The 57671-nt window shown below is 44.8% G+C and carries 54 protein-coding genes (1 of these 54 only partly in view); 19 read left to right on the top strand and 35 right to left on the bottom strand.

Annotation, left to right across the window (positions count from 1 at the left end; all coding sequences use genetic code 11):
* The first annotated feature begins 57 nt into the window (after positions 1-57).
* Complete coding sequence (locus PP178_RS08845; RefSeq protein WP_166636709.1) at positions 58-234, top strand: hypothetical protein; 177 nt, start codon at positions 58-60, stop codon at positions 232-234.
* Positions 235-311: 77 nt separating this feature from the next.
* Here the strand turns inward: PP178_RS08845 and PP178_RS08840 are convergent, their stop codons facing one another.
* The 7 genes from PP178_RS08840 to PP178_RS08810 all read right to left on the bottom strand — a co-directional run bounded on the left by PP178_RS08840 (position 312) and on the right by PP178_RS08810 (position 8236).
* Entirely contained in the window at positions 312-2804 is a 2493-nt protein-coding gene (locus PP178_RS08840) for a TonB-dependent receptor domain-containing protein (protein ID WP_272593982.1), read from the bottom strand.
* A gap of 1 nt (position 2805) precedes the next feature.
* Positions 2806-3282 carry a hypothetical protein gene (locus PP178_RS08835; RefSeq protein WP_272593981.1) on the bottom strand — a complete coding sequence of 159 codons (477 nt, stop codon included), beginning with the start codon at positions 3280-3282 and terminating at the stop codon, positions 2806-2808.
* A 113-nt stretch (positions 3283-3395) separates the two neighbouring features.
* Positions 3396-3737, bottom strand: a complete 342-nt coding sequence (arsC, locus tag PP178_RS08830) for an arsenate reductase (glutaredoxin) (RefSeq protein WP_272593980.1) — start codon at positions 3735-3737, stop codon at positions 3396-3398.
* 21 nt (positions 3738-3758) lie between these two features.
* Positions 3759-4860 (bottom strand): peptide chain release factor 2 gene (gene prfB, locus PP178_RS08825; protein WP_272593979.1). Its coding sequence is split into 2 segments (ribosomal slippage): positions 3759-4796 and positions 4798-4860, totalling 1101 coding nucleotides; the frame shifts between segments, so codons are not numbered across the junction.
* 62 nt (positions 4861-4922) lie between these two features.
* Entirely contained in the window at positions 4923-5774 is an 852-nt protein-coding gene (locus PP178_RS08820; RefSeq protein ID WP_272593978.1) for a transglutaminase-like domain-containing protein, read from the bottom strand.
* Between the two features lie 40 nt (positions 5775-5814).
* Complete coding sequence (locus PP178_RS08815; protein ID WP_272593977.1) at positions 5815-6762, bottom strand: alpha-E domain-containing protein; 948 nt, start codon at positions 6760-6762, stop codon at positions 5815-5817.
* Between the two features lie 7 nt (positions 6763-6769).
* Entirely contained in the window at positions 6770-8236 is a 1467-nt protein-coding gene (locus PP178_RS08810) for a circularly permuted type 2 ATP-grasp protein (protein WP_272593976.1), read from the bottom strand.
* 192 nt (positions 8237-8428) lie between these two features.
* Between PP178_RS08810 and PP178_RS08805 the strand changes: the two genes are divergently transcribed.
* Both PP178_RS08805 and PP178_RS08800 read left to right on the top strand, forming a co-directional pair.
* Positions 8429-10828, top strand: coding sequence for a zinc-dependent metalloprotease (locus PP178_RS08805; protein ID WP_272593975.1), 2400 nt, complete (start codon positions 8429-8431; stop codon positions 10826-10828).
* Between the two features lie 8 nt (positions 10829-10836).
* A complete protein-coding gene (locus tag PP178_RS08800; protein WP_272593974.1) occupies positions 10837-11859 on the top strand; it encodes a threonine aldolase family protein in 1023 nt (340 codons plus the stop codon).
* On the opposite strand, the gene PP178_RS08795 is transcribed toward PP178_RS08800, so the two are convergent.
* On the bottom strand, positions 11854-12177 hold the full coding sequence (locus PP178_RS08795) for a YegP family protein (protein WP_272593973.1): 324 nt from the start codon (positions 12175-12177) through the stop codon (positions 11854-11856). The genes PP178_RS08800 and PP178_RS08795 overlap by 6 nt on opposite strands.
* 340 nt (positions 12178-12517) lie before the next feature.
* The gene (locus tag PP178_RS08790) at positions 12518-12844 is read right to left on the bottom strand and encodes a YbaB/EbfC family nucleoid-associated protein (RefSeq protein WP_272593972.1); all 327 of its coding nucleotides are present in this window, start codon (positions 12842-12844) and stop codon (positions 12518-12520) included.
* A gap of 144 nt (positions 12845-12988) precedes the next feature.
* On the opposite strand from PP178_RS08790, the gene PP178_RS08785 reads away from it, so the two are divergent.
* From PP178_RS08785 to PP178_RS08775, 3 genes are all read left to right on the top strand, one after another.
* Positions 12989-15046 (top strand): S9 family peptidase, encoded by a 2058-nt coding sequence (locus tag PP178_RS08785; RefSeq protein ID WP_272593971.1) that lies wholly within the window; start codon positions 12989-12991, stop codon positions 15044-15046.
* 71 nt (positions 15047-15117) lie between these two features.
* On the top strand, positions 15118-16158 hold the full coding sequence (locus tag PP178_RS08780; RefSeq protein ID WP_272593970.1) for a PLP-dependent cysteine synthase family protein: 1041 nt from the start codon (positions 15118-15120) through the stop codon (positions 16156-16158).
* Between the two features lie 186 nt (positions 16159-16344).
* A complete protein-coding gene (locus PP178_RS08775) occupies positions 16345-17604 on the top strand; it encodes an aminotransferase class I/II-fold pyridoxal phosphate-dependent enzyme (RefSeq protein WP_272593969.1) in 1260 nt (419 codons plus the stop codon).
* A 53-nt stretch (positions 17605-17657) separates the two neighbouring features.
* Here PP178_RS08775 and PP178_RS08770 read toward each other — a convergent pair whose 3' ends face one another.
* Both PP178_RS08770 and PP178_RS08765 read right to left on the bottom strand, forming a co-directional pair.
* Positions 17658-18779 (bottom strand): GTP cyclohydrolase, encoded by a 1122-nt coding sequence (locus PP178_RS08770; protein WP_272593968.1) that lies wholly within the window; start codon positions 18777-18779, stop codon positions 17658-17660.
* A gap of 87 nt (positions 18780-18866) precedes the next feature.
* Positions 18867-19964 (bottom strand): transporter, encoded by a 1098-nt coding sequence (locus PP178_RS08765; RefSeq protein ID WP_272593967.1) that lies wholly within the window; start codon positions 19962-19964, stop codon positions 18867-18869.
* A gap of 68 nt (positions 19965-20032) precedes the next feature.
* Between PP178_RS08765 and PP178_RS08760 the strand changes: the two genes are divergently transcribed.
* The 4 genes from PP178_RS08760 to PP178_RS08745 are packed head-to-tail and all read left to right on the top strand — an operon-like array spanning position 20033 to position 25488.
* Positions 20033-20293, top strand: a complete 261-nt coding sequence (locus PP178_RS08760; RefSeq protein WP_272593966.1) for a DUF4834 family protein — start codon at positions 20033-20035, stop codon at positions 20291-20293.
* Positions 20294-20318: 25 nt separating this feature from the next.
* A complete protein-coding gene (locus PP178_RS08755) occupies positions 20319-22748 on the top strand; it encodes a YfhO family protein (RefSeq protein WP_272593965.1) in 2430 nt (809 codons plus the stop codon).
* Positions 22745-24022: a glycosyltransferase gene (locus PP178_RS08750; protein WP_272593964.1), complete on the top strand. Its 1278-nt coding sequence runs from the start codon at positions 22745-22747 to the stop codon at positions 24020-24022. The genes PP178_RS08755 and PP178_RS08750 overlap by 4 nt, the downstream gene beginning before the upstream one ends.
* Positions 24022-25488, top strand: a complete 1467-nt coding sequence (locus PP178_RS08745; RefSeq protein ID WP_272593963.1) for a lipopolysaccharide biosynthesis protein — start codon at positions 24022-24024, stop codon at positions 25486-25488. Before PP178_RS08750 ends, PP178_RS08745 begins: the two co-directional genes overlap by 1 nt.
* Before the next feature lie 56 nt (positions 25489-25544).
* Here the strand turns inward: PP178_RS08745 and PP178_RS08740 are convergent, their stop codons facing one another.
* Together PP178_RS08740 and uvrA are read right to left on the bottom strand one after the other, a co-directional pair.
* Positions 25545-26948 (bottom strand): hypothetical protein, encoded by a 1404-nt coding sequence (locus PP178_RS08740; RefSeq protein WP_272593962.1) that lies wholly within the window; start codon positions 26946-26948, stop codon positions 25545-25547.
* A 135-nt stretch (positions 26949-27083) separates the two neighbouring features.
* Positions 27084-29864 carry an excinuclease ABC subunit UvrA gene (gene uvrA / locus PP178_RS08735; protein WP_272593961.1) on the bottom strand — a complete coding sequence of 927 codons (2781 nt, stop codon included), beginning with the start codon at positions 29862-29864 and terminating at the stop codon, positions 27084-27086.
* 250 nt (positions 29865-30114) lie between these two features.
* On the opposite strand from uvrA, the gene PP178_RS08730 reads away from it, so the two are divergent.
* Both PP178_RS08730 and PP178_RS08725 read left to right on the top strand, forming a co-directional pair.
* On the top strand, positions 30115-30696 hold the full coding sequence (locus PP178_RS08730; protein WP_272593960.1) for a sigma-70 family RNA polymerase sigma factor: 582 nt from the start codon (positions 30115-30117) through the stop codon (positions 30694-30696).
* Between the two features lie 542 nt (positions 30697-31238).
* Positions 31239-31823 carry an RNA polymerase sigma factor gene (locus tag PP178_RS08725; protein WP_272593959.1) on the top strand — a complete coding sequence of 195 codons (585 nt, stop codon included), beginning with the start codon at positions 31239-31241 and terminating at the stop codon, positions 31821-31823.
* A 229-nt stretch (positions 31824-32052) separates the two neighbouring features.
* Here the strand turns inward: PP178_RS08725 and nth are convergent, their stop codons facing one another.
* Positions 32053-32718, bottom strand: a complete 666-nt coding sequence (nth, locus tag PP178_RS08720; protein WP_272593958.1) for an endonuclease III — start codon at positions 32716-32718, stop codon at positions 32053-32055.
* A 50-nt stretch (positions 32719-32768) separates the two neighbouring features.
* Here nth and bcp point away from each other — a divergent pair, with 50 nt between their 5' ends.
* Positions 32769-33224, top strand: coding sequence for a thioredoxin-dependent thiol peroxidase (gene bcp, locus PP178_RS08715; RefSeq protein WP_272593957.1), 456 nt, complete (start codon positions 32769-32771; stop codon positions 33222-33224).
* Positions 33225-33263: 39 nt separating this feature from the next.
* Here bcp and PP178_RS08710 read toward each other — a convergent pair whose 3' ends face one another.
* Positions 33264-34721, bottom strand: a complete 1458-nt coding sequence (locus PP178_RS08710) for a TonB-dependent receptor (RefSeq protein ID WP_272593956.1) — start codon at positions 34719-34721, stop codon at positions 33264-33266.
* A gap of 92 nt (positions 34722-34813) precedes the next feature.
* Here PP178_RS08710 and PP178_RS08705 point away from each other — a divergent pair, with 92 nt between their 5' ends.
* Both PP178_RS08705 and PP178_RS08700 read left to right on the top strand, forming a co-directional pair.
* On the top strand, positions 34814-35578 hold the full coding sequence (locus tag PP178_RS08705; RefSeq protein ID WP_272593955.1) for an MBL fold metallo-hydrolase: 765 nt from the start codon (positions 34814-34816) through the stop codon (positions 35576-35578).
* A gap of 41 nt (positions 35579-35619) precedes the next feature.
* Positions 35620-36117 (top strand): hydrolase, encoded by a 498-nt coding sequence (locus PP178_RS08700; protein WP_272593954.1) that lies wholly within the window; start codon positions 35620-35622, stop codon positions 36115-36117.
* A 36-nt stretch (positions 36118-36153) separates the two neighbouring features.
* On the opposite strand, the gene PP178_RS08695 is transcribed toward PP178_RS08700, so the two are convergent.
* The 11 genes from PP178_RS08695 to PP178_RS08645 form a co-directional block, all read right to left on the bottom strand.
* The gene (locus PP178_RS08695; protein ID WP_272593953.1) at positions 36154-36822 is read right to left on the bottom strand and encodes an alpha/beta hydrolase; all 669 of its coding nucleotides are present in this window, start codon (positions 36820-36822) and stop codon (positions 36154-36156) included.
* 1 nt (position 36823) lies between these two features.
* Positions 36824-37147 carry a hypothetical protein gene (locus PP178_RS08690; protein ID WP_272593952.1) on the bottom strand — a complete coding sequence of 108 codons (324 nt, stop codon included), beginning with the start codon at positions 37145-37147 and terminating at the stop codon, positions 36824-36826.
* A 1-nt stretch (position 37148) separates the two neighbouring features.
* Entirely contained in the window at positions 37149-38411 is a 1263-nt protein-coding gene (locus PP178_RS08685) for a dihydroorotase (RefSeq protein WP_272593951.1), read from the bottom strand.
* Complete coding sequence (locus tag PP178_RS08680) at positions 38408-40324, bottom strand: BatA domain-containing protein (RefSeq protein WP_272593950.1); 1917 nt, start codon at positions 40322-40324, stop codon at positions 38408-38410. Before PP178_RS08680 ends, PP178_RS08685 begins: the two co-directional genes overlap by 4 nt.
* A gap of 83 nt (positions 40325-40407) precedes the next feature.
* Positions 40408-41418, bottom strand: coding sequence for a glycosyltransferase family 2 protein (locus tag PP178_RS08675; RefSeq protein ID WP_272593949.1), 1011 nt, complete (start codon positions 41416-41418; stop codon positions 40408-40410).
* A 6-nt stretch (positions 41419-41424) separates the two neighbouring features.
* Positions 41425-42114, bottom strand: a complete 690-nt coding sequence (locus PP178_RS08670) for an SGNH/GDSL hydrolase family protein (protein ID WP_272593948.1) — start codon at positions 42112-42114, stop codon at positions 41425-41427.
* A gap of 66 nt (positions 42115-42180) precedes the next feature.
* The gene (locus PP178_RS08665) at positions 42181-42660 is read right to left on the bottom strand and encodes a hypothetical protein (protein WP_272593947.1); all 480 of its coding nucleotides are present in this window, start codon (positions 42658-42660) and stop codon (positions 42181-42183) included.
* Positions 42660-43859, bottom strand: a complete 1200-nt coding sequence (locus tag PP178_RS08660) for a Gfo/Idh/MocA family protein (RefSeq protein ID WP_272593946.1) — start codon at positions 43857-43859, stop codon at positions 42660-42662. The genes PP178_RS08665 and PP178_RS08660 overlap by 1 nt, the downstream gene beginning before the upstream one ends.
* Positions 43860-45353 (bottom strand): S10 family peptidase, encoded by a 1494-nt coding sequence (locus PP178_RS08655; protein ID WP_272593945.1) that lies wholly within the window; start codon positions 45351-45353, stop codon positions 43860-43862.
* 94 nt (positions 45354-45447) lie between these two features.
* Positions 45448-46221 (bottom strand): TIGR02757 family protein, encoded by a 774-nt coding sequence (locus PP178_RS08650; RefSeq protein WP_272593944.1) that lies wholly within the window; start codon positions 46219-46221, stop codon positions 45448-45450.
* Positions 46222-46263: 42 nt separating this feature from the next.
* The gene (locus tag PP178_RS08645; RefSeq protein WP_272593943.1) at positions 46264-46926 is read right to left on the bottom strand and encodes an ABC transporter ATP-binding protein; all 663 of its coding nucleotides are present in this window, start codon (positions 46924-46926) and stop codon (positions 46264-46266) included.
* Positions 46927-47140: 214 nt separating this feature from the next.
* Between PP178_RS08645 and folE the strand changes: the two genes are divergently transcribed.
* Genes folE through PP178_RS08630 form a run of 3 tightly spaced genes read left to right on the top strand, consistent with a single transcriptional unit; the run spans position 47141 to position 48981 of the window.
* Positions 47141-47740: a GTP cyclohydrolase I FolE gene (folE, locus tag PP178_RS08640; RefSeq protein WP_272594098.1), complete on the top strand. Its 600-nt coding sequence runs from the start codon at positions 47141-47143 to the stop codon at positions 47738-47740.
* 51 nt (positions 47741-47791) lie between these two features.
* Positions 47792-48073, top strand: a complete 282-nt coding sequence (locus PP178_RS08635; protein ID WP_272594097.1) for a hypothetical protein — start codon at positions 47792-47794, stop codon at positions 48071-48073.
* Positions 48074-48096: 23 nt separating this feature from the next.
* Entirely contained in the window at positions 48097-48981 is an 885-nt protein-coding gene (locus PP178_RS08630; RefSeq protein ID WP_272593942.1) for a sterol desaturase family protein, read from the top strand.
* Here the strand turns inward: PP178_RS08630 and PP178_RS08625 are convergent.
* The 8 genes from PP178_RS08625 to PP178_RS08590 form a co-directional block, all read right to left on the bottom strand.
* Positions 48978-51227 (bottom strand): TonB-dependent receptor, encoded by a 2250-nt coding sequence (locus tag PP178_RS08625; protein ID WP_272593941.1) that lies wholly within the window; start codon positions 51225-51227, stop codon positions 48978-48980. The genes PP178_RS08630 and PP178_RS08625 overlap by 4 nt on opposite strands.
* Before the next feature lie 41 nt (positions 51228-51268).
* Positions 51269-51616 carry a hypothetical protein gene (locus PP178_RS08620; RefSeq protein WP_272593940.1) on the bottom strand — a complete coding sequence of 116 codons (348 nt, stop codon included), beginning with the start codon at positions 51614-51616 and terminating at the stop codon, positions 51269-51271.
* Between the two features lie 13 nt (positions 51617-51629).
* Entirely contained in the window at positions 51630-51947 is a 318-nt protein-coding gene (locus tag PP178_RS08615; RefSeq protein ID WP_272593939.1) for a DUF6787 family protein, read from the bottom strand.
* A 32-nt stretch (positions 51948-51979) separates the two neighbouring features.
* Positions 51980-52435: a DUF6146 family protein gene (locus PP178_RS08610; protein ID WP_272593938.1), complete on the bottom strand. Its 456-nt coding sequence runs from the start codon at positions 52433-52435 to the stop codon at positions 51980-51982.
* An 87-nt stretch (positions 52436-52522) separates the two neighbouring features.
* Positions 52523-53158 carry a DUF937 domain-containing protein gene (locus PP178_RS08605; protein WP_272593937.1) on the bottom strand — a complete coding sequence of 212 codons (636 nt, stop codon included), beginning with the start codon at positions 53156-53158 and terminating at the stop codon, positions 52523-52525.
* 61 nt (positions 53159-53219) lie between these two features.
* Complete coding sequence (locus PP178_RS08600; RefSeq protein WP_272593936.1) at positions 53220-54173, bottom strand: D-2-hydroxyacid dehydrogenase; 954 nt, start codon at positions 54171-54173, stop codon at positions 53220-53222.
* A 33-nt stretch (positions 54174-54206) separates the two neighbouring features.
* Entirely contained in the window at positions 54207-55271 is a 1065-nt protein-coding gene (serC, locus tag PP178_RS08595) for a 3-phosphoserine/phosphohydroxythreonine transaminase (RefSeq protein WP_272593935.1), read from the bottom strand.
* A 66-nt stretch (positions 55272-55337) separates the two neighbouring features.
* A complete protein-coding gene (locus PP178_RS08590; RefSeq protein ID WP_272593934.1) occupies positions 55338-56405 on the bottom strand; it encodes an acyl-CoA reductase in 1068 nt (355 codons plus the stop codon).
* Between the two features lie 168 nt (positions 56406-56573).
* Here PP178_RS08590 and PP178_RS08585 point away from each other — a divergent pair, with 168 nt between their 5' ends.
* On the top strand, positions 56574-56927 hold the full coding sequence (locus PP178_RS08585) for a 4Fe-4S dicluster domain-containing protein (RefSeq protein WP_272593933.1): 354 nt from the start codon (positions 56574-56576) through the stop codon (positions 56925-56927).
* A gap of 1 nt (position 56928) precedes the next feature.
* Here the strand turns inward: PP178_RS08585 and PP178_RS08580 are convergent, their stop codons facing one another.
* Positions 56929-57671 carry the 3' portion of a carboxypeptidase-like regulatory domain-containing protein gene (locus PP178_RS08580; protein WP_272593932.1) on the bottom strand. 730 nt of this gene lie beyond the right edge of the window, so only the last 743 of its 1473 coding nucleotides appear in the window; its start codon lies off the right edge, out of view; its stop codon occupies positions 56929-56931.

Below are 57671 nucleotides of genomic sequence, written 5' to 3'. Positions count from 1 at the left end.
TTTGATTTGCGCTTTTTATAAAAATCAAAGTATCTTTGTTCCGCAAAGAATAATATTATGTTTGAATTCGATCAATACCTGGGATTTTTAGCATTTGCAACCATTTTAACCATTGGTTTCTGGTTAATGATGTTCCTGTTGCTTTTTGTAGTCCCTTATTGGTTAGGAGGAAATCTCCTGGAAATTTGGAAAGAAAAGCGTGAAGCTAAAAAAGCAAAACGCGCTCAACAATAAAGCGAGCTGCGTTTTACAGATATAAAAAAAGGCCTTTTTAAAGGCCTTTTGTCGTTTTAAGAAGTTGGGTAGGATTTTTATTTTGATCCTCCGCCTTCAAATTCTTCATCATCACCGTAATTATCCCTGCCCTGCCCGTTGCGTTTCTTCTTTTCGTTAAAACGGTAGATAAAAGCAAGGGTCACCGATCGTTCTCTCCATTGGAACTCACTGTTAGAGGTGAAGAAATCCGTCTCTGTAAAAGACCTTCTTTTCCTGGAATTGAAAAGATCGCTCACATTTAATGAAATGGTACCATTGTCATTGAAGATATCCTTGCTCATGGCGACATTTAAAGAGAAAATGCCCTCAGATTCTGTCTGCGCATTCTGGGAAGGCCCCCTGTAGAAAGCGTTAGTCTGCAGGTCTATCTTAGCAGGTAAGGACACTTTTGAACTCAACCGTGCAAACCAGCTCGTATTCACTGTGCCGTAATCTACCCCGTTAAAAACTCCCTCAGAAGAAAAGCGGAACAGGTTAAAACTACTGTTAAGTCGCAACCAGCGCGTCGGGCTGTATAGTACGCCGGCTTCGGCACCTATCCGTTCATTGGTCGCCAGGTTGATAGGAATTGTCCTGACGATCTCTATACCATCCGTGGTGGTCTGCCCGGTCTGTTCCTGTACCCGCTCAAAAGAATTGGTCTCTTTCTGGTAATAGACAGAACTGGTCAGGGTGATTTCTTTCCAGCGTTTCAGGTATCCAAGATCAAAAGCATTGGCAAAGGAGGGGTCCAGGTCCGGGTTTCCCTGGAAAATATTGGTCCGGCTTGATCTGGAAGGGAAGGGGTTGATAAACCATCCCCTGGGTCTGTTGATCCTACGGTTATATCCCAGGGATATCTGTTCCATCTCACCGATCTCGTAGATCAGGTTCAGGGTAGGGAAGAGGCCTAGGTAGTTCTTATCAAAATTGACATCCACATCTACCCCGAGTTCTTCCTCCAAGGCTTCACTGTCAAACTCAGATTCCAGTTTCCCGATGAGCTGGGTGCTTTCTAAGCGCAGCCCTAACAGGAATGAAAAGTCGCCAAATTTATTACCATACTGGGTATATACGGCGTGTACATTCTCGTCATAAGTGAATTTGTTGGTCAGGTTACGGTTGGTTACGAAATTTCCGCTGGACTGGTCCAGGGAATCCAGCTGGTAGTCTGTAATAGTATTTTCCAGGGTACCCCGATACCCGGCTTCAAATTGGGCATTTTCGCCTATGGGCAATACGTAGTCGGCCTGGATCAGGTATTCCTTTTCTTCTTCATCGTTGATGACATTTTCTCGGACAATTAACTCATTGTCGGGGAAGATGCTGTTTTCCTCTATCCTGGCAGTTTCAATTTCATTTCCTGTAGAATATTGAAAATCTGCTGTGAGTTTATGACCATCATCATTAAAATCCTTACTGTAGTTTAATGAAAACTGGTAGCTTTCATCTTCCTCCAGTTCTTCTTCCACTCGAAATGTACGGCTATCCAGGGTACCATTATTAAAGCGACTGTTGCTATTATCCGTGGTGTCGTCTCCATCAGAGAAACGCATAAAGAAACTACCGGTTATCGAGGAGTTCTCGGAAAGAAAATACTCCATCCCAAGGTTGGTGTTGAAGTTTTTGCCGCTTCGGTCGTAATCACGGACCTCAAGGATACGATCAAAGCTTCCGGAAGTATAGGTATTGTCAAAAAAAGCATTTCCCGGGGATTCCCGGTACCGTACCCCGGTGGTATTAAAGATGTTGAACTTATCGGTACGGAGGTTGGCATTTACCGTGACCCCGCTTTGGTTCGGGTAACCGGCAAAGACATTGACCGAGCCATTAAAACCAAGTGTTTTTTCTTTTCGAAGTACGATGTTCAGTATCCCGGCTGTTCCTTCGGCGTCATAACGAGCAGATGGGCTGGTAATCACCTCTACCTTTTCAATGGCATCTGCAGGTAGCTGCCTCAGGGCATCGGTAGAACCAAACCCCGCCAGGGCTGAAGGTTTCCCGTTAATAAGGATTCTGACATTATCATTACCCCGAAGACTGATGTTTCCTTCCACATCTACGTTTACGGAAGGGACATTATTAAGTGCATCAGAGACTGTAGCTCCACTGGTAGTAAGGTCTTTCCCGATATTATAAACTTTTTTGTCCAGACGCACCTCTACGGTGGTTTTTTCGCCTACCACTTCTACTGCCTGTAATTGTTCCACATCGATCCCGATCCGGATTGTTCCGAGATCCCGGGAAGCACTCAGTTCCTGGTTGTTTAATCTGTATGTTTTGTAAGAGATATATTCTACACTGATATTGTAGTTGCCGGGTTTGGTCTCTACCGAGAAATTTCCGTCTGTATCAGTGATGCCCCCTGTTACCTGGCCCGGGTTATCCGTGCTCTGGAGCACAAGGGTAGCATATTCCAAGGGTAAGCCGTTGTCTTTATCCAGCACCTTTCCAGTTATAGTGATCTGGTTGGGGCCACTGCCGCTCTGGGCGATTCCGAATGTCAAAGAAGTAAATAGGAGTAGGTAGGTAAGTAGCTTATTGTTCATCTTAGTCTTTAGGCTTTTTGCCCTTCTTTTTTTTCTTGTTCTTTTGTTTCGCTTTCTTAAACCCATTTTCCTGTAGATCCATCAGCGCCACAAACTTGTCTTCCGGTAAACCGGCTTCTAATTCTGCTTTCTGGTTAGTGCGGATCTTTTCCATTCCCTCCCTCATTTTGTCAGGCTCAAGCCCCAGGATACGGAGCTCGATGCTTTGCTGAACATATTTGGTCAGGATAGAACTTACCACGGCCTCTTCAAAAGCGTTCAAGGGAACAACCTCCATGATTTGGGGCATCTGTTCCGCAACGATCTCTTCTGCTGTAAGAGGTTTCACTTCTTCCTGTTTTGGCTCCGGTCCTCTGGGGAGGCCACTTCGCTGCCTTCCGTAGCGACCGCTGTTGCCGTAACCATACTGGGCTTCAACCCAGCTTATACTGAGTATTATAAATACAAGGGTCAGGAGTGAAAGTCTACAGTTCTTCATGATGTTTAATGAATGTATGATTAAGATGAACAATGTTGGTTTAACCGACTTTGGTTAAATGTTTGTTAAATGAAAAAACCCGTTCTCAGCCTGCTACTATAAGACGTTTAAAATCAGAGTATTTCATGGATTTTTTCGGCGGGCCTGCCGATAACTGCCCTCCCGTCTTTAACGACAATAGGGCGTTCTATCAATTTAGGATGAGCCACCATGGCATTTATGACCTCTTTCTCGCTCAGCGATTTTCCTTTAAAGTCACTTTTCCATATGGCTTCATTTTTACGAACCAATTGCTCCGCAGGGATGTCCAGGGCTTGCAGCAGATCGGATAGCTCCTTCGCATTTAAAGGTTCGTCCAGGTACCGGACAATTTCAAATGAATTACCGCTATTTTCGAGTATAGCCAAGCCTTCCCTGGACTTCCTGCACCGGGGATTGTGATATATTTTGATCATGTGTTTGTTCTAGTTCTAAATTCAGATCTCTTCTTCCTTCTGCCCGGCCATCATCAGGTACGCTTTCAGGAAGGGATCTAAAGCGCCGTCCATCACAGCGTCTACATTTCCTGTTTCCTTCCCGGTACGCACGTCTTTGACCAGTTTATAAGGGTGCATGACATAATTCCGTATCTGCGACCCCCATTCTATCTTCATTTTTGAAGATTCTATGGCTTCTCTTGCTTCCATCTTTTTACGCAGCTCTATTTCATAAAGCTGGGACTTAAGCATTTTAAGGGCCGTGGCCCGGTTATCGTGCTGGGAACGCGAATCTGAACAAGAAATCTGTATCCCGGTAGGTTTGTGGTACAACTGTACTTTTGTCTCTACCTTGTTCACATTCTGTCCTCCTGCACCGCTGGATCTTGCCGTGGTGATCTCGATATCTGAGGGATTGACATCGATCTCGATAGTGTCATCCACCAGGGGATAAACATAGACTGATGCAAAGGAAGTATGTCTCTTGGCATTACTGTCAAAAGGTGAGATACGTACCAAGCGGTGAACTCCATTCTCTCCTTTTAGCCAACCAAAGGCGTAATCTCCTTCAATTTCAAGGGTAACGGTCTTTATCCCCGCTACATCTCCTTCCTGGTAATTGAGTTCCTTAACCTTGTACTTATGCTTTTCGGCCCACATCATATACATCCGCATCAGCATTGAGGCCCAATCACAGCTTTCAGTACCACCTGCTCCTGCGGTGATCTGCAATACCGCCGTCAGGTCATCACCTTCATCGGATAACATGTTGCGGAATTCCAATTTCTCCAGAGCTTCCAGGGCCTTGTCATACTGCTGCTGAACTTCGGATTCTGAAATATCACCTTCTTTCTGGAATTCCAATAGTACTTCAAGGTCAGCAGCCAGGGATTTTGCTTCATCAAAATCCTCGACCCAACTCTTGATGGATTGTAGTTTTTTCATCTGGGCCTGTGCCTCCTGGGGGTTGTCCCAGAAATCAGGTTCCAGTGTTTTTTCTTCTTCGTTTTCTATTTCGACAAGCTTGGCATCTATGTCAAAGATACCTCCTTAACGCACCAAGGCGCTCTATAAGACCTTTATGAAGATCTGTATTAACCATAATTCAGTATTTAATGGCTCAAAAATAAGGTTCTTTTTTAAGAATCTATAAGAGTTGTTATTCTATTGTTGGCATGCTACCTGTACAGCGTGTGAAGTTCGGTTTTCTCCCAGGGTATAGAGAACGCCGGTGAGGGGAGAACATTCGCTGTAATCCCTGCCATGAGCCACTTTTATATGGTTGCTGCCTACTAACAGGTTATTTGTAGGATCAAAACCTACCCACCCAACCCTCGGGATATATACCTCTGCCCAGGCATGCATCTGGGAATCCCCGAAATATCCACTTCCCTGGTGTAAATACCCGGAGACATAGCGAGCAGGGATGCGATGTTTGCGAACCAGGGCCAGGAAAAGATGTGTAAAATCCTGGCATACTCCCTTTCTGTGCTTAAACAGTTCCTCCAGGGTGGTTTCTACGGTAGTAACGCCCGGGGTAAATTTTATGTATTCGTATACCCAACTATTCAGCTCCTGTATATTGGTAAAAATATCCTGCTCCCGGTTCCACTGAAATCCGGGTTCTGAATTAATGGGAAGAGTAGTATAGGAGGTAGGCCGGAGGTAACTGTCATGGTCTACCCTGAATTCGAGGGACTCCAGGGTGGAGTAATCCTTTTCCGGGTCCTGGGGAGGAATAAAATCAAAGGGATTCACCTGTTCCTTGACCAATTTGAAACTCGCGGTAAAAGAGATGTCTTTAAAAGGCTGACCCGGGGTTACCCGGATCGTCCTGAAGCCTTGGCTATTCTCAGAATAGGAAACAGGGGAGTCTAAGGAATTGTTGAATTTAACATCCTTAACACTCTGATTATCACTATCTTCTGGAATAATTAAAAATTGCCATATAGCATTTTCAACCAAATTTTCGTAGTGGTTCTCAGCGGAGTAGGTGATGGAATATTCTAATGGCATATTGAGGAATATTGGCAAAATTAAGCTAAGGTCACAAATGTCAGTAGTTAAAAAATTCTTTTTCTAACTTATCTGCAATTAAAACAAGGTCGTTCAGCTTGGTCTCTATAAAGTCCCTGATATTACCTTCTATTTCTTCAATATGTTTAAATTTTAATTCGGCCCTCACTTTCTCTATAAAGAATGCAGCGGAGTCCTTACTGGGATTTTTGCTTTTCTCCAGGACATGTATATGCTTACTGACCTGGTCCAGGCTATTCATGACAGACCTGGGACAGCTGCCATTGAGGATCAGGAATTCCAGCGTACTCAGGCTACTGGGCGATTTTTTGTAGAATCTTCGCATCATGTCGTAAGATTCGGCACATTTAAGTAAGGTGATCCACTCAAAGCTCTTACCTACATCCTGATCATAACCGTTCCTGGCCAGTAGGGCGTCGTTGTATTTTGCATTGATGATCCTGATTATCTGTGTGGCCCGTTCCAGGTTCATTCCCATCATGATAATAGCATAAACTTCATCGTGCAATAGGGTTGCGCGAATCTTACCCCTCAGGATAGTCGTCATTTCAGTGATGTTTACACAGAAATCGTAGAGCCCTCGCTTCACATATAAGTCCTGGTCATAGTTTAGAACAAAGTGGTAAAATTTATTGATCGCCTCGTATAATTCGGTAGAGATCAGGTCCCTGGCGCTATTGGCATTTTCTCGCGTGGATTTTACATTATTGATGATGGAGAATCCCTTTTCCGAGTTCAGGCCAAGATCATGGAGTACCTCTATTTCATCTAATATTTCATCGGGGTCATTTGCGGGGTCTCCTACCATGAATTTCATAGACCGCAGTACAAATTGTCTGTCCTGGGACAGTTCGTTAGGGGCATCCAGGGAGGAGAAATAGTTGACGTGCATATACCGGGCTACATGTTCTGACCTTTCTATATATCTCCCCATCCAGTATAGGTTATTGGCTACTCTTGCTAACATATTTGGTTTAGTTATCTTTTAATACCCAGGTGTCTTTAGAGCCACCTCCTTGTGAAGAATTTACGACCAGGTTGCCCTTCTGTAGAGCCACCCTGCTTAACCCGCCCTTGAGAACAAAATCTTTCTTGTCCCCTAGCAATGTAAAAGTTCTCAGGTCTACGTGCCTTTGTTCAAAAGACTGGCTTTCGTCTATATAGGTGGGATGTACCGAAAGAGACATAATAGGTTGCGCAATATATTTACGGGGCTCTTTTTTTATCTTTTCTCTTACCTCCGCTATTTGCTCTTTGGTCAGTTTGTTCCCGATAGAAATACCGTAACCGCCGGACTCATCTACGGGTTTGACCACCAGTTCCGAAATGTGTTCCAGCACATATTTCAGTTCCTCGGGCCTGCTGCAATGATAGGTGTGTACGTTATTCAATATAGGTTCTTCATCCAGGTAGTATTTAATGATCTGGGGCATATAGGTGTATACTGCCTTATCATCCGCAACCCCGGTGCCCGGAGCATTAGCAAGGCAAACATTGCCTTTTCGATAGGCCGCAAATATCCCGGGTACCCCCAGGGTGGAATCGGCCCGGAACTCGAGAGGGTCCATAAAAAGATCATCCACCCTTCGGTATATCACGTCTACTTTCTGTGGCCCGCTGATGGTTTTCATATAAACAAAATCATTTTCCACGTACAAGTCTCTTCCTTCTACCAGCTCCACACCCATGGCCTTCGCCAGGTATGAGTGTTCGTAATAAGCAGAGTTATACATCCCGGGAGTGATCACCACGCAGGTGGGGAAATCAATCCCCTTCGGCTTCACGCTCTGTAGTATTTCCAGGAGATTTTCCGCGTAATTGGTCACGGTGTGTGCACGGTAGTGATTGAAAACTCCGAAGAGGGCTCTTTTCAGGGCAGTCCGGTTACACACCACGTAACTGACCCCAGAAGGACATCTGATGTTGTCTTCGAGTACGTAATACTCGCCGTCAGAATGTTTAATAATATCTGTTCCGGAGACGTGATTATAGATACCTCCGGGTGGATCAACCCCTATCATGGCCTGGAGGTAGTTGGCAGAAGACCCGATCAGGTCCATAGGAACAATGCCATCTTTAAGAATTTTCTTGTCGTGGTAGATATCCCATAGAAATAAGTTCAGCGCCCGGCTTCGCTGTAGGGCCCCACTTTCTATATGATCCCATTCCTTAGCCCCGATGATCCTGGGAAAAAGGTCAAAAGGAAATATCTTTTCCTTGGTCTCTTTTTCGCCGTAAACCTGGAAGGTAATCCCCTGGTTAAAAAATGAGGATTTGGCCTTATTATTCAGCTGCATATAATCCTCGATCGAATGACCGCAGTAAAGTTTAAAGAGGGTTTCGTAAAGTTCTTTAGTCTCTCCCTGGGCATTAAAGACTTCGTCATAAAGCCCATCGTTATATTCGTAACAAGAAAAAATCGGGTTGGTCTGCGTGATCATAAAGCTGGTTTTTCTCCTCTTAAGATAGTTGTTTTTTGAGCAAATAAGTAGCTGGGAAACAAGGGATAAGAAAATATTGTCAAAAAGAATAAATTATGGGGTTCAATTTGAGTACTTGTGAGCAGTAGAAATGGTATTTTATCAAATTCCTATTTCAATGATTTTATATACTTTTAGACGCAAAACCACTGTATGAAACGTTTCCTGATCTCTGCAATCGTATTTTTTTCTATTTCCGGGCTTTTTTCGCAGGAGTTCGATAAAAGCAAAAATTTCAATAAATCTGAAGGCTTCTTTAACTACTTCTATGATTCCGGTTCTGATAAAATATACCTGGAAGTGAAAGAGTTGGAAAAAGATTTCCTCTATGTGTATTCGCTGAGCAGCGGAATCGGGAGTAATGACATCGGCCTGGATCGGGGTCAGCTGGGTAATGAACAAGTGGTATTCTTCCGTAAGGCGGGGAACAAGCTCTTGCTGATACAACCTAACCTGAAGTTCCGGGCTATTTCTGACAATGACTTAGAAAAAAAATCAGTGACCGAGGCTTTTGCAAAATCTGTCCTTTACGGGTTCAAGATCGAGGAGGAGAAGGAGGGGAGCTACCTGATAGATATCACCGATTTCCTGATGCAGGATATGCATGGTGTAGGCCAGCGGTTAAAAAGTAACGGCCAGGGAACCTATAGTGTGGACAGCAGTAAAAGCGCCATTTCCCTGGACCGGACCAAAGCTTTCCCTGAAAATGTTGAATTTGATGTTATCCTGACTTTTAAAGGTAACCCTGAAGGGGGGTATATCAGGTCCGTAACGCCCGATGCCAGGTTAGTGACGGTCAACCAGCACCATTCGTTCATCGCATTACCTGATGCTGATTATGAGCAAAGGGAATACGATCCACGTTCCGGTTCCTATCCATTTTCCTATTACGATTATGCCACACCCGTAAACCAACCCATCCTGAAAAGATTTGTAACCCGGCATCGCCTGAAGAAGAAGGATCCATCGGCAGCGGTCAGCGAAGCGGTAGAACCTATCATTTATTATCTGGACAATGGAACACCGGAACCCGTCCGCACTGCCTTGCTGGAGGGTGGTCGATGGTGGGACCAGGCTTTTGAGGCCATTGGCTATAAAAATGCCTTCCAGGTAAAAGTACTTCCCGATGATGCAGACCCCCTGGATGCGAGGTATAACGTGATCCAATGGGTGCATAGATCTACTCGTGGCTGGAGTTACGGCAGCAGTATAACCGATCCCAGGACCGGTGAGATTATAAAAGGACACGTAAGCCTCGGAAGTCTGAGGATTCGCCAGGATTACCTGATCGCCCAGGCGCTTAGTAACAAACCTTTTGCAGAAAGGGATGATAATGACCAGGCTATGCTAGACCTTGCCCTGGCGAGGATACGGCAATTATCAGCACACGAGATCGGGCACACTCTTGGCTTTGCCCATAATTTCGCAGCAAGTACTAACGACCGGGCATCGGTCATGGATTATCCACATCCAAAAATCTACATTGAAGATGGACAAATACAGTTCAAGGATGCCTATGATACGGGTATAGGTGCATGGGACAAAGTGACCGTCGCCTATTCCTATTCCGATTTTGCAGAAGGAACGGATGAATCAGCAGCACTAGATCAGATACTCAGTGACGCCTCCAGGGAAGGGCTACGCTATATCTCTGACCAGGATGCACGCCCGATGGGTGGTGCCCACGGCCTTGCTCACCTTTGGGATAATGGGGCTAAGTCTTACAAGGAGCTGGAGAACGTCCTGGCGGTAAGGGAAATGGCCATATCCAATTTCTCAGCAGACAATATCAGGACCGGGGAACCGTATTCCCTGCTCGAAGATGTATTTGCTCCCTTGTATTTCTATCACCGTTACCAGACTGAAGCCGTTGCCAAGGTGGTCGGCGGATTGGATTATAATTATACGGTGAAGGGGGATGGCCAGCTCAGTGTTGCGCAACTTCCCAGAAAAGAACAGGAAAAAGCGCTTGAAGGAGTATTGAAAACATTGGATGCTGAAATTATCGCGATCCCTGAAGATAAACTACCCTTATTCCCACCCAGGGCCATTGGTTATCCACGTAGCAGGGAATCCATAAAGGGAAGAACAGGAGTTTCTTTCGATGCGTTGTCGGCCGCCGAAACAGCAGCAGATATGTCCCTGTCCTTACTGCTTCACCCGGAGCGTGCTTCCAGGTTAGTACAACAACAGGCCGTCAGCCCCGGCCAGTTAGGGCTGAATGATGTGCTCAACAGCCTTGTTAAAGCAACCATTGGCAATAAATTGAAGGATGATTACCATGCCGGGGTACAGGAGGTAATCAATTTCAGGGTGCTGTTTCACCTGATGTCCCTGGCATCAAATACAGAAGTACATCCGCAGGTAAATGCAGTAGTACATCAAAAAATAAAAGAACTGCGCGGGGAGTATAAAGAACAGGCTAAAGATCCTGTAGCGATGGAGATGCTGCGGAGGATAGATAATTATTACGAGCACCCGGAATTGTTCAAAGTCCCGGATGCACCAAAGATTCCCGATGGATCACCTATTGGGATGGATTGTATGAACTAAGAAATAATATGGATATAAACCTGATAAGTGATACAGTAACTAAACCATCGGCTGCTATGTTAGAGGCGATGTTCTCGGCAGCCGTAGGAGATGATGTTTTTAAGGCAGACCCTACGGTTAATGCCCTGGAAGAAAAAATAGCATCGCTCTTCGGTATGGAAGCAGCGCTATTCTTTCCCAGCGGCACCATGGCGAACCAGACCGCGATAAAAATACATACTAGGCCGGGAGACCAACTTATATGTGATAAATATGCCCACGTTTATAATTACGAAGGGGGAGGAGTTAGCTTTAACAGCGGGGTCTCTTGTAAACTTGTCGATGGACAGCGCGGGATGATCACGGCTGATTTGGTGGAAGCCGCTATAAATCCACCCGATTTCTATCACAGTCCGCGTACTGCTTTGGTATGTATGGAAAACACCACCAACAAAGGTGGAGGTGCTTGTTATGATTTCACCGAATTGGAACGGGTAAGGGAGGTATGTGACCACCACGGTTTAGCATATCACCTGGACGGGGCAAGGCTGTGGAATGCCATGGAGGTAAAAGGAGAGTCGCCGGAAATGTACGGGCAATTGTTCGACACTATCAGCGTCTGCCTGAGTAAAGGCCTGGGATGCCCTGTGGGCTCAGTCCTCTTGGGTACCAAGGAAGTGATGAAAGAAGCCCTCAGAATCAGGAAGGTACTGGGTGGGGGTATGAGGCAAGCCGGTTACCTGGCTGCTGCCGGGATCTATGCCCTGGACCACCATCGCAAGCGCCTTTCGGAAGACCATGCTAAGGCAAGGGAATTGGGAGAAGTACTGCAAAACTTACCTTTTGTCAATAAGGTTGAGCCAATAGAGACGAACATCGTGATTTTTGAAACAGATGAGGATCAGATGAGCAGTGAAGCCTGTATGGAAGCCTTAAAGCGTCACAAGATCCATGTGATCGGTATGGGACAGGGGAAAGTGCGGATGGTAACTCATATGGATTATACAGATGAAATGCACCAGGAAGTGATTCAACGTTTGCAGAAATTATAGTTGGGAGTGATCGGTCATGCCATCCAGGGTTTTACGGATGTTCTTTATACCGTTCTCCAATCCTGATTCTGAGAGGTATTCCTGGCTGGTCCCGATCAGCTTGCCGTTCACATCCTTCAGGTAGAAGATAAATTTACCGTTGTGGTTGGTCTTTCTTTCAAAAACCATGTGATCATCGATCAGAGAAGGCAGCATTTCCACGGTGCGTAAGATGGTCTCCTTATCCCTGTAAGGGACACTGTTCAGCAGCACACTTCCGCTGTTGGTTCTCAAGGTGAACTGGTACTGCTTTTCTTTATTTTTTTCAATCTTAATCATGCGGCCTTTTCTTTAAATGTAACAAAAATATTGATTTTACACCTTTCATGTAACCGTAGAAATTTGTTATATTGTAGTTAACACCTTGTTGTTCAATCGCTTGTTGTTCCTCGATTTTCAGAGTGAACTTCTTTGGTATTCAGCAAGTGGATTTCCGGGTTGTCGAATTAGCTGTTGCAATAATAATGTCCGTATAGCGGTCAGAAATCGGACCATGAATGCATCAGCCTGGAAATAGTTACCGTATGGGCGGTCTAGGTGTTTGCGATTAAAAAAAGAGCTCATCACCCCTAGAAGATAGGGACGGTGAGCTCTCTCGCTTTTGGGATTTACCTAATTACTATTTCAGGAAAGAATCCATTCCCGGGATATTTGGCATTCCTTCCTTGGCAACCGCTGCCAACTCGGTCTCGTTGACATTTGTTGCTTTTTCAATGGCTTTATTCAAGGTGATTACCAGGTAATCTTCCAGTTTTTCTTTATCGACAAGCAGGGCATCATCAACTTCTATACTTTTAATGTTCCTGTTGGCCGTAATCGTTACCTTCAGCAAGTCTTCAGGGGACGTTTCCTCTATATATACAGAGTTAAGGCGTTCCTTGGTTGCTTTTACTTTTTCCTGGGTTTCTTTTAGTTTCCCCATCATTCCCATCATATCTCCGAACATAATTTTTCTTTTAGAATATTGTGTATACAAATTTACTAATTTGTAAGGCATTTCAGTATTAATCCAATCAACCTTATGAGTGCCACTGCTATTCACCTATTAAGTCTTATTTTTGCCAGCGTTTTTCAGTCACAAATACACCCTATGCAAGATACGATAGCGCCTGACGTTAAGAAACAACCCAAAGAACTCACTATCCATGGAGATACAAGGATAGATAATTACTACTGGTTGAACGATCGCGAAGATCCTGAGGTGATCGCTTACCTGGAAGCCGAAAATGCCTATTTTAATGCTATGACGGCACATACCAAAAATTTCCAGGACAGCCTGTTTGCGGAAATGCGTGGCCGGATTAAGGAAGATGACACCTCCGTACCTTACAAGTATAACGGGTATTGGTACATCACCCGTTATGAGACGGGGAAAGAATACCCGGTTTATTCCCGGAAAAAAGAAAGCCTGCAGGCCCCTGAAGAGGTGATGTTTGATGGAAACCTGATGGCCGATGGGCACGAGTATTTTAATCTCAGGGGAATTTCGGTTAGCCCGGATAACGCTATGGTAGCCTATGGTACGGATACCGTGTCCAGGAGACAGTATAATATACAGGTTAAAGATCTGAAAACCGGTGAGGTATTCCCGGAGATCATTGAGAATACCACCGGGAGTGGGGTATGGGCTAATGATAATAAGACCCTTTTCTACACTAAGAAAGACCCTGTAACCCTACGTTCGGATAAGATCTATAAGCATGTGCTGGGCACTTCGCCAGAAGAAGATCAATTGGTCTACCACGAGAAGGATGAAACCTTCAACACCTATGTATATAAATCCAAATCGCGGAAATACATCATAATTGGATCTGGCAGTACAATGACTACGGAGTACAGGGTGCTTCATGCCGATACCCCTGAAGAAGATTTCAAAATATTTACCCCAAGGGTCCGAGGCTTGGAATACAGTATTTCTCATTTTGGAGATAACTTCTATGTGCTGACCAATAAGGATAATGCAACCAATTTTAAACTGATGAAAACTCCGGAAGACAAAACATCTTCGGAGTATTGGGAAGAGTTTATACCACATCGCGATTCAGTTTTGCTGGAGGATGTCGAGATCTTTCAGAATTATTACGTCATCACCGAAAGAGACCAGGGTCTTAATAAGATGAAGATCACTCGGTGGGATTCCGGGGATAGTTATTACCTCCCCTTTGACAATGAGACTTATGTGGCCTATCCTTATATCAACCCTGATTTTAATACAGACACCCTGCGGTATATTTATAATTCGATGACATCGCCTTATGCTGTTATCGATATGGACATGAATACTAAGGAAAAGGTGATCAAAAAAGAACAGGAAGTTCTTGGCGGGGTGTTTAAAAAGGAAAATTATCGTTCAGAAAGAATATGGGCCGAGGGCAGGGACGGAACCAGGATTCCGGTTTCCCTGGTTTACCATAAAGATACCAAGCTCGGGAAGAATACCCCGCTGCTGCAATATGGTTACGGGGCATATGGTTATACCTCTGACCCCTATTTCTCAACTGTGAGGCTCAGCTTACTCGACAGGGGATTCGTGTACGCTATCGCACACGTACGCGGAGGTGAATACCTGGGAAGGCAATGGTACGAGGATGGTCGTCTCTTTAAAAAGAAAAATACTTTTTATGATTTCATCGACGTGTCCAAGCACTTGCTTAAAGAAGGATATACGAGCAAAGGACACCTCTATGCCTACGGAGGATCGGCCGGCGGTTTGTTGATGGGAGCCATAGTGAACATGGCACCGGAGCTTTATAACGGGATCATTGCTGCAGTTCCTTTCGTGGATGTTATAACGACCATGCTAGACGAATCTATTCCCCTGACCACGGGGGAGTATGATGAATGGGGGAACCCTAATGATAAAGACTACTACGACTATATAAAATCGTATTCTCCTTATGATAACGTAACGGCACAGGATTACCCGAATATGCTGGTCACCACGGGACTGCATGATTCACAGGTACAGTATTGGGAACCGGCCAAGTGGGTGGCCAAGCTCAGGGATATGAAGACCGATACCAACCTCCTTTTCATGGAAACCAATATGGAAGCGGGTCATGGTGGCGCGTCCGGTAGATTTGAAGCCCTGAAAGAGACGGCCAGGGAGTACGCCTTTTTACTTGATTTAGAGGGGAAAACCGAATAATTAAAAAAAAAATGTAATTTTGACCCCGGAATCTGCTCCCTTTTGGGAGGCTATTCGATTAACCACGCTTTATGGAACATAAGATACAAGCTTTTGACAGCGTCCTTGACCTTATTGGAAACACTCCATTAATCAGACTGAACAAAATTGCTTCTCCTTATAAAGGAGATTTCTATGCCAAAGTTGAAGCCTTTAACCCGGGTCATTCTTCCAAGGACAGGATTGCTTCTTATATTATCCAGGAAGCTGAGAAAAAAGGAATACTGACCCCCGGAAGTACCATCATTGAAACTACCTCGGGAAACACCGGCTTCTCTATAGCTATGGTCAGTATAATAAAGGGTTACCAGTGCATCCTGGCCGTTAGTTCAAAATCTTCTAAGGATAAAATTGATATGCTGAGGTCTATGGGGGCCAAAGTTTACGTTTGTCCCGCTCACGTCAGTGCTGATGACCCCAGGTCTTATTACCAGGTAGCCAAAAGACTACACGAGGAGACCAAAGGATCTATATATATCAACCAATATTTCAACGAACTGAACATGGAGGCACATTATCAATCTACCGGTCCCGAGATATGGGAGCAGACCGGCGGACAGATAACGCATCTTGTTGCATGTAGTGGAACAGGGGGGACCATCTCCGGTACTGCGCGATTCTTAAAAGAGCAGAATCCGAATATCAGGATACTGGGTGTGGATGCTTTTGGATCCGTACTGAAAAAATATCACGAGACAGGCGAATTTGACGCAGAGGAGATCTATCCTTACCGTATAGAAGGCCTGGGGAAGAACCTGATCCCGGATGCAACGGATTTTTCTTCCATTGATGAATTTATGAAGGTCACCGATGAAGAATCGGCACATATGGCACGAGAAATATCAAGGAGCGAAGGCATCTTCGCCGGGTACACCTGTGGTGCTGTAATGCAGGCTGTGAAGCAATTTGCTGCACGGGGCGAGTTTACAGAAGATAGCAAAGTAGTGGTCATTTTCCCGGATCACGGTTCCAGGTACATGAGCAAAGTGTACAGCGACCAGTGGATGAACGACCAGGGCTTCTTTGACAGCAAGCACGTGAGCGAGGAGCAGCAGATCCAATTCGTTAAGTAAATAACATTCATTATCAATTCATAACTGTTTGAGGGCATGGAATCCCACAGGAAATCTTGTGCGGAATTTTACAGCGAATCCAAATAGAAATTCATAATTTTACAACTTTGTGAATAAACGTAACGTAGCGCCCCCGGCGCTGTCCTTTCATGGGACTGAATTCACGTCAACATCAAGCTAAACTACATGAGAGATTTATTCGAAAGAATTATTGAAAACAAGGGCCCTTTAGGAAAATGGGCATCACAAGCAGAAGGATATTTTGTGTTTCCAAAGCTAGAAGGACCTATCTCTAACCGTATGAAATTCCAAGGTAAAGATGTAATTACCTGGAGTATCAATGATTACCTGGGGTTGGCAAACCGACCGGAAACTAAGAAAGTAGACGGGGATGCCGCTTATGAGCACGGTGCAGCTTACCCTATGGGAGCACGTATGATGAGCGGTCATACAGATTTCCATGAACAATTGGAAAATGAGTTGGCTGAATTCGTGGATAAGGAAGCTGCTTACCTCTTAAATTTCGGATACCAGGGAATCATGTCAGCTATAGATGCATTGGTTTCTAAAGACGATATCATAGTTTATGATGTAGATTCGCACGCTTGTATCATTGACGGGGTACGCTTACATGTAGGAAAGCGTTTTACATTTAAGCATAACGATATAGACAGCCTGGAGAAAAACCTTGAAAGAGCCACCAAAATGGCAGAACAGACCGGTGGTGGTATCCTGGTGATCTCTGAAGGCGTATTCGGAATGAGAGGAGAACAAGGGAAACTAAAAGAGATAGTTGCCCTTAAGAAAAAATTTAACTTCCGCCTTTTAGTGGATGACGCCCATGGTTTCGGAACTTTGGGAAAAACAGGAGCCGGAGCTGGTGAAGAACAAGGGGTGCAGAAAGACATCGATGTTTATTTTGCAACCTTCGCTAAATCATTGGCCGGTATCGGGGCCTTCCTGGCCGCAGACCAGGAGATCATTGATTACCTGAAATACAACCTGCGCTCACAGATGTTTGCCAAGTCTCTTCCCATGATCTATGTGAAAGGAGCACTTAAGCGTCTGGATATGTTGCGCACTATGCCGGAACTGAAAGAAAAGCTATGGGAAAACGTAAATGCTTTACAAAACGGGCTCAAAGCGCGTGGTTTTGATATCGGGACTACCTCCAGTTGTGTTACCCCGGTTTACCTAAATGGTAGTATCCCTGAAGCTATGGCCCTGGTTAAAGACCTGCGTGAGAATTACGGGATTTTCTGTTCTATCGTAGTATACCCGGTGATACCTAAAGGGCTGATCTTACTCAGGATGATCCCTACGGCATCCCACACCATGGAAGATATTGAAGAGACCCTTGAGGCCTTCTCTGCAATCCGTGACAGGTTGGAAAATGGTACTTATAAACGTCTGTCCGCAGCAGTAGCGGCAGCTATGGGAGAATAAGATCCTTACACCCAAAATAAAAAAGGGACCCGTAATTGGGTCCCTTTCTTTTTCTATCGAAGTGGTTTTTTGTAGGTCCGTCTTCGTTTATAGATTTCCGGGTCAAAATGCTTCCACATCTGACGGATAGCGACATTCTCTTCCAGTTCAGGAGTCCTGATGCAGTTAACGATGCCTTTCTCGGTAAAGGTTTTATGGTATTCATTGAAGATCACAGAGGTAACTCCTTTGTTCTGGTATTCCGGGTGGATCCCAATGAGATAAAAGATCACATCTTTACTGTGTTTCTTAGCCTGCAGGAGGTGGTAAAATCCAAAAGGGAACAGCTTCCCATTCGCTTTCTGCATTGCTTTGGAGTAGGAGGGCATCACGATTGCAAAGGCCACGATTTCATCTTTGCTGTCTAGTACAAACTTGATGTATTCAGGGTTGATAAATCCCAGGAATTTTTTCTTAAAATAGGCTTTCTGAACTTCCGTAATCGGAACAAAAGAAGAGAGTTTACTGTAGGTCTCGTTGAAAAGATCAAACATTTTATCTGCATACGGGATGATTTCGCTGGTTTTGCTGAAATTCATAGCCTTTAGTCCGTATCGCTGTTTGATCATCTCATTGAGCTTAACAAATAATTTAGGATCTGCATTGCTGGCAGGGAAGCGGTTCTCCATGTATTCCTTTTCCTTGACCATGTCCCAGCGTTCATAATGTTTTTGGTAATAGTCATAATTATACCAGGTTATCATGGTGCCTATACTGTCAAAACCTTCGGTAAGTACGCCTACCTTATCCAGGTTAGAGAACCCCACCGGGCCCTCCATGAATTCCAGTTGGTGAGCCTTCCCTATATCGGCGACTTGTTGTAAAAGTGCCTCGGAAACCGCATAGTCATCAATAAAGTCGAACCAACCAAAACGCATTTTCTTGATTTTCTGATCTTTCACCTCGATCCAGTTGACAATAGCCGCAATGCGCCCTGCGATTTTTCCGTTCTTATAGGCCAGGAAATAGCGAGCCTCGGCATTTTTGAAGACAGGGTTTTCATTCTTGTCAAAGGAAGATAGCTCTTCCGAGATAAGTGGCGGGACCCAATAAGGAGAGTCTTTGTACAAGGTAAAAGGAAATTTGACGAACTTCTTAAGTCCGGCCTTGTCGGTCACTTCTTCAATACTTACCATAGCTCTGTTTTGTACGGTCAATATTAGGAATAATTGCCATTAGATTAAAGCTGTACCGCAAATTATTCAGTGTGGTTGCTGATGAGATCAGAAATCAATCTCGTCTTTCTTAGCTTTCTTCTGTTTCTTTTTAAGTTGCCTTAACTGTTTTTTTGTCGGTCCAAGATCAATATCCTCAGCTCCACTGCCTTTTTTACCCCTTTTCCTTCCTTTGCCCTTCATAGCATTTCGTTTGATCAAGCCACCATTCTGCCCTGCATCCTGGTCTTCAATTGCTTTTACCTCGTCTGTATGACCGTCTATACGGTAAGACATTCCCAGTCCTCCAATGATCCGGCTCGGGGTGTTTTTAAAACTGGCACCCAGGTACAGGTCTGCCTGGAAATTCTCCGAAAATAAATGAGCGACACCCCCGCGCAACAATTGATCCGCATAGCGATCACTCTTAATACCCTGGTTCTCTATGAACACGCTCCATCTCGGGTTAGCGAGGGCATGTGATAATGAGATAGTATAGGAGAGTTCCGGGTCATCGGTACTGATCCTGTCATAGGAAATATTGGTGATAAGGACCAATCTCGAATTCACCTTGCTCTGTGTAGCCACCATGGCCCTGTAGGATAATTCCGGGTCACCGGCGTAGAAAGGGTTGTCCCCGAAGAGGTAATTAACCCCACCATAAACGGATATGGCCGGGACCAGGTTCTTAAGCTGGAATACATTATTAGCACGCCAGCTGTAAAGGTTTGGTTTATTCTTGTCCGGGTCCTTAAACGGGTCAAACAACAAATATTTTAACCCCAGCCGATTCCGCAGGAAATCGGTTCTGCTGTCTTCAGTGTTAAAGGGGAGAAAGATCCTGTCTTGTTTTACAAATGTACCCTCATATATCAGTTCCAGGTTTTCAAACAAGAAACCATAGCGCAGGGCAAGGTCGGCTCCCAGGATATCTGATTCGGTCTGTAGCAGGCTGTGATCCTGCTGTTCGTAAAATAACCCCAGTTCTGCCTGTATAACTCCTTTCCCCACGGCATATGCGCTTACGGAAAGCCCTGGTCGATTAGAATTGATTACTTCGGTATACTGTGCCGACATCAGAAACGGAAAGGCGAAGAGCGCAAGAATAAGTATGGTTTTGGCCGATTTTATCATTAAAATAGGGGTCTTGGCGGACTGTTTTGACATTATTTTATAACTTTTCTTCCCTATTTACAACGCTCAAATTGTACTTTTGTTTCGTTAGAAAGTACGATATGGGTTTTATTAAGTTTATATTCATCATGGTACTGGGTTATTACCTGTTAAAGCTGATCGCCAGGCTCGTGGCACCCAGCCTTTTCAAGTATGCAGCCAGGAAAACCGAAGAACACTTCCGGGAACAATTCGGGCAACACGGTAACCAGGGGAAAGATGCACAGAATATCGGTGAGGTCACTGTAGATGCCAAGGGCAAGAAGAAGGATCGCGGGAAAGAAGAGATCGGTGAATACATTGAGTTCGAGGAAATAGAATAAAGCCCAGTCGCAACCAAACCAACCTATGAAAAACCGCATACATCCTGTATTCAACCATTTCTTTGCCTTAGCTTTATTTGTCGTAGCCGCGCTCGCTTATTTTTACCCTGTGTTACAGGGCAAGGTAATACAGCAGTCCGATATTATCCAATATACCGGTATGGCCAAGGAGCAAAACGATTTCCGCGACAAGACCGATGCTGAACCCTATTGGACCAACAGTGCCTTTGGGGGAATGCCCACCTACCAACTGGGAGCTTATTACCCACACGACTATGTAAAAAAGGTAGATCGGGTACTCAGATTCTTACCCAGGCCGGCTGATTACCTTTTCCTTTATTTTTTAGGATTTTATATCCTGCTTTGTTGCCTTAAAGTGGATTACGGGGCTGCATTACTTGGGGCCATGGCCTTTGGATTCTCTACTTACCTCATTATTATCCTGGGGGTAGGGCATAATGCAAAAGCGCATGCTATTGCCTACCTGCCCATGGTGCTTGGAGGTATTATCCTGACTTTTCGAAAAAAATATATCTGGGGCTTCTTATTGACAGCAGTAGCCATGGCGCTTGAAATCGGTGCCAACCATTACCAGATGACGTATTACTTTATGCTGTTGGTGCTTATCCTGGGGCTGACTTACCTGGTTTATGCGGCGCGTAACGGGCAATTAAAACATTTCTTTCTCTCAGTGGGCTTATTGCTCATCGCGGTGGTTCTAAGTATCCTGGCGAATGCGACCTCCATTATGGCTACGAAAGAGTACGCGGACTGGAGTACCCGGGGACAATCCGAACTGACACTAGACCCTGAAGGCAACCCTTTAAAGAATTCGGATGGGCTGAGCCGGGATTATATTACCCAGTACAGCTACGGGATCACCGAATCCCTAAATCTCTTTATCCCCAGGTTATTTGGTGGATCGAACAGTGAAAACCTGGGTGCGAACTCCAAAACATTCGAATACCTTACGGAACAAGGGCTTCCCCGGGCAAGAGCGCTCGAATTTACCACCGGGCTTCCCCTTTACTGGGGCATGCAACCCGGAGTGGCGGCTCCGGCTTATATAGGAGCCATTGTAATTCTATTGTTCCTGATGGGCTTATTCCTGGTCCGGGAGAAACATAAATGGTGGTTACTGGCCGGTTCGCTAATGGCCTTATTCCTTTCATGGGGTAAGAATTTTGGTTTGCTGACCGATTTCATGATCGATTTCTTCCCGCTCTACGATAAATTCAGGGCCGTCTCTTCCATACAAGTGATCCTGGAATTATGTGCCCCGATTATGGCCGTATTAGCATTGGTAAAACTCTTTGATAAGGAAGTTCCTGCAAAAGAAAAAATCAGTGCACTTAAGATCAGTGGGGCCATCCTCATTGGGCTATGTGCAATTCTTTTACTGCTCAAAGGAACATTTAGCTTTTCTGGCCTGAATGATGCCATGTACCAGCAATATTTCGGGGACGAGATCCTTAAGATGATCGAAAGGGACAGGGAAGCTGTGTTTGTAGATGATTTATTGCGCTCCTTGGTGTACGTGCTGCTGGCCGGGGGAGTCCTCTGGTTATTTATCAAGGAAAAGATCAAGAAGAACCTGCTGACCTTACTACTGGGGGTATTGATCATTTTTGACCTGGTAGGGGTCGACTTAAGATATGTAAACGAGTCCGACTTTGTCCGGAAACGGTTAATGGACAGGCCGTTTCAACAGACTGTTGTGGATAAGCAGATAGAACAGGATACCACAATTTTCCGGGTATATGATCCAGCCGAAGGCCTTAACGGGGCCAGGACATCGTACTTTCACATGTCTATCGGGGGGTACCATGCAGCCAAACCCGGACGTCTCCAGGATCTCTTCGATTATCATATTTACAAGAATAATAAGGAAGTTCTGGATATGATGAACGTGAAATATATCGTTCAGCAAGACCAGGAAGGTAAGCAGTATCCGGCTTTGAATTCAGAGGCATTAGGCAATGCCTGGTTCGTGGAAAAAATTATACCGGTAAGCAATGCAGATGAAGAAATCGATGCATTAGGTACTTTCAATGCCGAAACTTCTGCCATACTCAATACGCAGAAATTCCCCGGGATGAAGAACTTGGAAACGGGTAAGGATTCATTATCCGAAATACGCCTGACTAACTATCAACCCAACCACCTTACTTATATTTCCAGGAATAGTGAGGATGGGGTAGCAGTATTTTCTGAAATGTATTACCCATATGGATGGCAGGCTTATGTTGATGGAAAGCCAACAGCACATTTCCAGGTAAATTACACCTTGAGGGCACTACAGGTCCCTGCCGGTGAGCATAAGATAGAATTTAAGTTCAGCCCCGAAGTAGTAGAGACCGGAAGTTTAATCACCCTTAGCAGTTCACTGTTACTGGGAATCTTAATTCTTGGCGGTATCGTTTACAGCATAAGGCAAAGCAGGCGCAAAACATGAAAAAGGTACTAGTCATCTCTTATTACTGGCCTCCGGCAGGAGGGCCCGGGGTTCAGAGATGGCTCAAGTTCACAACCTATTTGCAGGATTTTGGGATACAGCCGGTAGTATACATTCCGGAAAACCCTGAATATCCATTGAAAGATCCGTCACTGGAAGAAAAAATCCCCGACAATATCACCGTGTATAAAGGGAAAATCCGTGAGCCCCTTCGTTTTACAGCTTTCCTTGGCAGGAAAAAGGCAAAGCAGATCAGTAAAGGCATCATCCCGGGTAAAAAAGCCTCCCTTGCAGAGCGTATATTGTTGTGGATACGGGGTAACTTCTTTATTCCTGATGCCCGTGTATGGTGGGTGTCCCCCTCGGTGAGTAAAGTTGAGGACATACTGGCCAGCGAAGGTATAGATACTATGATCACCACGGGACCTCCACACAGTGTTCATCTTATCGGCTATAAAGTAAAGCAGCAATGTAATGTGCAATGGCTGGCCGATTTCAGAGATCCCTGGACTTCTATCGGCTACCATAAAGATCTGAAGCTGGGCGCACGCGCGAAACAAAAGCATAAGCAAATGGAAGCCAATGTGCTGAGATCGGCAGATAAGATCCTGGTGACCAGTCAGACCACTAAGAAAGAATTCAGCGCTATAACCACTAAGCCTATAGTTGTGCTTACTAATGGCTATGACAAGGAGGAATATGACAGGGTAGACCCGGAAGTTTGCCCTTACTTCACCATTTCACATATCGGCTCCTTACTGAGCGAGAGAAATCCTGTGCAATTGTGGTCCGCCCTGGCCGAGTTACTTGAGGAGGATGAAGAATTCCGGGAGCAACTGCGTATCAGGTTGGTTGGGGTCGTTAGCCGTGAGGTGATCCATAGCATCCAGTCTTACGGACTGCAGCCTTACCTGGAACTGGAGGGGTATGTACCTCATACCCGGGCCATAGCGTTACAGAAGGGGGCCAGTGTTTTGCTTTTGCTGGAGATAGATCGCGAGGTGAGCAGGGGAATTATTCCAGGAAAATTATTTGAGTACATGGCCTCCGGGCGCCCGGTAATAGCTATTGGCCCTGAGCAATGGGAAGCCGGTAAATTATTGGTGGAAGAGGAGAGGGGAAGGGTTTTTGGCTACCAGGAGAGAACCGCAATAAAAGAACAACTGTCAGCGTATTTTAGGCAGTATAAGAAAGGTGAATTAGTGCAAAAAGGAGGCGATCCGGTAGCCTACAGCCGGTATTCACTTACAGCCCAGTTAGCAAAAGAATTGTAATGGGAATAGTATTCAAACAATCATTGAGCAATACGGTAATCACCTACCTCGGCTTTGGTATTGGCGCCATCAATACCTTGTTTTTATACACCCGTTTTCTCACCGATGAATACTACGGTCTTGTAGGGGTTATTCTATCAACCTCGGCCATATTGATGCCGTTGTTGGCATTTGGAGTGCCCAATACACTTGTAAAGTATTACAGCGGATTTAAGCAGGATCAGAACTTGCAAGGATTCCTGGGGATGATGTTATTGTTGCCAATGGCCATGATTCTTCCGATAGCCATGCTGAGTTTTGCCGCCAACCAGGCCATAGGCGCTTTCCTGTCCCGGGAGAATCCCATTGTAGAAGGTTATGTCTGGCATATTTTCCTGATCGGGATGGCCATGGCTTATTTTGAAGTATTTTACGCCTGGTCCAGGGTGCATATGCGAACGGTGACCGGCAATTTCATGAAAGAGGTTTTTGTCAGGGCAGGGGTGAGCGTAATGCTTTTCCTGGTTTACCTGGACCTTATTAGTGTACCCCTGTTCCTGGATCTTCTCGTCGCTCTTTACTTAGTACGGACTTTGATCATGAAATGGTACGCGTACCGCTTAAAACGGCCTTCCTTAAGGTTCCTTTGGCCTAAGAATAGCAGGCCTATCCTTACCTACAGTTTGCTGATCATCCTTGGGGGATCTGCCGCCGTCATCCTCTTAGAACTGGACCGTTTTATGATCAACCAGTTTATACCGATAGAAAATGTGGCCTATTACAGCGTGGCCGTATTTATTGCAACAGTAGTTGCTGTACCTACCAGGGCCATGCACCAGGTTACCTACCCCTTAACCGCAGAACTGCTGAATAAAAAGGACACTGCCGGCCTTAAAGAGTTGTACCATAAAAGCTCGGTTACATTGCTGGTCGTTTCAGGGCTGTTATTTTTACTGATCATATTAAATGTACAAGACCTGTACCTGTTGTTGCCAGAAACATACCGGGGCGGTTTTATGGTAGTATTTCTCGTAGGCCTTGCCAAGGTTTACGACGCTTTGTTAGGGAATAATAATTCTATACTGTACAATTCAGAATACTACCGGGCTGTACTGGTCATGGGTGTATTCCTGGCTTTACTGACAATTCTCCTTAATCTCTGGTTTATTCCTGTTCTTGGGATCAATGGGGCTGCCTTGGCCACTTTCCTGGCAATCAGCATCTATAACACGGTGAAAATGTGGTATGTCAAGGTGAAATTCGGGATTCATCCACTGGGTGGAGATACTTATAAAATTTTAGTGATGATCACCGCCTTAGGCCTATTGCTATACTGGGTACCACTGAATTTTCACCCGATTCTGAACATGCTTCTGAAAAGCACAGTACTGGTAAGTTTTTATTTATGGCTGATTTTCCGCTTCCAATTGTCCCCTGAAATTATAGAGGGCCTAAGGTGGTTGTACCGCTTAGGGAAAAAATCTTAAAAAAACCCCGCAGGGATAAATCCACTACGGGGTAAACAACTAACCAACCTAAAATTTTATTGTCTCGGGGCGCGGGAACTACGGCTCCTGGTATTTGCCTGGCTTCTGCTCTGGCTGCTCCTCGAAGAGACTTTTGCAGGAGATTTTCTGCTGCTACTCTTGCTATAAGAACTTCTGGAGGGCCGTTGTGGAGACCTGCTTACCGTCCTTTCGGTCCGGCTTACACTCTTAATTTTACGACCGTTATCTGCAGTAGACCTCCTTGTCACTGTCTTCTGGGAAGAAGTTCTCGCTGGGGCTGAAGAACGTTGCCTGGTCACCCCGGACTTTCGCGCGGCCGGTTTTACGGACCTCGATTGTGGTTTGGCGATACTTCTCCTATCAGCAGTTCTTCCTTGAACCTTTGAAGATCTTTCTGTTCCTGAAGATCTTCTTACCCGCGAATTCTGATCATTAGACTTACGGGCTACCCCGGAAGACCTGCTTACATCAGAAGACTTTCTCACCCTATCACTTGACCTGGGGGAAACTCCAGAGGACCTCCTTGCGTCGGAAGACTTTCGTACCCTGGAATTCTGGTCACTTGACCTGGGGGAAACTCCAGAGGACCTCCTTGCATCGGAAGACTTTCTAACCCTGGAATTCTGGTCAACGGATCTTGAAGAAACTCCGGTAGATCTTCTTGTGTTTCGGTTATCACGAGTTGCCACTTTACTCCTTCTGTCGTCATTATAACGTTCCCTGTTGTAACTCCTGTTATCACGTACACTTACGCGCCTGTCATTACGGTATACGCTTTCCCTTTGGCGGTGTGGCTTATACCTGTACTGCTGGCCGATCCTGGCATAAGAATGCCTCCTGTTCTGCTGGTAAGGCCTGTAGTAGGTATAACGGATGGGTTCGTAAAATCTCCTGTAAGGCCTGTTATAGACCAGGCAGAAGCCTACCGCAGGTCGGGCAAAATATCCATGCCAAGGCCTGTATACATAATGCCTGTTGTAGATGTTTATAAAACCGGAGGTGTGGCTGTAAAATCCACGGTTATTGTAATAAACGTTCAATCCACCTATTCTACGTACACGTCCGTTATTATAACGGATGTTTACGTCTCCGATCCTGCTTACACGTCCGTAATAATCATAATAGATTGGGACGTTCTCTACCTGGATCACGGCTCCGTAATCGTCGTACTGTACAAACGGATCGTAGTTATACCCGGAGTTGAAGGTTACCTGGGTGCGTCCAAAATTAACATTGGCACCAAAGTTCACCCTGTCGTCAATAAAAAAATCGAACTCTCCATCGGGATAGACAGAAAATGTAATTCCATTTTCAACAAAGATAAAAGAGTTGTCATATCGGAAAGCCCTGTCTAAAGCCATTCCGTCTTTCGTAGGATTCGCCTTGGAGCCAAAGGTTCCCATGACGATCACTGTCAGGATAAGGATTACATTTTTCATACGATCTGGTATTAGGTTCTAAGATGCAATTATTTACATCCGACCATGTAATACCAAACAGCGTGCCAAAAAATTAATATCACTGATTTACAGGGTGTTACGATAATTTAGCTATACCGATAATGTTTGAAAATCTTAGCGGAGCTTTTCTTTCAGGTACTTGGCGGTAACTGAATCCGTATTCTTTGCTACTTCTTCAGGGGTGCCTGCAGCCACCAGCTTACCTCCTTTGTTTCCACCTTCCGGTCCAAGGTCTATCAGGTAGTCTGCGCATTTGATCAATTCGATGTTGTGTTCTATAACCACAATAGAATGGCCTTTGCCGATGAGGGCATCAAAGGACTTAAGCAGTTTTTTAATATCGTGAAAATGCAGGCCCGTGGTAGGCTCGTCAAAAATAAAGAGCGATTTTTCCCGGGTTCCCCCCTTAACCAGGAAAGAAGCGAGTTTAATTCTTTGTGCTTCGCCACCGGAGAGGGTTGATGAAGATTGACCGAGGGTAACATAACCTAATCCGACATCCTGCAAAGGTTTTAACTTGTTGATAATTTTCTTCTCTTCATGTTTCCCGAAGAAATCGATAGCGTCATCAATGGTCATATTCAGGACATCATCAATATTGGCATCGTGGAACTTAACTTCCAGCACCTCTTTTTTGAAACGCTTTCCATGGCAGGCATCACATTCCAGGTGAACATCAGCCATAAACTGCATTTCTACAGTGATCTCGCCTTCACCTTTACATTTTTCACATCGACCTCCGTCCACATTAAAGGAAAAATGCTTAGTCTGGTATCCCCTGATCTTGCTGAGTTGTTGTGAAGCATAGAGCGATCGGATATCGTCATAAGCCTTAATATAGGTCACAGGGTTAGAGCGCGAAGATCGGCCGATGGGATTCTGGTCTACGAACTCTACGTTTTTCAGCGTACCGAAATTTCCACTGGCATCGGTGTATTGCCCGGCCTTTTCGCCGTAGCCACCAATTTCTTTCAGTACGATAGGGTAAAGGAGTCTCTTAACCAAGGTGCTTTTCCCGCTCCCGGAAACTCCGGTTACAACCGTAAGCACGTTTAATGGAAAAGTCACATCTATGTTTTTCAGGTTGTGTTCCCTTGCGCCCCTGATCTCAATCTTATTCTTAAAACTCCTTCTCTTCTCAGGAACCGCTATTTCTAATGTACCATTGAGGTATCCGGCTGTGAGTGATTCCGATTCCAGCACTTCGTCCAGGGTACCATGGGCGACCACTTCGCCTCCATGAGTTCCTGCATAAGGTCCGATGTCGATCACTTCATCTGCAGCCTTCATGATGTCTTCATCGTGCTCTACTACGATAACCGTGTTGCCAAGATCCCTTAAAGAGATGAGCACTTCTATCAGGTTCTCAGTATCCTTGGGATGTAAGCCGATACTGGGTTCGTCCAGGATGTACATAGATCCGACCAGGCTACTTCCCAGGGAGGTAGCCAGGTTGATCCGCTGGCTTTCACCCCCGGAAAGGCTGTTAGACTTCCGGTTCAGGGTGAGGTAACTGAGCCCAACTTTACTGAGAAAACCCAGGCGTGTATTGATCTCCTTCAACAGGCGGTTCGCGATCTTTTGATCATGTTCTTCTAGCTGTAAGTCTTTAAAGAAACCCGATAATTCATCGATGGGCAGACTTACCAGCTCAGAGATGGCTTTCCCTGCTACTTTTACATAGCCTGCTTCTTTCCTTAATCTTTTGCCCTGGCAAACACTGCATTTGGTTTTTCCACGGTAACGGGACAGCATAACCCGGTTCTGTATTTTATAACTCTTTTCCTCCAGCTTGCTGAAGAAAGCATCGAGGCCGGTGAAATACGAGTTTCCATTCCAAACCAATGCTCTTTGTTCTTCGGTGAGTTCAAACCAGGGTTTGTGAATGGGGAAATCAAATTTATAGGCATTGTTGACCAGCTGATCACGGTACCAGGACATACTTTCACCTCTCCAGGGGAAAATAGCATTTTCGTAAACCGATAAGGCTGTATTGGGGATGACCAGGTCTTCATCAATGCCGATTACATCCCCGTACCCCTCGCATTTGGGGCATGCCCCGTAAGGATTATTAAAGCTGAATAAATGAACATTGGGCTCCAGGAACTGCAATCCGTCTAGTTCAAACTTATTGCTGAAACTGGCCTGTTCCTCACTATCCAGCCTTCTGACGATGCATTCACCTTTTCCCTCGAAGAATGCGGTGTCTACAGCATTGGCCAGCCGGTTATAAAAATCTTCGTCTTCTTTGGTAATGATCCGGTCCACAACCAGGAAAAATTTGCGTCCCAGGTCTTCCGGAACCTCTTCTATCCGGATCACCTCGTTATTGTAAAGTATCCTGGCGTATCCTTGCTTGGACAAGAACTGAACGGACTTAAGTACTTCTCTGTCCTGGGATATCTCTATAGGCGCCAGCAATAAGAGTTTAGTGCCTTCTTCAAAGGAGCGAACATGGTCTACCACATCACTGACCGTATGCTTTTTAACTTCCTTACCCGAAACCGGGGAATAAGTCTTCCCTATCCTGGCATAGAGTAGCTTAAGGTAGTCGTAGATCTCTGTTGTGGTCCCAACGGTAGAGCGGGGGTTTGTGGCATTAACTTTTTGCTCTATGGCGATGGCCGGAGCGATACCCTTTATATAGTCTACCTTAGGCTTATCCAGTTTACCCAGGAATTGCCTGGCGTAAGAGGATAAGCTTTCTACATACCTGCGCTGACCTTCTGCGTACAAGGTGTCAAAGGCCAGGCTCGATTTCCCGGATCCGGATAGCCCGGTAATTACCACGAGCCTGTTCCTCGGGATCACCACATCTATATTCTTTAGATTGTGGAGTTTGGCCCCTTTGATTATAATATTGTGTTTTGGGTTAACTTCAGTAATATCGGGCATAGGAGTCGTTAAAGTTGCAAAGATACGATAGAAACAATTCAATAGCCAGAGCTGATCCGATAAGGCGAAAAAAGGACGCAATCAGGGCCGCTTATTTTGGTGGCGCAAAATTTTGTTTATATTTGGAGCAGCAAACCACAAGAATAACCGCCTATACGCGCAACTTTACTTTTTTTGATTTAATACTAAATAACCTACGTCCCGTAACCTCATACCGGGACCGGTATTTTAACCAAAATAAGTAAGCCGTATGGAAGTACAGATCGATGATTCGATATTAGTAAGGGACTACATTCAAGGAGACGAAAAAGCACTGGAGCTCCTATTAAAAAAACATAATCAACGTATTGTAAGCTTTATCTACTCCAAGGTCAGGGATCGTGACATTGCGGAAGATATATTCCAGGACACCTTTATCAAGGTCATTAGAACCCTTAAAAAAGGATCTTATAGCGAAGAGGGTAAATTTTTACCCTGGGTAATGCGCATTGCGCACAACCTGATCATAGACCATTTCCGAAGAAACAAAAAAATGCCCAAATACCAGGGCAATAAAGAGTTCGATATTTTTTCCATCCTCAGTGACGGGGAGCTCAATGTAGAGCGCAGGCTGATCAAGGACCAGATAGAGTCAGACCTCACTATTTTAGTGGAGCAATTACCTGAAGATCAGAAAGAAGTGCTTACTATGCGCATCTACAAGGACATGAGTTTTAAGGAAATCGCCGATATTACTGGGGTTAGCATCAATACCGCTTTGGGCAGAATGCGTTATGCCCTCATCAATATCCGAAAGATGGTAGAGAAGAATAATATAGTTTTAACGAATTAATTGGTAGTAGAACGATAAAAACCACGTTTCATATACGCTAGTGCGTTATCCTATTGTATAACAAAACTATCATATGAAACACTGCTACCCCCATCCCGTTCCAGCTTGTAGATTAGTTAAGGCCCGCCCGGAAACCATCAACTTCCTGCTGTCCTATTCCCGCTCACTACATGTAAGCAAACACAGGGAACTGGTTTTTACAAGCCACAAGAACTAATACTCCTTATACCTTATATATATAAAGCCCTCTCTTTGAGGGCTTTTTTATTTTCCCTCCCCGGGGGTATTAGCTTTGCCGCTCTTTTATAATAGAGCTCAAAGGGTGCTGCCAACTCCGAAATTTTCCTTTTAGTATACCCACAAATGATAATATCGCCTGTTTACATCAAAAAATCGTTGTTTGACAACATACTTTTTTCGCCGGGGGGGCAATATGGTACTTTTAAACTGTGATTAAGACAAAGAGTCACGGCAGCATTAAAAAAGCGACCATCAACCTTTATTAATATCCCAGGTTTCTGACCTCGAAAAAACAACGACACATGGCAAAAGTAATTGATGATTCAGTATTAGTAAGAGATTACATCAGCGGAGATGAACATGCGCTGGAAATACTGATCCGCAGACACAACCAGAGAATCACCAGTTTTATCTATTCTAAAGTCATGGATCGTGACATTGCAGAAGATATCTTCCAGGATACCTTTATCAAGGTGATCAATACGCTTAAGAAAGGTAATTACAGTGAAGAAGGTAAATTCCTTCCATGGGTCATGAGGATTGCCCACAACCTGATCATCGACTTTTTCAGGAAGAACAAGCGGATGCCAAAATTTGAGGGTAGTGACGACTTTAATATTTTCTCTGTGATCGGGGATGAGGATCTCAATGCAGAAGGCATGATTATTAAGGAGCAGGTAGACAGTGACCTGGAATTATTAATCGATGAACTGCCCGAGGATCAGAAAGAGGTACTGGTGATGCGAATTTACAGGGACATGAGTTTTAAAGAGATCTCTGAGAACACAGGAGTGAGTATCAATACAGCACTGGGACGTATGCGATATGCTCTGATTAACCTAAGAAAGATCATTCAAAAACACAATATCGTACTGACCGATATGTAATCGCTAAAATCTCTGAGCAATATTTCCATAATGGTTGCGTTATTAAGTCGTAACTATACTATAAGCACATGGAAAAAATTTACTCCGAGGAAAAAAATCTTTGCAGGCTGTCAAAGGCCCGCCCAGAGACCATACGTTTTTTACTGGATTATTCCAGGTCGTTAAAGATCCTAGCTTATCAGGGTTTTAAATTCGAGGCCAATATCAACTAGAAAATTTCAGAGACCCGTTAAAAGCGGGTCTTTTTCTTTTTATTATACGCATCAATCACTTTACGTCTCCCTATCGTTTTGGTGATCGGGTCTTTATCCAGGTCCCATCCCCGTGCCTGGCAAAATTCCCGACCATACCAGATGATCTGCAAATGCAATTCGTTCCACAAGGCTTCCGGAAATAGTCTTTTGGCATCCTTCTCTGTCTGTACTACGTTCTTTCCATTAGAAAATCCCCATCGATACATCAACCTGTGAATATGGGTGTCTACGGGGAAGGCAGGTATCCCGAAGGCCTGGGCAACGACCACGCTGGCTGTTTTATGACCTACACCGGGAAGGGTCTCTAATAATTCTAATTTCCTGGGGACTTTTCCCTCAAACTTTTCGATCAGGATTTCTGATAGCCTGTGTATTGCTTTTGCTTTAGTGGGTGAGAGTCCAACCGGCCTGATGATTTCTCGGATCTCGTCAACTTCCAGTTGTACCATTTTATAAGGGTTGTCTGCCCTTTGGAACAACAGGGGAGTAACCTGGTTTACCCGTACATCAGTACTCTGGGCGGACAATAGTACTGCTATTAATAGGGTGTAAGGATCTTTGTGATCCAGGGGAACCGGGATCTCCGGATAAATTTCCTGTAGGGTCTCTATTACAAAGGCAACTTTTTCAGACTTGGTCATTTTCGTATTTTTAGGGCTGAATTGCAAAAACGCGAAGTTAAAAAGAAACTATGAAAAGACTAGAAGTAGGGGACAAGGTCCCGGATTTTACCTCCAGAGACCAGGATGGCAAGCCGGTAAAACTTTCAGATTACAAAGGCCAAAAACTCATCGTATTTTTTTACCCGAGGGCAAATACCCCGGGCTGTACAGCAGAGGCTTGTGATCTTAGGGATCATTACCAGGAGTTTAAAGACCGGGGCTACGCCCTTCTTGGGGTAAGTGAAGACACAGAAAAGAAGCAATCTAATTTTAAAGAAAAGTACGAGCTGCCATTTCCATTGCTCGCCGATACGGATCATACCGTTCTTGAAACCTTCGGAGTCTGGGGTGAAAAGAAATTTATGGGTAAGGTATATGACGGAATTCACCGGACCACTTTTGTGATCGATGAAGAAGGGGTTGTAGAACGAGTGATTGATAAAGTGAAGACCAAGGCGCATGCCGCCCAGTTGCTGAACAAATAAAAAAAGCCTCGCATTTGCGAGGCTTTTCTATTTTGTGTTTCAGACTTTTTCTTTTCTTGGAGCAAGTTCTCTTGTAAACAGTTTCTTGGATTTAATGATCTCTGCAATACCTTCGGGTAACATTTCTTCCCATCCATCCTGGCCACTGATAATCTTTTTAAGGACATCCCTGGAAAAGATATGCATGATCTCAGGATCATAGTCGATGATATCCATCACCTTCCCATTGTATTTAAAGAACTTGTATAACTCCTTCATCCTGGGGTGTACCTTGATGTTATTGCTGGTCATGATCTGCCCGGTATCCGGGTTTTTCATGGGATAGAGGTATACCTTGAGATCCTTAAAGAATAACTTGCCGAAAGCTTCCAGGATTCCACCACTTAAGTGCCTGTAATACTTTTCATCAAAGATGTCTATCAGGTTATTGACACCCATGGTCAGACCGATCCTTGATTTGGTGTAGTTGCTGAAATATTCTACCAGTTTATAATACTCCTGGAATTTGGAGATCATTACACTATGACCCAGCGAACAGAGTAATTCTGCCCGGTCCATAAAATCACGTTCGTCTATTTCACCCGATGCCTTCAGGTTGGACAAGGTGATCTCGAAAATAACGATAGAATTTTCTTCTTCCACGGTCTGCTCCCGGATAAAAATATCGTAGGACTTCTGGAACATGTCCAAATTTACCTTGGTCACAGGTCGGAATGAACCGCGCAGTGCAAGAATGTTCTTTTTATACAAGACTGCTGCCGGTAAAAGGTTATTACCGTCGGGCCCGAACATTACGGCATCCGTCATGTCGTTCCTGATCAGCTGAAGGCTCATCAGGCGGTTATCCACGCCTTGAAAGCTAGGCCCGGAAAAGTTAACCATATCTATTTCCAAGGTATCCTTGTCTATATGGTCATATAAGTATTTAAGCAGTTTGCGGGGTTTGTGATACTTGTAGAATGCCCCGTATATCAGGTTGACTCCTACAATACCCAAGGTTTCTTGCTGTAACCTTGCTTCATTCTGCTTAAAGCGAATGTGCAGGATAATCTCGTCAAATTCTTTTTGTTTCGGATCTAGTTGAAAACGGATACCTACCCAACCATGGCCTTTATATCGCTTGGAAAAGTCTATGGTGGCAACAGTATTGGCATAGGTGAAAAAAAGCCTGTCCGGGTGCTCGTCCCGGCTGATACGCTCTTCCATCAGTTGCATTTCATGAGACAACATGTGCTTTAAACGCTCCTGGGTGACGTACCTGCCGTCTTTCTCCACACCATAGATGGCATCACTGAATGCTTTATCATAAGCACTCATGGCTTTGGCGATGGTCCCGGAGGCGCCACCGGACCTGAAAAAATGCCTGGCTGTTTCCTGGCCCGCACCAATCTCGGCGAAGGTGCCATAGATATCGGGGTTCAGGTTGATTCTCAGCGTCTTCGCCTTTATAGAGGGAATGTTTTCGAACGCGTCATCTTTCTTAAGGACAGATGCCATTATATATACTGGTTTACGGTAAACAAAGTTAAAAAGAATCGCCTATCTAGATAAATAAATTAGCTGTAATTTTGGAATAAATAGACAAGGGGTTGAAAATAACATTTTTGGGCACAGGAACATCACAGGGGATCCCGGTTATAGGGAGTAACCACCCGGTATGTCTTAGTGATGATCCTAAAGATAAAAGATTAAGAGTATCTGTACTCGTGTGCTGGGATCAGCAAACCTACGTAATCGACTGCGGTCCGGACTTCCGGCAGCAATTATTGCGAAACCCGGTAAACCGTTTAGACGGTATACTTTTTACACATGAGCACGCAGACCACACCGCCGGTATCGATGATATCCGGCCCTTTTTTTTCAGGCAGGGCGATATCCCAATTTATGCCCATAGGCGGGTCATAGCTTCACTGCAGAAACGCTTTGACTACATCTTTGTCGATGGTGACCGATACCCCGGTGCCCCGGCTGTCAAGGTGAACGAGGTAAAACCGGACGAACAATTTTTTCTTGGCGATACCCGGGTGGTGCCTATACAGGCTTACCATAACAGGCTGCAGGTATTCGGCTACCGGATAAAAGACTTTGTCTACCTGACCGATGTCAAAACAATTGAAGATAAAGAGATAGATAAAATAAAAGGATGTAAAGTGTTGGCAGTAAACGCGTTAAGAGAAGAGGCGCACCATTCTCACTTCAACCTCGAGGAGGCGCTGGACTTTATTAAAAAGGTGGAGCCTGAACGGGCTTACTTAACGCATATCAGTCATCATATGGGTTTTCATGAAGCGGTGGAAAAAAAGCTCCCGCCAAACGTGCACCTGGCCTACGATAACTTAACTCTAGACCTTTAAATTATCAATTTTTAAACCATATTGAATATTTACCGATCCTTATGAAACAGAGAATATTTTTGTACTTATTTATTTTTGCTTCCTTGATTGCCCTGTATTTCTATGCAAGTGGCAGCAACCAACTGGGCAGTGTCCGGGAGCGGGTAGATTTCCTGGAAGAGGAAACAGAATCTCTTAAGGACAGTTTAAAATCCACTAAACTGCAGGTGTTGGATATGCAGTATTTCTCCCTGGAGAACAATGATGACGCCCTGGCGTATTACGACGACCTGGACCTGGATAATCCCTCACGCTATATTGCCGATAAATTACTGGAAACCAATGAACAAAAGGGTGATAACCCCTTAATTCCATATGAGGGGATGGAAAGTGATTTTAAGATCAATAAGATTAAGATACTGAATCACAAATGGATCATTGCCGATTTTTCAGATGGTAAATTCTGGGGTGAAATCCTGATCCGATACGAACTCAAGGACGATATGGGTGTCGATTTCACATTAATCGACCATCTGCTTTATAGCCAGAGCGGTTACTAGGCATGGAAGAGAAAACCTGGCATTCTGGCAAATAGGCTATGTGCTTTTTGTATGTTCGTCCAGCCATTTGCTGAACGATTTAAAGTTGGCCGGGGACACTCCGTGCCCTACAGGGAATTCTTCATAGGTGTGAGTTATCCCCATTGAATCCAGTAATTCTGAAGATTTTTGCGCCCATTCCGGAGGAATAACCATGTCCATCTGCCCATGACTTACATATAAGTTCAGCTGCGAATGATCTTTCTGTTCATAGCCTTCTGCCAGTACAGATTCATCGATATACCCACTTAAGGCCACTACATTGCGAATCTTTTCCGGGTAAGACAGGGCAACAGCATAAGAGAGGACAGTGCCCTGGCTGAACCCTAACAGGTTCACATTGTTTTCATCGAGATGATAAGTTTCACATGCCTCTTCCATAAACCTGACGATCAGTTCTCTTGAAGCTTTTGCCTGTTCATGGTCACTCCACTTGCCTTTAGTCGCTTCAAAGTTAATTGCGTACCAGGCATAACCAAAGGGCTGCAAGGTGTGGGGAGCCCGGGCTGCAATAACGCAATACGATTCTGGCAGTTCCTCCGCGAAAGAGAACAGGTCCTCTTCGTTGCTGCCGTAACCGTGAAACAGGAACAGTACAGGGGCTTTGCCTTCCGTGATGTTTGAAGGCCTTATCAGGTGTTCTAAAGAGAGTTGTGCAGTTGTCATATCAAGGAATAAATTTGAACCATTTTTGAAAATATTTCCCGACTAAAGGGACTAACTGTTCCCGGTAGCCTAAGGCTCCTATAAAACCGTAAAACCAAAGGGTGATATAGGCGATATACAGTCCATACCAGGCATATTGATTAAACCATACGCTGAGAAACAGGGAGAAGCCCAGGAACCCCACGTGAAGGCCAAAGGCCTGTCGTGTATGAAAACGAGCAAATTCATGACGAGGCTCACTGTTCATACTCATCGCGATGAGCGAACCTACAATAGTGAAATACGCGACTATGGCTGTAGTTCTTCCCGGTTTTCTATCTTTCATGCTACTTTTTCTTCAGTTCAAACTTGCCCTGGGCGATTACACCATAGACATACCCCTTCATCTTTTCCCCTAAGAACATACTGTTTTTTGATGCAGACAAAATATGCTCCTCATCAAAAGTATATTCCTTGTCAGGATCAAATAATGTCAGTTTAGCTTCTTCCCCTTCTTCAATCCTTACCGTATTAAGGCCATAGCGACCCCTACCTTTGGTCAGAAGTTCAATGGTAGTCTCCAGGCTAAATAACCTTTGGAGGGCGCCAAAGGCAGATTCTAAGCCGATGGTACCGTAGCCGGCCTGCTCAAATTCTACTTGTTTCTCTTCGATATTCATCGGGGAATGGTCTGTGGTTACAAAATCTATAGTGCCCTTTTCTACGGCTCTGACCAATGCTTTGGCGTCGGCAGCTGTTCTTAGTGGGGGGCGGGTCTTGTATTCACTATCAAATTCCTGAAGTTTCTCGTCTGTGAGTAACAGGTTGTGGATCGGCACGCTACAGCTTACATCCAGGCCCTTCTTCTTAGCCTCTTGTATAAGTGATACAGCCTGGGGAGTTGAAAGGGTAGGGAGGTGTAATTTACCCCCGGTATACTCAAGGATGTAAAGGTCCCTCGCCACCTGAAGCGCTTCAGCCAGGGCCGGAATCCCTTTTAGACCGAGGCTGGTCGCCATTTTTCCTTCATTCACAATGCCTTTTCCGGCAATTTGATTATCCAGTGGGAAAGAATGTACTAAACCTCCAAAATTACGGGCATATAGTAAGGCTATTTTTAGCAGGTTACTATTGCTGATCGCTCGTTTGTGGTCATAGAATCCGACGGCGCCGGCATTTTTCATGTCAAACAATTCTGCCAGGTCTGTTCCTTCGGCTTTTACCGTGAGTGTACCCAAGGGATGTAAGGCCGTAGCACGTCCTCTTGCCTGGTTCCTGAGAAATACGATATCGGAGCTGCTGTCCGGGACCGGCATGGTGTCCGGATTCAGTACGATGTCAGTGAAACCACTTTTCCCGGCTGTCTTCAGCCCATTGGCTATTGTCTCCCGTTCTTCGTACCCGGGTTCGCCAAAACTGACACTGCTGTCAAACCAGCCCGCGGATACATGCAGGTTCTTATACTCTATTAGTTTGACGGAATTTTCTGTTTCAATATTCGCAGCGATCTGCACAATTTTCCCATTCCTGATCAGGATGTCCCGCTTTTTAAGATGTAGCTGGGCATTTGAGGGCGCGATGATCTTCGCGGATTTCAGAAGTAGATTCATGGAATGAATTTTTGGATGAGAATCTCAGCGAGTAAAAACAGCAATGCTAAAATAACAAACCATTTCCAAAGCTCGGTTACCTGCCTTGCTTTTTCAAGAGAAACAAAATAGCTGCGAATACTATCGGGTATATGATGATTACCAAGGACGGCAAGATCAAGGAAATCTCGCGAATTTTCAGATCGCTGGTAATTAAAACTCAGTGCGTCGATAAGACTGTCACGGCTCAGGACCTGGTAGGTACCCGCATGCTCGGGGTAATCATTAAAAAATAGCCTGGTCTGTTTGGCAAAAGACTGTTGTAAGGGGATAAATTCTTCCTTTTCCCGGCTCAGCTTTACAATCTGGTCTTTAGACATCGAAATCGGGACATCTACCTCTGCCGGTTTCCCAATAGTGTAGTATAATTCGGGCGCTGCCAGGCTTCTTTTTCCCATCGCGTAGAAGACCGGTACGATTAGTGGAGACCGTTGAAAATTGGAGTTATCAAGGTCTAGTGGGGCGGTGAACAGGTATGCCCTCTCTCCCCCAATCAGGAACGGCTGCCTTCCCTGAAGCCCTAAGACTTCCGGCTGGCTTGTCCTGACCTGATAAAACACGTCCACTTCTGGGAACTGGAAATTACTGATCTCCCGTTCAAATAAATTAAGAAGTAAGGGATGCTGAAACCGGATGGTGGTAATTTCACGGTCATCGGTAATTTTATCCTGGATCCGGGTATTGAGTAACTGTTGAAGAAAGGGGTTAAAATCCTCTATATCCATGTCTATTGAAGGTATGATTACCACACTGCCGCCACTATCGTGGAAAGAGGAAATACTGTTGCCCAGGGATCTGCCTATTTCAGGTAATTGATTCAATACCACCAGGTCCTGGTCCGGGATATCGCTAAAATTTAATTGCCGGGAAGAACTGATGGTCAATTCAAATTCATCGTCGGTAAAGATGCGGGAGAGGTAATCTGCAGCCTGATCCCCGATCACCAGTACCTTGATACGCCTGTTGTCGTCAATGGTGAAAAAAACATCATTGTCAAAGAGCAGGTTGGGATCATCAATGACAATTCTGCCATTGATCGCTTTTCCAGGAGTAAGACTAAAAGGGACACTGGCACTGCCAGTGTTGTTAAAAGCTGCAGCTGTTTTAGCAATCAAGGTGTCCCCGTTAAATAAGGATACAGGGATGCTTTCTATAGGATCAGCACTGCTCAAAATTGCCGTCAGTTGCGGACTTCCAGGGATGGATGCATCCAGGTACACGGAATCCACAGAAATGTTCTTATTGGCAGAGCTCCGGACAGGAAGCAGGTGCAGCTTGATCTCATCTGTTGGTAAAGGTCCGGCGGACATCTTTTCCTGGAAATCAGAAATAATAAGGAGGTTCTTCTCGGCGCCTTTTTCACGGTATAATGACCGTGCCTTAAGTAGCACTTGGGGCAAGCTCAACTGGTCCTGGGTATAATCAAGACCCAGCAGCCTGTTGTTCAGGTCTTTTGGGCTCGCTTCCCGGTAAAATTCGGAATTAGTGAAAACGGTAACCTCCATCTCTTTAGGGATAGAAGCCAATAATTCCTGCACCGCAGTTTCTAGTAAGCTACCGTTGTCTTCCGTAGACTGCATACTGAACGAATTATCGAGGTACACTACTGTTTCTTTTGCCTTAGTAGCTTCAGGATTCGATAAAAAGGGCCCGCTGAAAGCCAGGACCAGACACGCCAGCAATAGCAAACGTGAGGCTAATAAAAGATATCTCTTCAGGGATTTGCTCCGTCTGGATTCTGTGACGACCTCCCTGAGGAAGCGCACATTTGTGAATGGAGTTTTTCTGAATTTACGGAGTTGAAACAGGTGGACAATTATGGGAATCAACAGCAGTAATAAAGCCCAAAGAAGTACCGGATGTGTAAAGCTCATTCCCAATTTTGATTTGACAAATATAGGAATTTTGACACAGGAGAAACAGCATGGAATAAAGAGTTGAAGCTTATCACTGAGGATCAGCAGAAAAAGAAATAGTCACGCATGGATTCTTGTTGCAATCCGGACAAGAAAGATCGGATCTCGGATTGCGCTTTGCTATTGGCAACAGTTATGATGCTCTGGGGGTTTCCGAGTTCTCTTAAATATTTGTAGTGTTTCAGGGGGATCCCGTAGATACATTTACCGATCTTTTTTGGGTTGTCACATAACCAGTAAAAAGGAATCCCTCGTTTTTTTAACAGCCTTGCCACTTTCTTTCCTTTTTGCCCAGCACCCCACACTGCCAGTGGACGTGCCTGTTGATGGTCTAGTTCCAGGAAATAATGTGTCTTTATCTCCAGAAAGTAATTCATGGCGTATTTAGGGTCTGTTCTAGAAGTTCGGGTGTCGTAGTCTCTCCAGTGGTGCAAGACCATATCGCAGGGGATACATATCAGTTTTTCCCGGTAGAACCTGAAGGTAAGGTCGTAGTCTTCCGGGTAACGATCCTCTGTAAATGCACCACAGGCATCCAGGTCTTGTCGGAAAACCATCCAACAGGGGGAGGGAATGGCGCATTCCTTGTAAATCTCCTCGAAATTTGATCCGGAGGCAGTTAATCGGTTCAGCCATTTCTCATACTTGTGGTAACCGTTGCTGATCCCCCGGGAAGAAAAATACCGAACCAGTCCCGTGGCCAGGTGTCCTGGACCTTTGGCGCTCAACATGCCATGCATGTAAAGTAATTTGCTTGCCGGCATGAGATCATCCGAATCCATGCGGGTAATTAATGATCCTTCAGATTTACTATAGGCTGTCCTGAGGGCGTGTATTATTCCTTCCCCCCGGTTTTGCAAAAGTTGTATACGCTCATCTTTCTCCGCATAGCTTGCAACTATGGCCGCAGAGGCATCACAAGAATGATCATCAACCGCGAGTAATTCCCATTCCTGGTATTCCTGGGCTACTACAGAGTCCAGGCATGCAGGAAGAAACGCTGCCGTATCCTTGAAAGGCATCAATATGGATACTAGGGCAGGATATGGCATGTATTATTATTCTTGAGAGAGTGCTTTTTTAATGGCCGATTTGGCTAAGGGAGCCATGATCTGGTATCCCGCTCGCGTCGGGTGAACTCCGTCTGTCGCCAGCGTTTTATCCATACCATTCGCACTGTTGGCCAGTGCCCGGAAATAATCCAGGTAGATAAAGTTATTTTCCCTGGCATATTCTGAAATCATGGTATTCAATGCAGGAATCTTTTCATTGGGCTTCATGCCTTTTTTCCAGGGGTATTCTTCTGCAGGCAGCACCGAAGAAAGAACGACTGCGATGTTGTTTGCGCGTGCAAGTTCGGCCATGGAGGCAATATTGTCCATGATCATTTTCAGGGAGGATGGGCCCGTATTACCTGCAATATCATTGGTACCTGCCAGGATGACGACCACCTTGGGTTGGAGGTCGATCACATCTTGCCTGAAGCGAACGAGCATCTGGGGAGTGGTCTGCCCCCCGATCCCGCGGTTAATATAGGGGTTGTTCTCAAAAAATTCCGGCATAGCGTGCAGCCATCCAATAGTGATGGAATTGCCCATAAAGACCACCCTGTTCTCGTAATCTTTTGCCGCCTCTAAATCCATATTGGCCTCCCTGAAGTGGTCCAGTTGTGCCCAATCCTGTGCCTGCATAGTTTCCATGGTTGATAAACTACAAATAAGAATCGCTATCAGGAGATATAACTTCATCCGTTGAATATTTAGTAGTACTAAAGATAGTCAGATTATGGTTATTCATAGTTCCTATAAAGATTCTTATTCAAATAACCGCAGTTCCTCAGCGGTTAAAGGAAGTGCTTCATTCAATTTCTTAACCGTTGGTTTCCTGGAATACATATAGAGAATCAAAAAAGCTGCGATAGCTAGATGAAGAATAAAACCATCGTACAAGTAAGCGAGCAGGGCTAACAGTGCCGGAATCTCCAGACATGTATACTGCAGGTAGGAGGCCGACTGAAATCGGGTTAGTTTTTGGGATAAGGGGTGATGAGATTTGATAGTTGACAAGAGTTTCCGGTATACCCACTGACTGCCAAAGTATCCCGCCAATCCCAATACCGGGATAAGGTATATGGCCGGGCTGTTGCCGGCCATGGCATCCAGTCTCAAGTTATCCTGTATAAAATAAGTAAGAACGGCAAAGGCGAACATTCCGATCACGAGGATAAGATGAACCACTTTTAAGGTCTTAAAAGTTTTTCGTGGTTCTTTAAAGTGTTCGTCAGATTGCTGCATTAGTCTTCCTTAAAAAATTCTCTCCATCGAATGGTTTTCCCTGTACGAGCTGATACTTTGGCGGCCTCCAGGATCTGCATCACTACGAGGTTGTTTTCCAGACTACTCAGGTCATAAGCGGGAAGTTCATATTGTTCCAACACCACCTTTGCCAGGAGGGAAAATGGGTCATCTATTCCTTCCGGGAGTGGAACCGCCGTGAGTGGTTGTTCCGGATTATCACCTTCCTGCCTGCTGATGATGGTGGAACCATCCGGGCATCGAAGTGAACCCGATGTACCGTATATTTCCATATCCTTTACAGCATGGGGCCAATTCCAGGAAGCTTGAATAATCACCTGGGTTTCCGGGTATGTCAGTACAATAGTGGCCTCATCTTCCACTTTAGGATATTTTTCCGGTTTAAATTGCTGGGTTGTACAACTTACGGAAGTTGGGGTCTTACCACCTAACAACCAGGTGCTGATATTAGCCCCATAGCAACCAAAATCTGTAAGTGCTCCTCCTCCGTTCATCACGGGATCGGTAAGCCATTCCAGGAATTCACTGTTGACACCGATTTCTATAGGACCCTGATGCCCTGTGTGGAATACAATTTTCCTTGGTGCCCCTATGGTTCCGGCACCGTTTAGTTCAGCGTAAGCTGCATGGGCGCTGGGGTACCAACTGCTTTCGTAATTGGTCAGGAGTGCAATATTGTGCTTTCTTGCCAGGCTGGCCATTTCTTTGGCGTGTTTATAATTCACTGCCAGTGGTTTTTCTACCATCACGTGGATTCCCCTAGGGGCACAGAATTTCACGGTTTCCAGGTGGTCGTATATAGTGTTAAAGGCTGTTACGGCCTGTGGGTCGGTGTTGGTAACCATTTCCTCGAGGGTATCAAAGACCAGGTCCATGCTAAAACCGTGTTGTTCTGAATATTTCTTTGCCAATTCCCTGTTGGGTTCTACGATACCCACTATAGTGATATCTCCTTTTTCTTCCCTGCCCAGTATCCAATGAACATGGGTGTGTACCAGTCCTACAACCCCTACGCGCAAAGGTTGGTTCCTATTTGCAGGAGGAGATGAGGCATCGGGATTATCACGGTTTTTAGCAAAGCTACTCACGCTTGTAAACACCAAAAGTGAAAGCAGGAGGAATATCCTCCTGCTTTTACTGCGTCCATTCCGGACAGCACTTCTGAGCATCTTTTCCATCTAATATTTAGCAGATTTACCCTGGGTACTGGTTCTATTGATGAAATTACGGATATCATCATTGGCTTTCTTAAGATCTTCTCTTCTCAGGTACATCATGTGGCCACTTCGGTACCCTTTAAATTCGAAACGGTCTCTCATCTTCCCGCTTGGGTCTACCTGCCACATAGTGTACTTGGCATTGAAGTAAGTGGTGGCACCGTCATAGTAACCGGACTGAATTAAAACATTCAGGTAAGGGTTTTGGGCCATTGCTTGCCTCAGGTTATCACGGGTGTTGTCGTCATCGTTGTTCCAAGGCCTAACGGGCCCAAACATATTGTATTTAATGTCCGTTTTAAAATTGAGCTCTTCCTGCAGGTAATAATTAATAGCAGGGGTAAAGCTGTGCAGCCAGGAGGTAAGTTCGGCCGAATAATCCGGGCGTGTACCCGCTAATTCACGGTCTATTCCCAGGTAACGGCTATCCAGTCTCCCTAGGGTATATCCACTTTTATCTCTCAAAAGGGATTTCCAGAAATAGTCGGTGGGAACATCGAGGTTAAGACTGAGAATTTCTTTCTTACTCAGTCCTGAATAAAATGCCATCTTTTCGGCGACAGCGTTGCGCTCCTCTTCAGGAATGAATCCTCCTTTGGCAAGGGCCGGGATAAGAGTGTTGATCGTATATTCTTCGGACTCCGGTAAGATATCTAACAGGTCTTGCTGTTGCAGTTCTGGCGACAGTGCTTTTTGGTACCAGGCTGCAGCTGTGAAATATGGGAGATTAAGGGCACTGCTGACAGGGCCACCCACCCGGATCACTTTGTAATCTGCCGGTGATACCATGATCACCCCGTTCAGGTACATCCATTGTTGATTCTGTAAGGCCAGGGATAATCCCATTACACGGGTCCCACCATAGCTCTCTCCTACGATATATTTAGGAGACCTCCAGCGATTGTTCCTGGTGACAAAAGTATTTAACCATTCGGCAAGGTATTCTATGTCTGCATTGATACCGAAAAATTTATCGCGATCCACTTCTTTCCCAGTTTCCGGGATGGTCCTGGAATAGCCTGTATTGGCCGGGTTAACATAGACGATGTCTGTTACGTCCAGGACGGAGAATGGATTTTCTTTAACGCCATACGGCTGCACGGGATAGCCCTCATCATCTATTTTAAGGACTCGGGGCCCGGTATAGGCCAGGTGCATCCATACACTGCCCGAACCGGGACCTCCGTTAAAAGAAATCAGCAGTGGTCGTGATGCCCGGTCAGAGACATTATCCCTGGTATAGTAGGTATAGTGCAGGGAAGCGATAGGCTCTCCTTTTTCGTCCCATACAGGTTGGGTACCTGTTTTGGCCGTATAATTAAATGAGCTTCCGTTAACAGTAACACTGTGTTTTGTAGTAACGACCGTATCAATGGGTAATTTCCTGTTCTGGGCAGTCAGCAGCCCGATAGCGAAAAACAGGACTGCCAGGGGGGTAAAATTCTTTTTTGTCATGGTATGTTTTGGATTAGTCCGCCTAAAATAATGAATTAATCCGTTTTAACCGACTCTTGTTCTGCAGGAAGGAAATAATAAAAAATGGAATGGGTCAGGGAGCGCCCCAACCTTCAAAAACTCCCAGCCCGAACAATGCAAAATCATATTTTACAGGATCCGCCGGATCCCATTTCCGGAGCTGTGCATCGAGTTCTGCAAGGGCTTTGGCGTCGTTTTGTTTTCTCTTGATTAGTCCTAAGTGCCGTGCCACGTTCCCGGTATGCACATCCAATGGGCAGGAGAGAGACGAAGCTTTTACGCTATGCCAAATTCCAAAATCTACTCCACACTGGTCCTGTCTGACCATCCATCGCAAAAACATATTCAAGCGCTTGGCAGATGATCCCTTGAGTGGATCCGATATGTGCTTGGTGGTTCTGGCTTCATGGTGTATTTCAAAAAATTTCTTCTTCAGGACACTGATAGCGGGTTGCAAGCTGTTATCAGCGGCATGGTCTCGGAATATCCCCTCCAAGCCATCGTAGTTCCGGTAGATGTGTTGCAAGCCACGGACAAAGGTTTGAAAATCGTTTGCGTTAAAGGTGCGGTGAACAAAAGGTTGTAATTGTTCCAGGTCTGATTCCTGGTGCATGTGGATAAATTCTGATGGTGCGTTGTCCATCAACTCCATCATCCTGCTGGCATTTTTAACAATACTCTTCCTATTGCCCCAAGCTATAGTCGCCGTTAAAAAAGCGCTGATCTCTATATCCTCTTTAGAAGAATAGGTATGCGGAATCTGTATGGGATCTTCTTCCAAGAATTTGGGGTGGTTGTATTGTTCCACCTTGGTATCCATGAAATCTTTAAGTTCCTTTTTTGTCATAGGGAACGCAAAGATAGGGGATAGGGGAAGAATTTAAAGGATTCAGGTCGTGATCTGCCCGTCCACCATAGTGAGCGTCCTGTCGGCCATTGCTGCTAATTCCTCGTTATGCGTAACAATAATAAAGGTCTGGCCAAATTCATCGCGTAATCTGAAAAAAAGCTGGTGTAACTTATCGGCACTTTCTGAGTCTAAGTTCCCGCTAGGTTCATCGGCAAGGATCACTGCAGGATTATTGATCAGGGCCCTGGCAACGGCTACCCGCTGTTGTTCTCCCCCGGAAAGTTCAGAAGGTTTGTGGTGAACACGGTGGTTTAAACCGAGGAATTCCAGTAGCTCTAGTGCTCTTTTTTCGGCAGCTGCTTTAGGTGTTCTTTTGATCAGGGCCGGGATCAGGATATTCTCAAGCGCTGTAAACTCGGGTAATAGCTGGTGAAACTGAAATATGAAGCCAATGTTCTCATTCCTGAATCGCGCGAGTTCCTTTTCGCTTAAGGAGGTGATATCCACCCCATTGATTATCAACTGCCCGTCTTTCCTGTTACTTTGGGTATCGAGGGTGCCAAGGATCTGGAGCAAAGTTGTCTTCCCGGCTCCGGAAGCTCCGACTACAGATACCACTTCTTTCTTCCGGATATGCAGGTTAACCCCTTTTAAGACCTGGAGTTCTCCATAGAATTTCTCAATATTGGAAGCCTTGATCATGCATGTATTTTAAGGGGATGAAAGTAATGATTACCCCTAATACTACAAAATGTTATTGGGGGAGGGCTTTCTGTTAAAAAACTGTAATTTTGCCCGAAGTTGTGTTACTCCTCTCAAGGAAAGGTTAAATAAAATTGTACATCATAAGTTGTTTGTACATTTGTTTAAATAAAATTGAAAAAGAATAAACATGACTGAAACTGATACTTTGACCATGGGACCATACAGGCAATTAGAAGAGTACAATATAGAACTGACCAACGAGGTCAGAAGTCATTTTGAGCAGATCATCACCGACCTGGGCGAAGATGTAGACCGGGAGGGGTTGATTAAGACTCCTGAGCGTGCAGCCAAAGCCATGATGTTCCTGACACAGGGCTATAAGCAGAATGCCGAAGAGATCCTGAGGGGAGCAATGTTCGCTGAAGATTACGATGATATGGTTATCATCAAGGATATTGAAGTGTACTCCTTGTGTGAGCATCATATGCTTCCTTTCTTTGGGAAAGCACACGTGGCTTATATTCCTAACGGACATATTGTCGGGCTCAGCAAGGTTCCGAGGATAGTCGATGTTTTCGCAAGACGTCTCCAGGTTCAGGAAAGACTTACCCATGATATCCTTGAATGTATCAACAATACCTTAAAACCTAAGGGAGTGGCCGTAGTGATCGAAGCTTCCCACATGTGCATGATGATGCGCGGGGTGCAGAAACAGAATTCGGTCACCACAACTTCAGGGTTCCGCGGGCAATTCCAGAAAATTGAAACCAGGAACGAATTCCTTAAACTTATCAGCTCCGACCTGTCATAGTCTCTTTGGCATCTTTATTGCTAAATTTGTAATAAAGCAATGCGCATGCCTATGAATCAAAAAAAGAAACACCTGTACACCGGGATAGTGTTAGACCTGATCGGGATGGCCAGTTTTTTTATACCGGGGATAGGAATGTTCCTCGATATCATCTGGGCACCGATAGCGGCCTGGTTTATGACCCGGATGTACAAAGGCCAGGCAGGGAAGACCGCCGGGGTGGTCACTTTTATAGAAGAGATATTACCTGGGATGGATGTGATCCCAACCTTTACCCTGATGTGGATTTATACTTATGTTATCCGGAAACAAAAGACGGTAGAAGCAGTCTAATTGCAGAAACAGACTAAATCGCAATGTTAGAATATTTTCAAGCATTTTACGATGCCTTTATCGGCAACCTCAACTGGACCTGGAAGTCCATACTTTTCCAGGTGCCCTGGTATATGAATTACTTCTGGGGCCTAATCCTTATTTCCTTATTGGTATGGGGAGGGGAAATTCTGTTTCCCTGGAGAAAAAACCAGTCAATATTCCGAAAAGACTTTTGGTTAGATGCATTCTACATGTTCTTTAATTTCTTCGTGTTTGCTATTGCGATCGGGGGAATCTACAGTATGATCGAAGTAGGAGCGGCAGATCTTGGCATTTCCCTGCAGAGTATTGCCCTAATTCCTCTAGGGGAACTCCCGGTTTGGGCTCAGTTGCTGATATTTTTCGTGATACTCGATTTTTTTCAATGGATTACCCATATCATGCTGCATCGTTACCATTTTTTATGGCGGTTCCACCAGATCCACCACAGTGTTAAAGAGATGGGCTTTGCCGCGCATTTTCGCTTTCATTGGATGGAAAACGTTTTATATAAACCTCTGAAAACCCTCGGTGTAATGCTGTTAGGTGGCTTTGAACCGGAACAGGCTTACGTAGTTCATTTTGCGGCTATTGCGATCGGGCATTTAAACCACTCTAACATTAAATTGTCTTATGGCCCGTTGCGCTATATCATCAATAATCCTGTAATGCACTTGTACCACCACGCATACGAATTACCAAAAGGCAAGGCAGGAGTGAATTACGGGATCAGCCTGAGTCTCTGGGATTACCTGTTCGGGACTACTTATATCCCTGAAAACAGTGGGAACATCCCCCTGGGTTTCCAGGGAGATGAAGATGTTCCCAAAAGTTTCTTTGGCCAGTTCTTTTACGGGTTCCGTAATCCCGGTAAGTCTAAGGACTAGAGGGTTAGAGTAGCTCCCAGGCTTATGTTTCTCCCCATATTAGCCCAACCGTCAGGTTTTAAACGAGACAGGTGAGCGATATAATTCTCGTTCAGTAAGTTGTTGGCACTAATCCTGACCTGTAGCAGTTCTTTCCCCAAACTGAATGTACTTCCGGCACCCAGGCTTAATAAGGAGTACGCAGGAGTCTCCGTTTCAAAGGAACTTACACGATCTTGCCGCAATACAGAATTTAAAGTGACAAAGGCATAATTATCCTGGGATTGAAAAATTCCATTCTCAAATTCAACTCTCAGGGTATTGGTAAAACTATTGGCGGGGATCAATGGCAAGGGACTGCCGTTATCCAGTTCCCCTATTACCGATTCAAAACTGCTCTCCAGGTGTAGCCAATCCAAGGGGTGAGGGTGAATATGTAATCCTATTTCTCCCCCATAGAGTGAAGCATCCTCCTGTTCGTAATTGAATACGGCATCACCTTCACGGAGCTCCCCGGTGGGTCTTAGAAAAATATAGTCAGAAACCTGGTTATAGAACCCGTTTGCATACCATTCAAAGTGTTCGTTTTTATATTCCAGTGCCAGGTCTGCCTGTATGTTCTTTTCATTGGCCAGGTTGGCATTACCTATTTCAAATCGGTTTGTCCCTTCATGAGTTCCGTTAGAGGTTAATTCTGCCAAATTAGGCGCCCGGAATCCACTGGCCAGGTTAATCCTTCCGATCATGGATTCAGAAATGTCGGTCCTCCACCCCAAAGCCGCGTTAAAGCTGTTAAACTGCCTGTTGACAGCTTCGATGAATTCTTCCTGCCCGGGTTCTCCGGATCGATCACTTTTTAATGATCTGTGGTCATAACGCAACCCAAACTGGAGATCATTGTTTTTTAGATGCCAGTGCGATGTTGCCAGGATACCAACATCATTGGTTGTGGCATCCGGGATCAGGATCTCCTCCCCGAAGTTCCGATTAGTCTGGCTCATTCCCTGTACCCCGATAATAGTTTCCAGGGAGGACGTCCTGGGAAGCTGGTATTGCAAATTGTAATTGAAGGTGCTCAACTTCATGTGCAATGCCGCTCCTTCTTCCTCTTCCATGCCGGGTATTTCCTCTTCCTCATGTTCATGATCCTCAAATTCCTTCCGGTCGTTGAAAATATAGCCAAGGGTCATTTTTAAACTGGAGTTTTTAAAGAAAGCCTCGGATACAGAACTTATGATATGCTGACCTATTTCCTGGTTGGGTAGCAGCGGGTCACGATTCCCTCTTGTTGAGCTAATGTCAGAAGGAATCCCCAGTTCTGCAAGGTTGTAGTTGTAGCGGAGTGAAGATATGAATCCTTTTTGTTGAAAGCCGACCCCGGTTTTCAGATCATAAGTGCGGTACCTGCTGTTAGTGACGTATAGACCTTCCCCGGTCTCGTAATCCTTATGGTTGTTCAGTGAAGCACGTAGCAGGTACTTCCAGGCCTCACCGGAAATTTTGGTGCCGATATTGGCGGAATAGCCAGCAGTATTCCCGAAATAAGTGGAACTGGCATCGGTCTCCATATTTCCAGAATCGGCAAATTTTTCCGGGTTCAGGTACAATACTCCTCCAAGAGCATCCGAGCCATACAGCAGGGAAGCAGGTCCTTTAATGACCTCTACACTTTCTATACCGGCATCATCGACACCCAGCCCATGTTCATCTCCGAATTGCTGGTTTTCTAACCTGATTCCCTGGGTGTAGACCAGTACTCGGTTAGCACTCAGTCCTCGGATAACCGGTTTCCCGATACCAATCCCGGTAGAGACACTTTCCACCCCCGGGATGTTGGTAATCCCGTCAGAAAGGTTCATACTACCCTTGGTCCGCAATTCGGCCAGCCCGGCCTGTTCAACCTTCATGACATTTTCGCGCTGAAGTTTATGAAATGGGGTAGAAACGATAACTTCTTCCATCTCTATGGCTGAAGGCAAGAGTGCTATTTCCAATGCTTCTTGCCTGCCCGGAATGTCTACTGTGGCAGAATACGTTTTAAATCCTATGTAAGAGGCGATCAGTTTATAGGAACCGGCCGGTAGATTTTCGATGGTAAATTCACCATTTTCATTTGTTACGGTACCTTTTTCTAATTGCGGGAAATAAACGGAAACTTGTTCCAATGTGGTTCCGTCGTTCTTGGCAGTCACTTTGCCGGTAATTTGGTATTGTGCTACAGTAATTGAGCCCCATAGCAGGAAAGCTATACATATATAAAATTTCATAACTAATAAGTTTTGATGGATTAATCCTTTAAATCGACTTGTTAATTATGAAATATGGGAGGTGCTCTTAAAGAAAAGTATTGTTTTAAGGAATTAGGATTAAACAGGTAGGTAGGCAAAAATAATTGCCCTGTAATGAACTCTGAAAGGGTCACTATAGCGCTGGGGACGCTAAAGGCAAATACAGAAAACTTGAATTTCTGAAGCTCGCAATCCCATTCGGCTTCATGGAAATGCAGGGAAATTCCATCCTTGCAATGTACTTCCAGGTGCTCGGAGATAGAGTGCTCCAGCTTAAGGTAGGAGGGAAGCAACAAAAAACCCAGTAGCAAACAGGCAGTTAACCTGATCAATGCATCTTTAAATGGGTATGTTTTGTTGGCTAACACTAAACGTTTCCGATTATTTTAGAATAAACCCGAGTCCCATCCTGTGAAGCATTTTTTTCTCGAAATTCCAGAAAAAACGGAATTGCCCGAACAACCACCCATATATTACCAGTAGTACCTGGTAAAAAGGGAATATCAGTAATAGCCTAAGGGTCCAGTAAAAGGTAGAGCTCCACCAGCTGTCAGAAAAATTGGCTCGTTCCAAACCGATAAAAGCTAAGAAGGGTTTGGCGATATAAACGGATGAAGATCCGGTGATTGCAAATACGATAAAAACCAGTACCAGTTGAAAGTTCGAACTGATCCCCCAACGTTTTTTAAGTTCCTGCATATTTTTTTAATAGTATGCCGCAAATATAAGGGTTAAATCCTTGGTAAAAAAGGTCCAAGGCGCTGGTTGTACTTTCTTTGGAAGTAAATAAAGTAATTGTAGAGTTTGTAATTCACCTCGTAACCATAATCGATATTGGGCTCGTAGTTGATCTGCATCTGGTAGAGATTCGTATCAAATTGCAGCGGATTCAAGGCTCGGTTGTTCCAGTTGGTCACATAAATCCTGTTCCTGTTCTCCAGGAAGGTCTGGCTGTAATATCCTTCGGGCCTGGCGATACTTTGCAACCAGGTTTGGAAGCCGGGTTCTATAATAATGATTTCATACTCCGATTCTTCGTCAGCGATTTTAAGGGTATCTCCTTCTTTTTGTTGAAAAGCTTCTTTTTCTGCTTCGGTAATAGACACCGTATCCTTAGTTCCTCCACAACTTACCAGTGTTATTACACTGATAAATATTATTCCCAATACAAAAAATATTCGTTTCATGGCCTTATTGTTTCCTTTACAATAAGATACAAAAAAACCATTTGGGTTAGCAAATGGTCTTGTTAAAGAGTGTTAAGCCGGCAGCGTTTATTTTCCGAATAATCCACCGAGCATACCACCAATTCCGCCACCTTTCTTCTTATTGCCCATAACCATATCGGCAACGTCGTCCAGTACGCTGCCATCGCCATCGGCATCGATTAAGCTCATCAATAAGCTTTGATTTTGTTCCGGTTGCCCTCCGAGTAGTCCGCCTAGCAAGGAGTTCATACTCCCGGTATCACTGACATCGTGCTTAGATTTTTGTTTGGCCAGGTATCCCATAATAACCGGGGCGGCAACTTTTAAAATTTTTGCGATAGTAGCGGTATCCAATCCGGATTTCTGGCTTAATGCCTGTTCTAAAGGGGCTTGTTTTTTTCCAAATACATGGCCCAGTATTCCTGCTCCGTCTTTTAGGATGCGGTCATCGACACCACCTTCAAATAAACTGCCCAGGTTATTTAAAATACTGCCGTCATGCTTACTGCTATTAAGAGCATTCATAAGGCTTTCCGCCCCCTTCTCATCTGTGGCGTTTTTCTTCATCCCGCCGAGTAACAACGGCAATGCCATGCTCAGCACGTCTGCAGTTTTGTGAGCAGGTGCCCCGGTTTCCCTGGAGAGTCCCTGTATCATTTGTTTTCCTTCGCTGCTTTGTAGTAAATCTAATATTCCGGCCATCCTTATTAATTTTTAAAGTTTATAATACACGAAGGAATTCACGGAATTCCCAAACCCATTTTCAATTCTGTAGACGTGACAGGATCTGCTCTGCCAACTGCTGACCTATCCGGTCCTGTGCTTCTTCTGTCGCTGCACCAATATGTGGTGTAAGGGATATATTGGGATGCATCAGTATCCTGACCTCGGGGGATGGCTCTGATTCGTAAACATCCAGGCCTGCAAATGAGACCTGCCCATTTTCTAAGGCATCGACCAAGGCCACTTCATCAATGACACCACCCCTGGCAGCATTTACAATACCGATTATAGAGCCTGCAGTTTTTAGTTCTTCCTTCCCGATAACATACTTATCTTGTGCAGGTAGGTGCAGGCTGATAAAATCGGATTGTCGTAACACATCTTCTTTTGGCAGGCTTGTAAATTTAAAAGATACTGATTGCCCGTCATAAAAGGGAATGGTGATCTCTGCCTTTTCCACATTTGGGTCATGGTAAATGACCTTCATGCCTACGCCCAGGGCTATTTTTGCGGTAGCCTGGCCAATGCGACCAAAACCTACAATCCCAAGGGTTTTTCCACGGAGTTCTATTCCTTTGGCATAGGATTTCTTGAGTTTCTTAAAGTTACTGTCTCCTTCCAGGGGCATATCCCTGTTGGCGTTGTGTAGAAACCTGACCCCTCCGAAAAGGTGGGCAAATACCAGTTCGGCAACAGAATCGGATGATGCTGCCGGAGTATTTACCACGTGTATACCTTTTTCCTCGGCATAGGCTACATCTATGTTGTCCATGCCAACACCTCCTCGACCGATCAGTTTAATGCTGGGACACTGCTCTATAAGTTCTTTCCTGACCTCCGTGGCACTGCGAACCAGTAACACATCTATTTTGTGTTGATTGATATAAGAAGCCAGTTGTTCCTGGGCAACCCGGGTAGTGATCACTTCATGTCCTGCTTTCTCTAGTAGAGCAATTCCCGAGGAGGAAATTCCATCATTAGCCAGTACTTTCATTACTTTTTAAAATTTATTTATTACAAAAACTTATCAGCCTTTTCGCTCCAGGTCACTCATTACATCAACCAATACACCTACACTTTCCAATGAAAGTGCATTATACATAGAAGCCCGGTACCCCCCAACGGAACGATGACCGTTAAGCCCATTAATTCCGGCTTCTTTCCACATACTGTCAAAGGTATTCTTCAGTTTTTGGTCGGTCAGGGTAAAAGTGGCGTTCATGTTAGATCGATCTTCTTTTGCTGCAAAACCTTTGAAAAGTGGATTCAGATCTATCTCAGAATACAGGAGCTGTGCCTTCTTCTCATTTACTTCTTCAATGGCCGGTATACCGCCCATCTCCTTAAGCCATTGCAGGGTCAGTAATGATGTATATACCGGGAACACCGGGGGCGTGTTAAACATGCTGTCTTTCTCAATATGTACCTGGTAATCCATCATCGAAGGAATCTTTCTGCTCACCTTGCCCAAGGTGTCTTCCCTTACCACGACCAGGGTCACCCCTGCCGGTCCCATATTCTTTTGTGCCCCGGCGTAAATGAGGTCAAACTGGGAGAAATCTAACTGTCTGGAGAAGATATCAGAACTCATGTCGCATATCAACGGGTGATCCGTCTTTGGGATCTCTTTAAACTGCGTTCCGTAAATAGTATTATTAGAGGTCATGTGCAGATAATCCAGGTCTCCCGGTATCTTATAACCCTTGGGGATAAAATTATAGTTTTTGTCCTTGGAGGAAGCCACCTCTACGACCTCCCCAAAGAGGCGTGCCTCTTTAATGGCTTTATCACTCCAGGTTCCGGTATTGATGTACCCGGCCTTTTTTTCGAGGTAATTGTAGGCAACCATCAGGAACTCCATACTGGCACCTCCATGCAGGAACAATGCCTGGTATCCTTTGCCCTGCAGTCCCAATAGTTCCAGTGCAAGAGACCGGGCTTCTTCCATGATATCGACAAACTCCTTACTTCGGTGAGAGATCTCGATCAGGGACAGGCCTATATCATCTAGCTCGATCACTGCAGAAGCAGCTTTCTGCATTACTTCCTGCGGCAGAATACAGGGCCCTGCACTAAAATTATGTTTTTTCATGGTAGTAGATTCTTTTAATATTTTAAGGTCTTAAGTTACAGCCAAAAAGCGGGAAAATTCTCCCGGCTACTGCTGTGCTATTTTTAACATGAATTCAACGGTATCTATACCGTCGGCGTAATCGGTAAGCCCGGGAGATTGAGCCTGGCCAAAAGGAAGGCCAAATTCTTCGGAATTACTTACGACACATTGTATTTGTTCCTGATCTTGTTCCAATCTATTCTTTAATTCATCTATATTCCCGTAACGCTCGTAAAAAATGGTGCCAATGGGGGAGCTATAAGAACTGTCCTCTTTCAGCAAAAGAAAGCCGTTATCCAGGATGGGGAATTCGCTCATAAGGTAAACCGCCTTATTGTAGTCGTAATTATTGGCGTACTTGGTATGATTGAGAACTCCCGAAAAGGATTCGATCGACTCATAGAATTTATCAAATTTATATGTTTCCGGCACATAAAATTTGGAGACATTACGACAACCCATGCCAAAATAATCGAATATGTCCCTGCCAAGGGCATTTAACTGTGTTTCATTTTCCGTTCCGTCCAGGACGGCAACCGAGTTTCGGTTCTTGCGGATGATGTTTGGCTTGTTCCCGAAATAATATTCAAAATATCTTGCACTGTTGTTACTTCCTGTGGCGATCACCGCATCATAACCGCTAAGTCGGCCATCAGTAAAAGAAATAGCGGACTCTAAGGAAGGTTCTGCGGAAATAAGGTATTTGGCGATAAAAGGAAATAACACTTTATCCTTGGAGGATAATTTAACCAAAACGGAATTACCGGTTATTAAAGCAGACAGAAAATCATGAAAGCCTACCAAGGGAATGTTTCCTGCCATGATCAAGGCTACTATTTTAGGATCACTGGTCTTCAATGGATATCCGGCCAACCAGGTCTCCAGGGAATCCTTTTCCAGGGCACCTCCCCAATTCTCAATGGCCTGGTGCTGAGACTCCTCCGTAAACCAAGGATTCTGCTGTGAGGCAAGTCCTATGGCCGTACGGAAGTCTGATATCCATTCATCCTCAGAATCTCCTGACCTGTCACTATGTGTTACAGATGATATAAATTCCCTGAAGAATGCTCCAAGTTTAACAAAAGCTTTTAATCTTAGTGAGTGGTCGCCCATTATATTTGTAAGGGATTGGATTAGCATTTACCTTTGTGCAAAAATAGGAAATGCGGGAGAACCAAGAGCCCGCTCTCTAAGGAATAGTGAAGCTATACACCAGAGAAGTATAAGAATCAGTTTAATAGGTCGTTATGGATCTATAAACTTTCAACAAAGACAGAGCTTATGGCAATTGTAATAACAGACGAATGCATTAACTGTGGAGCATGTGAACCGGAATGCCCTAACACCGCCATTTATGAAGGTGCGGACGAGTGGCGTTACAAGGATGGTACTTCGCTTTCCGGTAAGGTTGTCTTACCTGATGGGAACGAAGTGGATGCAGAGGAAGTCCAGGAGCCGATAAGCGATGAGATCTACTACATTGTTCCGGACAAGTGTACAGAATGCCAGGGATTTCACGAGGAACCCCAATGTGCAGCTGTCTGCCCGGTCGACTGTTGTGTGCCTGATGATGAACATGTAGAGTCCGTTGAGACCCTGATGGCCAAGCAACGCTTTATGCACCCGGAGGAGTAATTCACTCTATAACTTCAAAACTTTTCATTTCCTGTAACGGCTGAAGGATTTCCGCATCCTGCCAAATGGTAGGATCGTATTTCTTTAATTCGAGAAATTTTACTTTTTCTGATTCCTTCACTTGCTCGTATGCTCCCTGCTCTATTGGACCTGAAGAACTGATCAGTAATTCTGAACGCTCGATGAAGTCCCCGGCCATCTTAAAATCAAACCGGACTTTATTCTTATCAGGGCTGTTTTCGATAAACTTAAAGGGCCTGTGTACATAGACATAAATACCCTCGTTATGGAGAATATAGGAGGGTCTGTATTTTCCATGTGCTTCCCGTTTGTACAGGATGGTGCCATTTTCAATATTCTCCACATATTTAACACCTAATAATAATTTGAAATTGAACTTGGCACCTCTCTTGCCTTTCGCAAATGCGTATTCCGTTTTTACCAGGGCATAGTCATTGGCGTTGACATAGAATTTTCCGCTGTACTTCGATTTTCCGCGGTTGGGTCTGAAGGCGATGACATGTATGAGTTCATCTTCGAGCACGGTAGATTTCAGGTATTCAAACTCGTATAATTTAGAATCCATAAGTTCTAAAAGGGGAGACCCGGGCCGGAACCTTCCCCGGTTAAAAAGCGATCTGGTCTGCGATTTTAAGGATGATGTTTTGTAATATCCTTTTTGTTCCTCATTCTCGTCAACTTCTAATTTCATCTCATCATCAATCTTGATGATCCCCGATTTAA

It is taken from the genome of Zeaxanthinibacter sp. PT1 (assembly GCF_028464225.1).
GTDB lineage: Bacteria > Bacteroidota > Bacteroidia > Flavobacteriales > Flavobacteriaceae > Zeaxanthinibacter.
This window is presented reverse-complemented; position numbering and strand designations above follow the sequence as displayed.

Bases quoted from the DNA above. Each gene is read 5' to 3' on its own strand.
- folE (WP_272594098.1), top strand. From the start codon at position 47,141: ATGGGACCATACAGGCAATTAGAAGAGTACAATATAGAACTGACCAAC.
- PP178_RS08810 (WP_272593976.1), bottom strand. From the start codon at position 8,236: ATGATCACGCAGACCAACCCGATTTTTTCTTGTTACGAATATAACGAT.
- PP178_RS08760 (WP_272593966.1), top strand. From the start codon at position 20,033: ATGGGTTTTATTAAGTTTATATTCATCATGGTACTGGGTTATTACCTG.
- PP178_RS08730 (WP_272593960.1), top strand. From the start codon at position 30,115: ATGGAAGTACAGATCGATGATTCGATATTAGTAAGGGACTACATTCAA.
- PP178_RS08755 (WP_272593965.1), top strand. From the start codon at position 20,319: ATGAAAAACCGCATACATCCTGTATTCAACCATTTCTTTGCCTTAGCT.
- PP178_RS08685 (WP_272593951.1), bottom strand. From the start codon at position 38,411: ATGAATCTACTTCTGAAATCCGCGAAGATCATCGCGCCCTCAAATGCC.
- PP178_RS08660 (WP_272593946.1), bottom strand. From the start codon at position 43,859: ATGGAAAAGATGCTCAGAAGTGCTGTCCGGAATGGACGCAGTAAAAGC.
- PP178_RS08800 (WP_272593974.1), top strand. From the start codon at position 10,837: ATGGATATAAACCTGATAAGTGATACAGTAACTAAACCATCGGCTGCT.
- PP178_RS08675 (WP_272593949.1), bottom strand. From the start codon at position 41,418: ATGCCATATCCTGCCCTAGTATCCATATTGATGCCTTTCAAGGATACG.
- PP178_RS08690 (WP_272593952.1), bottom strand. From the start codon at position 37,147: ATGAAAGATAGAAAACCGGGAAGAACTACAGCCATAGTCGCGTATTTC.
- PP178_RS08600 (WP_272593936.1), bottom strand. From the start codon at position 54,173: ATGAAAGTACTGGCTAATGATGGAATTTCCTCCTCGGGAATTGCTCTA.
- nth (WP_272593958.1), bottom strand. From the start codon at position 32,718: ATGACCAAGTCTGAAAAAGTTGCCTTTGTAATAGAGACCCTACAGGAA.
- PP178_RS08820 (WP_272593978.1), bottom strand. From the start codon at position 5,774: ATGCCATTAGAATATTCCATCACCTACTCCGCTGAGAACCACTACGAA.
- PP178_RS08700 (WP_272593954.1), top strand. From the start codon at position 35,620: ATGAAACAGAGAATATTTTTGTACTTATTTATTTTTGCTTCCTTGATT.
- PP178_RS08605 (WP_272593937.1), bottom strand. From the start codon at position 53,158: ATGGCCGGAATATTAGATTTACTACAAAGCAGCGAAGGAAAACAAATG.
- PP178_RS08795 (WP_272593973.1), bottom strand. From the start codon at position 12,177: ATGATTAAGATTGAAAAAAATAAAGAAAAGCAGTACCAGTTCACCTTG.
- PP178_RS08650 (WP_272593944.1), bottom strand. From the start codon at position 46,221: ATGACAAAAAAGGAACTTAAAGATTTCATGGATACCAAGGTGGAACAA.
- PP178_RS08775 (WP_272593969.1), top strand. From the start codon at position 16,345: ATGAGAGATTTATTCGAAAGAATTATTGAAAACAAGGGCCCTTTAGGA.
- PP178_RS08630 (WP_272593942.1), top strand. From the start codon at position 48,097: ATGTTAGAATATTTTCAAGCATTTTACGATGCCTTTATCGGCAACCTC.
- PP178_RS08680 (WP_272593950.1), bottom strand. From the start codon at position 40,324: ATGAGCTTTACACATCCGGTACTTCTTTGGGCTTTATTACTGCTGTTG.
- PP178_RS08790 (WP_272593972.1), bottom strand. From the start codon at position 12,844: ATGTTCGGAGATATGATGGGAATGATGGGGAAACTAAAAGAAACCCAG.
- PP178_RS08765 (WP_272593967.1), bottom strand. From the start codon at position 19,964: ATGTCAAAACAGTCCGCCAAGACCCCTATTTTAATGATAAAATCGGCC.
- PP178_RS08625 (WP_272593941.1), bottom strand. From the start codon at position 51,227: ATGAAATTTTATATATGTATAGCTTTCCTGCTATGGGGCTCAATTACT.
- PP178_RS08670 (WP_272593948.1), bottom strand. From the start codon at position 42,114: ATGAAGTTATATCTCCTGATAGCGATTCTTATTTGTAGTTTATCAACC.
- PP178_RS08750 (WP_272593964.1), top strand. From the start codon at position 22,745: ATGAAAAAGGTACTAGTCATCTCTTATTACTGGCCTCCGGCAGGAGGG.
- PP178_RS08770 (WP_272593968.1), bottom strand. From the start codon at position 18,779: ATGGTAAGTATTGAAGAAGTGACCGACAAGGCCGGACTTAAGAAGTTC.
- PP178_RS08695 (WP_272593953.1), bottom strand. From the start codon at position 36,822: ATGACAACTGCACAACTCTCTTTAGAACACCTGATAAGGCCTTCAAAC.
- PP178_RS08805 (WP_272593975.1), top strand. From the start codon at position 8,429: ATGAAACGTTTCCTGATCTCTGCAATCGTATTTTTTTCTATTTCCGGG.
- PP178_RS08725 (WP_272593959.1), top strand. From the start codon at position 31,239: ATGGCAAAAGTAATTGATGATTCAGTATTAGTAAGAGATTACATCAGC.
- PP178_RS08635 (WP_272594097.1), top strand. From the start codon at position 47,792: ATGAATCAAAAAAAGAAACACCTGTACACCGGGATAGTGTTAGACCTG.
- PP178_RS08645 (WP_272593943.1), bottom strand. From the start codon at position 46,926: ATGATCAAGGCTTCCAATATTGAGAAATTCTATGGAGAACTCCAGGTC.
- bcp (WP_272593957.1), top strand. From the start codon at position 32,769: ATGAAAAGACTAGAAGTAGGGGACAAGGTCCCGGATTTTACCTCCAGA.
- PP178_RS08610 (WP_272593938.1), bottom strand. From the start codon at position 52,435: ATGAAACGAATATTTTTTGTATTGGGAATAATATTTATCAGTGTAATA.
- PP178_RS08585 (WP_272593933.1), top strand. From the start codon at position 56,574: ATGGCAATTGTAATAACAGACGAATGCATTAACTGTGGAGCATGTGAA.
- PP178_RS08840 (WP_272593982.1), bottom strand. From the start codon at position 2,804: ATGAACAATAAGCTACTTACCTACCTACTCCTATTTACTTCTTTGACA.
- PP178_RS08780 (WP_272593970.1), top strand. From the start codon at position 15,118: ATGGAACATAAGATACAAGCTTTTGACAGCGTCCTTGACCTTATTGGA.
- PP178_RS08835 (WP_272593981.1), bottom strand. From the start codon at position 3,282: ATGAAGAACTGTAGACTTTCACTCCTGACCCTTGTATTTATAATACTC.
- PP178_RS08665 (WP_272593947.1), bottom strand. From the start codon at position 42,660: ATGCAGCAATCTGACGAACACTTTAAAGAACCACGAAAAACTTTTAAG.
- PP178_RS08655 (WP_272593945.1), bottom strand. From the start codon at position 45,353: ATGACAAAAAAGAATTTTACCCCCCTGGCAGTCCTGTTTTTCGCTATC.
- PP178_RS08615 (WP_272593939.1), bottom strand. From the start codon at position 51,947: ATGCAGGAACTTAAAAAACGTTGGGGGATCAGTTCGAACTTTCAACTG.
- PP178_RS08745 (WP_272593963.1), top strand. From the start codon at position 24,022: ATGGGAATAGTATTCAAACAATCATTGAGCAATACGGTAATCACCTAC.
- PP178_RS08785 (WP_272593971.1), top strand. From the start codon at position 12,989: ATGCAAGATACGATAGCGCCTGACGTTAAGAAACAACCCAAAGAACTC.
- serC (WP_272593935.1), bottom strand. From the start codon at position 55,271: ATGAAAAAACATAATTTTAGTGCAGGGCCCTGTATTCTGCCGCAGGAA.
- PP178_RS08590 (WP_272593934.1), bottom strand. From the start codon at position 56,405: ATGGGCGACCACTCACTAAGATTAAAAGCTTTTGTTAAACTTGGAGCA.
- PP178_RS08710 (WP_272593956.1), bottom strand. From the start codon at position 34,721: ATGGCATCTGTCCTTAAGAAAGATGACGCGTTCGAAAACATTCCCTCT.
- arsC (WP_272593980.1), bottom strand. From the start codon at position 3,737: ATGATCAAAATATATCACAATCCCCGGTGCAGGAAGTCCAGGGAAGGC.
- PP178_RS08815 (WP_272593977.1), bottom strand. From the start codon at position 6,762: ATGTTAGCAAGAGTAGCCAATAACCTATACTGGATGGGGAGATATATA.
- PP178_RS08845 (WP_166636709.1), top strand. From the start codon at position 58: ATGTTTGAATTCGATCAATACCTGGGATTTTTAGCATTTGCAACCATT.
- uvrA (WP_272593961.1), bottom strand. From the start codon at position 29,864: ATGCCCGATATTACTGAAGTTAACCCAAAACACAATATTATAATCAAA.
- PP178_RS08740 (WP_272593962.1), bottom strand. From the start codon at position 26,948: ATGAAAAATGTAATCCTTATCCTGACAGTGATCGTCATGGGAACCTTT.